53 protein-coding genes and 1 riboswitch (2 of these 54 cut by a window edge) are annotated in these 57,671 nt (G+C 63.7%); of the genes, 32 read left to right on the top strand and 21 right to left on the bottom strand.

What is annotated here, in order from left to right:
* A protein-coding gene (locus tag IVB05_RS02370; RefSeq protein ID WP_247782843.1) for an amino acid ABC transporter substrate-binding protein crosses the window boundary here: on the top strand, positions 1-669 show its 3' portion. It extends 372 nt beyond the left edge of the window; the window shows 669 of its 1,041 coding nt (coding positions 373-1,041); its start codon lies off the left edge, out of view; its stop codon occupies positions 667-669.
* Positions 670-796: 127 nt separating this feature from the next.
* On the opposite strand, the gene IVB05_RS02365 is transcribed toward IVB05_RS02370, so the two are convergent.
* Positions 797-1,936, bottom strand: a complete 1,140-nt coding sequence (locus IVB05_RS02365; protein ID WP_247782842.1) for an acyl-CoA dehydrogenase family protein — start codon at positions 1,934-1,936, stop codon at positions 797-799.
* Between the two features lie 129 nt (positions 1,937-2,065).
* On the bottom strand, positions 2,066-3,250 hold the full coding sequence (locus tag IVB05_RS02360; protein WP_247782841.1) for an acyl-CoA dehydrogenase family protein: 1,185 nt from the start codon (positions 3,248-3,250) through the stop codon (positions 2,066-2,068).
* A 161-nt stretch (positions 3,251-3,411) separates the two neighbouring features.
* Between IVB05_RS02360 and IVB05_RS02355 the strand changes: the two genes are divergently transcribed.
* Complete coding sequence (locus tag IVB05_RS02355; protein WP_247782840.1) at positions 3,412-3,957, top strand: carboxymuconolactone decarboxylase family protein; 546 nt, start codon at positions 3,412-3,414, stop codon at positions 3,955-3,957.
* A gap of 176 nt (positions 3,958-4,133) precedes the next feature.
* On the top strand, positions 4,134-4,628 hold the full coding sequence (locus IVB05_RS02350; protein ID WP_247782839.1) for a VOC family protein: 495 nt from the start codon (positions 4,134-4,136) through the stop codon (positions 4,626-4,628).
* Between the two features lie 53 nt (positions 4,629-4,681).
* Here IVB05_RS02350 and IVB05_RS02345 read toward each other — a convergent pair whose 3' ends face one another.
* The 4 genes from IVB05_RS02345 to IVB05_RS02330 all read right to left on the bottom strand — a co-directional run bounded on the left by IVB05_RS02345 (position 4,682) and on the right by IVB05_RS02330 (position 8,491).
* Positions 4,682-5,935, bottom strand: a complete 1,254-nt coding sequence (locus IVB05_RS02345; protein ID WP_247782838.1) for an MFS transporter — start codon at positions 5,933-5,935, stop codon at positions 4,682-4,684.
* A 182-nt stretch (positions 5,936-6,117) separates the two neighbouring features.
* Positions 6,118-6,480: a nuclear transport factor 2 family protein gene (locus IVB05_RS02340; RefSeq protein WP_247782837.1), complete on the bottom strand. Its 363-nt coding sequence runs from the start codon at positions 6,478-6,480 to the stop codon at positions 6,118-6,120.
* Positions 6,481-6,507: 27 nt separating this feature from the next.
* The gene (locus IVB05_RS02335; protein WP_247782836.1) at positions 6,508-7,755 is read right to left on the bottom strand and encodes an MFS transporter; all 1,248 of its coding nucleotides are present in this window, start codon (positions 7,753-7,755) and stop codon (positions 6,508-6,510) included.
* 241 nt (positions 7,756-7,996) lie between these two features.
* Positions 7,997-8,491, bottom strand: coding sequence for a type II toxin-antitoxin system HicB family antitoxin (locus IVB05_RS02330; RefSeq protein ID WP_247782835.1), 495 nt, complete (start codon positions 8,489-8,491; stop codon positions 7,997-7,999).
* A gap of 93 nt (positions 8,492-8,584) precedes the next feature.
* Between IVB05_RS02330 and IVB05_RS02325 the strand changes: the two genes are divergently transcribed.
* Complete coding sequence (locus tag IVB05_RS02325; protein ID WP_247782834.1) at positions 8,585-9,454, top strand: methyltransferase domain-containing protein; 870 nt, start codon at positions 8,585-8,587, stop codon at positions 9,452-9,454.
* Between the two features lie 15 nt (positions 9,455-9,469).
* On the opposite strand, the gene IVB05_RS02320 is transcribed toward IVB05_RS02325, so the two are convergent.
* Positions 9,470-10,156: a DUF938 domain-containing protein gene (locus tag IVB05_RS02320; RefSeq protein WP_247782833.1), complete on the bottom strand. Its 687-nt coding sequence runs from the start codon at positions 10,154-10,156 to the stop codon at positions 9,470-9,472.
* A 46-nt stretch (positions 10,157-10,202) separates the two neighbouring features.
* The gene (locus IVB05_RS02315; protein WP_247786557.1) at positions 10,203-10,496 is read right to left on the bottom strand and encodes a metalloregulator ArsR/SmtB family transcription factor; all 294 of its coding nucleotides are present in this window, start codon (positions 10,494-10,496) and stop codon (positions 10,203-10,205) included.
* Between the two features lie 326 nt (positions 10,497-10,822).
* On the opposite strand from IVB05_RS02315, the gene soxC reads away from it, so the two are divergent.
* The 10 genes from soxC to IVB05_RS02265 all read left to right on the top strand — a co-directional run bounded on the left by soxC (position 10,823) and on the right by IVB05_RS02265 (position 18,664).
* A complete protein-coding gene (soxC, locus tag IVB05_RS02310; protein ID WP_247786556.1) occupies positions 10,823-12,031 on the top strand; it encodes a sulfite dehydrogenase in 1,209 nt (402 codons plus the stop codon).
* On the top strand, positions 12,015-12,686 hold the full coding sequence (locus IVB05_RS02305) for a cytochrome c (protein ID WP_247782832.1): 672 nt from the start codon (positions 12,015-12,017) through the stop codon (positions 12,684-12,686). The genes soxC and IVB05_RS02305 overlap by 17 nt, the downstream gene beginning before the upstream one ends.
* Positions 12,687-12,747: 61 nt before the next feature.
* Positions 12,748-13,074, top strand: a complete 327-nt coding sequence (gene soxX, locus IVB05_RS02300; RefSeq protein ID WP_247786555.1) for a sulfur oxidation c-type cytochrome SoxX — start codon at positions 12,748-12,750, stop codon at positions 13,072-13,074.
* 59 nt (positions 13,075-13,133) lie between these two features.
* Positions 13,134-13,622, top strand: a complete 489-nt coding sequence (soxY, locus tag IVB05_RS02295; RefSeq protein WP_247782831.1) for a thiosulfate oxidation carrier protein SoxY — start codon at positions 13,134-13,136, stop codon at positions 13,620-13,622.
* Between the two features lie 81 nt (positions 13,623-13,703).
* On the top strand, positions 13,704-14,015 hold the full coding sequence (gene soxZ / locus IVB05_RS02290; RefSeq protein WP_247782830.1) for a thiosulfate oxidation carrier complex protein SoxZ: 312 nt from the start codon (positions 13,704-13,706) through the stop codon (positions 14,013-14,015).
* Complete coding sequence (gene soxA, locus IVB05_RS02285) at positions 14,012-14,878, top strand: sulfur oxidation c-type cytochrome SoxA (protein WP_247782829.1); 867 nt, start codon at positions 14,012-14,014, stop codon at positions 14,876-14,878. The genes soxZ and soxA overlap by 4 nt, the downstream gene beginning before the upstream one ends.
* A complete protein-coding gene (locus tag IVB05_RS02280) occupies positions 14,875-15,192 on the top strand; it encodes a hypothetical protein (protein WP_247782828.1) in 318 nt (105 codons plus the stop codon). Before soxA ends, IVB05_RS02280 begins: the two co-directional genes overlap by 4 nt.
* A gap of 83 nt (positions 15,193-15,275) precedes the next feature.
* Positions 15,276-17,030: a thiosulfohydrolase SoxB gene (gene soxB / locus IVB05_RS02275; protein ID WP_247782827.1), complete on the top strand. Its 1,755-nt coding sequence runs from the start codon at positions 15,276-15,278 to the stop codon at positions 17,028-17,030.
* A complete protein-coding gene (locus tag IVB05_RS02270) occupies positions 17,027-17,488 on the top strand; it encodes a hypothetical protein (protein WP_247782826.1) in 462 nt (153 codons plus the stop codon). Before soxB ends, IVB05_RS02270 begins: the two co-directional genes overlap by 4 nt.
* A gap of 135 nt (positions 17,489-17,623) precedes the next feature.
* Entirely contained in the window at positions 17,624-18,664 is a 1,041-nt protein-coding gene (locus IVB05_RS02265; protein WP_247782825.1) for an MBL fold metallo-hydrolase, read from the top strand.
* Positions 18,665-18,753: 89 nt separating this feature from the next.
* Here the strand turns inward: IVB05_RS02265 and IVB05_RS02260 are convergent, their stop codons facing one another.
* From IVB05_RS02260 to IVB05_RS02250, 3 genes are read right to left on the bottom strand one after another with little or no spacing between them, the layout of a single operon-like run.
* Positions 18,754-19,590, bottom strand: a complete 837-nt coding sequence (locus IVB05_RS02260; RefSeq protein ID WP_247782824.1) for an ABC transporter substrate-binding protein — start codon at positions 19,588-19,590, stop codon at positions 18,754-18,756.
* Complete coding sequence (locus tag IVB05_RS02255; protein ID WP_247782823.1) at positions 19,590-20,372, bottom strand: ABC transporter ATP-binding protein; 783 nt, start codon at positions 20,370-20,372, stop codon at positions 19,590-19,592. The genes IVB05_RS02260 and IVB05_RS02255 overlap by 1 nt, the downstream gene beginning before the upstream one ends.
* The gene (locus IVB05_RS02250) at positions 20,369-21,412 is read right to left on the bottom strand and encodes an iron ABC transporter permease (protein WP_247782822.1); all 1,044 of its coding nucleotides are present in this window, start codon (positions 21,410-21,412) and stop codon (positions 20,369-20,371) included. Before IVB05_RS02250 ends, IVB05_RS02255 begins: the two co-directional genes overlap by 4 nt.
* A 146-nt stretch (positions 21,413-21,558) precedes the next feature.
* Positions 21,559-21,758: riboswitch (cobalamin riboswitch) on the top strand.
* A gap of 112 nt (positions 21,759-21,870) precedes the next feature.
* On the opposite strand from IVB05_RS02250, the gene IVB05_RS02245 reads away from it, so the two are divergent.
* The 4 genes from IVB05_RS02245 (at position 21,871) to IVB05_RS02230 (ending at position 25,930) form a co-directional block, all read left to right on the top strand.
* Positions 21,871-24,147, top strand: coding sequence for a TonB-dependent receptor (locus tag IVB05_RS02245; protein WP_247782821.1), 2,277 nt, complete (start codon positions 21,871-21,873; stop codon positions 24,145-24,147).
* A gap of 127 nt (positions 24,148-24,274) precedes the next feature.
* The gene (locus tag IVB05_RS02240; RefSeq protein ID WP_247782820.1) at positions 24,275-25,279 is read left to right on the top strand and encodes a hypothetical protein; all 1,005 of its coding nucleotides are present in this window, start codon (positions 24,275-24,277) and stop codon (positions 25,277-25,279) included.
* Positions 25,280-25,393: 114 nt separating this feature from the next.
* Positions 25,394-25,633, top strand: a complete 240-nt coding sequence (locus IVB05_RS02235) for a transcriptional regulator (protein WP_247782819.1) — start codon at positions 25,394-25,396, stop codon at positions 25,631-25,633.
* Positions 25,634-25,639: 6 nt separating this feature from the next.
* Complete coding sequence (locus tag IVB05_RS02230; RefSeq protein WP_247782818.1) at positions 25,640-25,930, top strand: hypothetical protein; 291 nt, start codon at positions 25,640-25,642, stop codon at positions 25,928-25,930.
* Positions 25,931-26,048: 118 nt separating this feature from the next.
* On the opposite strand, the gene IVB05_RS02225 is transcribed toward IVB05_RS02230, so the two are convergent.
* Entirely contained in the window at positions 26,049-26,291 is a 243-nt protein-coding gene (locus IVB05_RS02225) for a hypothetical protein (RefSeq protein WP_247782817.1), read from the bottom strand.
* Positions 26,292-26,458: 167 nt separating this feature from the next.
* Here IVB05_RS02225 and IVB05_RS02220 point away from each other — a divergent pair, with 167 nt between their 5' ends.
* Positions 26,459-26,614: a hypothetical protein gene (locus IVB05_RS02220; RefSeq protein ID WP_247782816.1), complete on the top strand. Its 156-nt coding sequence runs from the start codon at positions 26,459-26,461 to the stop codon at positions 26,612-26,614.
* A gap of 110 nt (positions 26,615-26,724) precedes the next feature.
* Here IVB05_RS02220 and IVB05_RS02215 read toward each other — a convergent pair whose 3' ends face one another.
* Positions 26,725-27,972 (bottom strand): ATP-grasp domain-containing protein, encoded by a 1,248-nt coding sequence (locus IVB05_RS02215; protein WP_247782815.1) that lies wholly within the window; start codon positions 27,970-27,972, stop codon positions 26,725-26,727.
* A 177-nt stretch (positions 27,973-28,149) separates the two neighbouring features.
* Between IVB05_RS02215 and IVB05_RS02210 the strand changes: the two genes are divergently transcribed.
* Both IVB05_RS02210 and IVB05_RS02205 read left to right on the top strand, forming a co-directional pair.
* A complete protein-coding gene (locus IVB05_RS02210; RefSeq protein WP_247782814.1) occupies positions 28,150-29,364 on the top strand; it encodes an MFS transporter in 1,215 nt (404 codons plus the stop codon).
* A 98-nt stretch (positions 29,365-29,462) separates the two neighbouring features.
* Entirely contained in the window at positions 29,463-31,205 is a 1,743-nt protein-coding gene (locus IVB05_RS02205; RefSeq protein WP_247782813.1) for an amidohydrolase family protein, read from the top strand.
* 264 nt (positions 31,206-31,469) lie between these two features.
* On the opposite strand, the gene IVB05_RS02200 is transcribed toward IVB05_RS02205, so the two are convergent.
* Positions 31,470-32,744, bottom strand: coding sequence for an MFS transporter (locus IVB05_RS02200; protein WP_247782812.1), 1,275 nt, complete (start codon positions 32,742-32,744; stop codon positions 31,470-31,472).
* A 260-nt stretch (positions 32,745-33,004) separates the two neighbouring features.
* On the opposite strand from IVB05_RS02200, the gene IVB05_RS02195 reads away from it, so the two are divergent.
* Genes IVB05_RS02195 through IVB05_RS02180 form a run of 4 tightly spaced genes read left to right on the top strand, consistent with a single transcriptional unit; the run spans position 33,005 to position 37,636 of the window.
* Entirely contained in the window at positions 33,005-33,679 is a 675-nt protein-coding gene (locus IVB05_RS02195; RefSeq protein ID WP_247787436.1) for an ABC transporter ATP-binding protein, read from the top strand.
* Complete coding sequence (locus IVB05_RS02190) at positions 33,676-36,138, top strand: ABC transporter permease (protein WP_247782811.1); 2,463 nt, start codon at positions 33,676-33,678, stop codon at positions 36,136-36,138. The genes IVB05_RS02195 and IVB05_RS02190 overlap by 4 nt, the downstream gene beginning before the upstream one ends.
* Positions 36,128-37,213: a lipocalin-like domain-containing protein gene (locus IVB05_RS02185; protein ID WP_247782810.1), complete on the top strand. Its 1,086-nt coding sequence runs from the start codon at positions 36,128-36,130 to the stop codon at positions 37,211-37,213. Before IVB05_RS02190 ends, IVB05_RS02185 begins: the two co-directional genes overlap by 11 nt.
* A 30-nt stretch (positions 37,214-37,243) precedes the next feature.
* Positions 37,244-37,636, top strand: a complete 393-nt coding sequence (locus tag IVB05_RS02180; RefSeq protein ID WP_247782809.1) for an MAPEG family protein — start codon at positions 37,244-37,246, stop codon at positions 37,634-37,636.
* A gap of 195 nt (positions 37,637-37,831) precedes the next feature.
* Here the strand turns inward: IVB05_RS02180 and IVB05_RS02175 are convergent, their stop codons facing one another.
* The 3 genes from IVB05_RS02175 to IVB05_RS02165 form a co-directional block, all read right to left on the bottom strand.
* Positions 37,832-39,025, bottom strand: coding sequence for an ABC transporter substrate-binding protein (locus IVB05_RS02175; RefSeq protein ID WP_247782808.1), 1,194 nt, complete (start codon positions 39,023-39,025; stop codon positions 37,832-37,834).
* 247 nt (positions 39,026-39,272) lie between these two features.
* Positions 39,273-42,425, bottom strand: a complete 3,153-nt coding sequence (locus IVB05_RS02170; RefSeq protein WP_247782807.1) for a multidrug efflux RND transporter permease subunit — start codon at positions 42,423-42,425, stop codon at positions 39,273-39,275.
* Positions 42,422-43,597, bottom strand: a complete 1,176-nt coding sequence (locus tag IVB05_RS02165; protein ID WP_247787435.1) for an efflux RND transporter periplasmic adaptor subunit — start codon at positions 43,595-43,597, stop codon at positions 42,422-42,424. The genes IVB05_RS02170 and IVB05_RS02165 overlap by 4 nt, the downstream gene beginning before the upstream one ends.
* 726 nt (positions 43,598-44,323) lie before the next feature.
* Here IVB05_RS02165 and IVB05_RS02160 point away from each other — a divergent pair.
* From IVB05_RS02160 to IVB05_RS02130, 7 genes are all read left to right on the top strand, one after another.
* On the top strand, positions 44,324-45,478 hold the full coding sequence (locus tag IVB05_RS02160; protein WP_247782806.1) for an iron-containing alcohol dehydrogenase: 1,155 nt from the start codon (positions 44,324-44,326) through the stop codon (positions 45,476-45,478).
* A 16-nt stretch (positions 45,479-45,494) separates the two neighbouring features.
* Positions 45,495-47,045 (top strand): AMP-binding protein, encoded by a 1,551-nt coding sequence (locus tag IVB05_RS02155; protein WP_247782805.1) that lies wholly within the window; start codon positions 45,495-45,497, stop codon positions 47,043-47,045.
* A gap of 235 nt (positions 47,046-47,280) precedes the next feature.
* Positions 47,281-48,876 carry an ABC transporter substrate-binding protein gene (locus IVB05_RS02150; RefSeq protein ID WP_247782804.1) on the top strand — a complete coding sequence of 532 codons (1,596 nt, stop codon included), beginning with the start codon at positions 47,281-47,283 and terminating at the stop codon, positions 48,874-48,876.
* Positions 48,877-49,018: 142 nt separating this feature from the next.
* Positions 49,019-49,966 (top strand): ABC transporter permease, encoded by a 948-nt coding sequence (locus IVB05_RS02145; RefSeq protein WP_247782803.1) that lies wholly within the window; start codon positions 49,019-49,021, stop codon positions 49,964-49,966.
* A gap of 4 nt (positions 49,967-49,970) precedes the next feature.
* Complete coding sequence (locus tag IVB05_RS02140; RefSeq protein ID WP_247782802.1) at positions 49,971-50,864, top strand: ABC transporter permease; 894 nt, start codon at positions 49,971-49,973, stop codon at positions 50,862-50,864.
* On the top strand, positions 50,864-51,874 hold the full coding sequence (locus IVB05_RS02135; RefSeq protein ID WP_247782801.1) for an ABC transporter ATP-binding protein: 1,011 nt from the start codon (positions 50,864-50,866) through the stop codon (positions 51,872-51,874). The genes IVB05_RS02140 and IVB05_RS02135 overlap by 1 nt, the downstream gene beginning before the upstream one ends.
* On the top strand, positions 51,871-52,863 hold the full coding sequence (locus IVB05_RS02130; protein ID WP_247782800.1) for a dipeptide ABC transporter ATP-binding protein: 993 nt from the start codon (positions 51,871-51,873) through the stop codon (positions 52,861-52,863). Before IVB05_RS02135 ends, IVB05_RS02130 begins: the two co-directional genes overlap by 4 nt.
* A gap of 87 nt (positions 52,864-52,950) precedes the next feature.
* Here the strand turns inward: IVB05_RS02130 and IVB05_RS02125 are convergent, their stop codons facing one another.
* From IVB05_RS02125 to IVB05_RS02110, 4 genes are all read right to left on the bottom strand, one after another.
* Entirely contained in the window at positions 52,951-54,921 is a 1,971-nt protein-coding gene (locus tag IVB05_RS02125; RefSeq protein ID WP_247787434.1) for an acetyl-CoA carboxylase biotin carboxylase subunit, read from the bottom strand.
* Positions 54,922-54,932: 11 nt separating this feature from the next.
* On the bottom strand, positions 54,933-56,549 hold the full coding sequence (locus IVB05_RS02120; RefSeq protein ID WP_247782799.1) for an acyl-CoA carboxylase subunit beta: 1,617 nt from the start codon (positions 56,547-56,549) through the stop codon (positions 54,933-54,935).
* 121 nt (positions 56,550-56,670) lie between these two features.
* A complete protein-coding gene (locus IVB05_RS02115) occupies positions 56,671-57,537 on the bottom strand; it encodes a 3-keto-5-aminohexanoate cleavage protein (RefSeq protein WP_247782798.1) in 867 nt (288 codons plus the stop codon).
* Positions 57,538-57,603: 66 nt separating this feature from the next.
* Positions 57,604-57,671, bottom strand: the end of a protein-coding gene (locus IVB05_RS02110) for an AraC family transcriptional regulator (RefSeq protein ID WP_247782797.1). Its footprint extends 751 nt past the window's final position; only the last 68 of its 819 coding nucleotides appear in the window; the start codon falls outside the window, past its right edge; it ends in the stop codon at positions 57,604-57,606.

Raw genomic sequence — 57,671 nt, 5'->3', positions numbered from 1 at the left:
TTCCCGGCCGTCGCCTATTATGACGGCCAGGGATTCATGCTGCCGCGCTCGCGCAACATCGATTCCGCACTCGACCTTAACAACAGCAAGGTTTGCGTGCAGGAGGGCACGACGACGGTGCTCAACGTCGCCGACCATTTCCGCGCCAACAACATGAAATACACCGAAGTCAAGTTTCCCAAGCTGGAAGACGTGCTCAAGGCCTATGAATCCGGCAAGTGTGACACCTTCACCGCCGACGTCTCCCAGCTCTACGCGCTTCGGCTGAACCTCATCCAGCCCAGCGACCATGTCATCCTGCCCGACGTCATCTCCAAGGAGCCGCTCGCACCCGTGGTGCGCCAGCGCGACGACGACTGGATGATGCTCGTGAAGTGGACGCTGTATGCGATGATCAACGCCGAGGAACTCGGCATCACCTCGAAGAACATCGACGAGGCGCTGAAATCGAAGAAGCCCGACGTGATGCGGCTGGTCGGCACCGAGGGCGCCTACGGCGAAGACCTCGGCCTGAGCAAGGACTGGGCTGCCCGCATCATCCGCCATGTTGGCAATTACGGCGAAGTCTACGAGCGCAACATCGGCGAAGGATCGAAGCTGAAGATCCCGCGCGGCCTGAATTCGCTCTGGAGCAATGGCGGCATCCAGTACGCCCCGCCGATCAGGTAGCTCTCTCCGCCGTCATTGCGAGGAGCAAAGCGACGAAGCAATCCATACCGTTATCGCGACACCATGGATTGCTTCGCTTCGCTCGCAATGACGGCGAGACAGCAGCGCACGACGCTTACCTTCGCCCTCAATAACTCTTCATCCGCGCCAACTGATCGGCGTGGTAGTTGCTGTCCCCGAACAATTCCTGGCAGACCCGCGCGCGCTTCATGAAGAAGCCGATGTCGAACTGGTCGGTCATGCCCATGCCGCCGTGCATCTGCACGCCCTCTTGCACCGCCAGCGTCGCCGTGGTGCCGGCGCGCGCCTTGGCGACTGCGACCGCCGCGCTGGCGTGCTCGAAATCGCCGTCCAGCGTCTGCAGCGCCTTCAGGACGGCCGCGCGGGTGATCTCGATATCGATGTAGAGCTGGGCTGCGCGGTGCTGCAGCGCCTGGAATTCTCCGATCAGCTTGCCGAACTGCTTGCGCTCCTTCAGATAGGTGACGGTGCGGCCGAACACCTCCTCGCTCAGGCCCACCATTTCGGAGGCCACCGCGCCACGGCCGATATTGAGCACGCCCTCCAGCAGCGCCCCGCCCTGGTCGACTTCGCCGAGCACATGGTCCGCGTCGACCTCGACATTGGCGAATTCGATTCTGGCGGCGTTATGCGCATCGACCATCACCGTGCGTTCGATCGCGATGCCCTTGGCCTTGGGATCAACCAGGAACAGCGTTAGCCCGTTGCGCTCACCGGCTGCGCCGCCGGTGCGGCCAGCGACGATCAGGAGATCGGCGGTGTGGCCATCGACCACGAGAGCCTTGGCGCCGTTGAGCTTGAAACCGTTGCCAGAACGCACCGCCTGCAATTTGGTCTGCAGCGGGCGATGTTTTGCGCCTTCGTCGATCGCAAGCGCGGCCAGCAGCGAGCCGTCCGCAATCTTCGGCAGATGCGCCGATTTCTGCGCATCACTGCCGCCGCGCGACAACGCGGAGGCCGCCAGCACCGCCGTCGACAAGAACGGCGACGGCATCAGCGTGCGGCCGATTTCCTCCATCACCACGCCGGCCTCGACGCAGCCGAGTCCGCTGCCGCCAAAATTCTCCGGCACCAGCAGGCCGGAAAAGCCCATCTCAGCAAACGCCTTCCAGAGGTCGCGGGAAAATCCCGTTGCGTCCTTGCCGTCGCGCAAGCTGCGCAGATGCGCCACCGGCGCCTTGTCGCTGATAATGCCGCGCGCGCTGTCGCGCAGCATGGATTGTTCTTCGGTGAGGACGAGGGGCATTAGCTAGTTCCGGTTTCAAAAGTAACGCGTGATTTTTGAGGCGTCATTCCGGGGCGATGCACAGCATCGAACCCGGAATCTCGAGGTTCCGGGTTCACGCTTCGCGTGCCCCGGAACGACGTAAGATACTCACGCCCCCGGCAGATCGAGGATGCGCTTGGCGACGATGCCGAGCATCACCTCGCTGGTGCCGCCCTCGATCGAATTGGCCTTGGTACGCAGCCAGGCGCGCGGGCGGGCGCCGCCTCTGGAGCGGTCGCTTTCCCATTCCAGCGCATCGATGCCACCGGCCGACATCAGGATTTCATGGCGGCGCTTGTTGAGCTCGGTGCCGTAATATTTCATCGCCGAGGAAAACGCCGGATGCGACTGCCCGGCTTTCGCCAGATCGACCGCGCGTTCGGCCGCCGCGCCAAGTGCCGCCTCGTCGATTTCGAAGGTTGATATCTGGCTGCGCAGCATCGCATCCTCCAGCCGGCCTTGCTCGTCGGCGCCGACCGAATCGGCGGCGACCTGGCCGAGCGGCCGGCCGACGCCGCGCTCGCCCATCCCCGAGATCATCGCGCGCTCATGCTGCAGCAGATATTTCGCGACATCCCAGCCGCGGTTGACGGTGCCCACCACATGCGATTTCGGCACGCGCACATTGTCGAAGAAGGTTTCGCAGAACGGCGAATAGCCCGAGATCAAAAGGATCGGCTTCGTCGACACGCCCTTCGAGGTCATGTCGAACAGGATAAAACTGATGCCGTCGTGCTTCTTCGCCGTGGGATCGGTCCGCACCAGGCAAAAGATCCAGTCGGCGTAGTTCGCGTATGACGTCCAGATCTTCTGGCCGTTGATGATGTAGTCGTCGCCGTCGCTCTCGGCGCGGGTCTGCAGCGAGGCGAGGTCCGATCCGGCGTTCGGCTCGGAATAGCCCTGGCACCAGCGGATCAGGCCCGCGGCGATTTTTGGCAGATGCTCCTTCTTCTGCGCCTCGTTGCCGTACTTCAACAGCGCCGGCCCGAGCATCCAGATGCCAAAACTCGACAGCGGCGACCGCGCGCCCATCGCCGACATTTCCTCGCGCAGCACCTTGTGCTCGGCGCGATCGAGCCCTCCGCCACCATATTCCTTCGGCCAGTCCGGCACGGTCCAGCCCTTGTCACGCATCCGCTCGAACCAGACGCGCTGCGGCTCGGACGAGAATTTTGCGTTACGCCCGCCCCAATAGGTGTCGTTCTCCGAGGTCATCGGACGCCGCATCTCCGGCGGGCAATTGGCCTCCAGCCAGGCGCGGGTTTCACGGCGGAATGTTTCCAGATCGGACATATCGGCGTTTCCATGTGGGAATGTTGGAGATGACCTTAGCCCTCGCGTTGCGGAATTCAATATATGTCTGACGTCAGCCCATACTTCTGCGGCGGTAGTCAGGACGCCTGATCGGGTGTAAGCGCAAAGCCGTAACGATTGAAAAACAAGAGGAAACGGGCATGCGGCTGAAATTGCTTTCGCCTGGCGAAATGAGCGCCGAACAAAAAGAAACCTACGACGAAGCGATATCCGGCAAGCGCGGCGCCCCGCCGGCGCCGATGATGGCCTGGCTCAACAGCCCGGACATGGCGCGGCACGCCACGCGTCTGGGCGAGCAACTTCGGTTCAACACGATGTTTCCGGCAAAGCTTTCGGAGATCGCGATCCTCGTCACCGCGCGGCACTGGACCTCGCATTACGAATGGTTTGCGCACAAGCGCCTGGCGCTGAAGGGCGGCATGGATCCCAAGATCATCGAGGACATCCGCGACCGCCGCACGCCTGTGTTCGACGACCCCAAGGGCAAGATGATCTACGACGTCGCCAAATCTCTGCATGAGAGCAAAGGCGTGTCGCAGCCGCTGTATGACGAGGCCGTGAAGGTGCTCACCGAGCGCGGCATCGTCGAGGTGATTGGGCTGTGCGGTTACTACACGATGGTGTCGATGACGCTGAACACCTTTGAGTTCGGACTGCCGGATGGAGAGGTGTCGGACTTGGTGTGATCTCTCCTCCCCCTCTCCCCGCTCTTACGCGGGGAGAGGGTCGGGGTGAGGGGCTCCCTCCGCGAAACGTGACCTCACGATAGACCTGTACCCCCTCACCCGAACTTTCCGCTTCGCGTAAAGTCCGACCTCTCCCCGCAAGCGGGGCGAGGTAAAGCAGACCGAACGGAGACAACATGCCCCAGAACCCACCCATCATTGACGGCACAAGGATCGGGCATGTCCATCTCAAGGTCGCCGATCTCGAGCGCGCGCTGGGGTTTTATTGCGGCGTGCTCGGCTTCGAGGTGATGCAGCGGATGGGCTCCGGTGCCGCGTTCATTTCGGCGGGCGGATATCATCATCACATCGGCCTCAACACCTGGGAAAGCAAAGACGGCCATCCGCCGCCGCCTGATGCCACCGGGCTGTTTCACACCGCCATTCTCTACCCCACCCGCCCGGCGCTGGCGGATGCGCTGTATCGCGTGATCGAGGCCGGCATCGAGCTTGACGGCGCCAGCGACCACGGCGTCAGCGAGGCGCTCTATTTGCGCGATCCCGACCAGAACGGCGTCGAGCTCTATCGCGACCGGCCGGAGGAGGAGTGGCCGCGCGCGCCGGATGGATCGCTCGCGATGTTCACGAAAAGGCTGGATCTGGAGGATCTGCTGCGGCAGCGGGAGGCGTAGCTCTCACCGTCATTGCGAGCGAAGCGAAGCAATCCATCTCTCCGCTTGCGGAACTATGGATTGCTTCGTCGCTGCGCTCCTCGCAATGACGACGGCTTGCCACGAATCATGACCAGCACCGCCGCCGCCAGCTCCACCGCGATACAGCCATAGAACGGCAGCGTGTAACTTCCCGAGAGATCGCGCAGCAGGCCGACCACGCCGGGCCCGAACGCGTAGGTGATCTGGTTGATCGCGGTGATCAGGCTGACCAGCACGCCGAACGAACGCGGATCGAACTCGCGCTGCACGATCAGCGCCGGCAGCGTGATCAGATTGCCGACCGAGAAGCCGAACAGCGCGCAGGCGGCGATCAGCGCGTAGTCATGGTGCACATTGATGACGATGACGAGCGCGACCGCCTGGCTGACAAAGGAAAGCGAGGACGCCAGCCGCTGGTTCATCCGGTCGATCACGAATGAAAACAATACGCGGCCGACCACCGCCATCGCCGTCAACAATGCCATCGCAATCGCTGCCTGCTGCCGCCCGATCACCGAATCCAGAAACGCGATCAGGTGAACGATGAAGCCGACCTGCGCGAACAGCACCAGCGCAAACGCCGCTGACACCGAGAGGAAGCCGATATCGCGAAAGGCGCGCGCGCGAATTTGCGTCGGCGACGGCGCGTCCGCGGCCTCGACATCGCCTGCGCCCGAATGAGCCGGCGGCCGTCCGACGGACAACAGGATCACCGGAATCATCACGATAACCATCACCGCGGCGGAGGCGGTCATCGCGCCGGCGAAGCCAAAATAGCCGATCGCCATGACCATCAAGGGCACACCGACAATGCCGCCAAAACTCGCGCCGTTCAGCGCCAGGCTGATCGCCATGCCGCGCTTTCTGTCGAACCAGAGGCCGAGCGTGTTGGTGATCATGCCGAGGCTGGTGCCGGCCCAGCCGAAGGCGAGCACGGCGTTGGCGAGATAGAGCTGCCAGGGCTCGCGTACCTGGCCGATCGAGATCGCGGCCAAAGCCATCGTGCAGATGCCGGCGATCATGCAATTCCGGGGGCCAAACCCCTTGATCGCCTCGCTGACAAAGGCGACCAGCGCCGCGCCCGACAGGTAGAAGAACGTCGTGCCCGACGAGATCAGCGACGCCGGCCAGCCGTGCAACCGCTGCAACTCGGCGACATAGACGCTCTGGCCATAGAAGCCGAACGCCCAGCCGAAGGTCGCCAGCAGGAAACAGACGACGACGATGCGCCAGCCCTCGTAGCGGATCGAGGTTTCGTCGCGAGGGGTGTAGTTGAGAGCGTCCAAAAGAGGCCTCTTCGTTGCTGTCGCGTCATTGCCGTGCTTGCCCGGCACATGTCGGCAACAGCAAACAAGGCTGCAAGGGTCATCAATTCGACGGACACCGAACTGTCAGCAGGTGGCAGCTATAGCGTTTTTCGAGCGAAGTGGTTCCCGGTTCGCGTAAAGAAAACGCGTCAAACAAAAAGCTAGGCGGCCGGCTTCGATGGGTCGTAGAAGAACCGTTCGCGGAACACCTTGTCGCCGCGCCATTCCTGCAGCGCGACTTCGTCGAACCGGCCCGTCTTGCCGGAATGATAGACGAACTCGAACACCCAGTTGATCGCGACGCGATCGCCCTCGACGATCGAGGCAACGCAAGTCGACGTCACGCTCTTGACCCGTTCCAGCACCGCGCGCTCATGCGCGACCAGGACGTCGCGGCCGACGCGCGGCGGAGCGGCATTCTCCTGCATGCTGGCGTCCTCGGTGTAGAAACGCTCGATGGCGCCTGCATGGTCGCCGGAAACGACGACTGCAATGAATTCATCGAGACGGGCGCGCGAGGGCATGAGAGGCCTCCATTAATTGACTGAAAATTAGATACTCGGACCGGGAATCTCGTTGACCGCCTGCAATTTCGCGCGCCGCTTGGCGAACGACGCCAACGACAGCACCGCAAGGCCGAGCAGCACCGGCGGGAACACCACCATGTTTACCATCGACCAGCCGTAATGCGCCAGCAACTGGCCGGACGAGAACGACCCCAGCGCCATCATCCCGAACACCAGGAAATCGTTGAACGCCTGCACCTTGTTGCGTTCCTGCGGCCGATGCGTTTCCAGCACCAGCGCGGAAGCGCCGATAAACGCAAAGTTCCAGCCGACGCCGAGCACGATCAGCGTCGCCCAGAAATGCATCGCGGTGATGCCGGCAAGGCCGATTCCCGCCGCTGCAGCTTCCAGCAGCAGACCGAGCGCCACGATCCTTGGCGCGCCGAAACGCGCGATCAGCGAGCCCGTGAAGAAGCTCGGCCCGTACATCGCCACGATGTGCCACTGAATGCCGAAATTGGAATCGCTGACGGTCAGTCCGCACATCTTCATGGCGAGCGGCGCCGAGGTCATCACGAGATTCATCATGGGGTACGCAATCACCCCGCACAGCGCCGCCGCAATGAAACGCGGCTGCCGCGCGATCTCGAACAGCGGCCGGCCGCCATGCATATCCGACGGCGCGGGTTTTGGCGCATCGACGCCCCACAGCACCGCCATCGCCACCAGCGCGACGAAGGCCTGCACCACGAAGCTGAACGCGAACAGATAAGGCGGCCAGATATCCATCGTCCACTGCACGAGCTGTGGACCAAGCACGCCGGCGAACACGCCGCCCGCCATCACCCATGACATGGCTTTCGGCCGAAACGCTGTGCTGGCGCCGTCGGCCGCGGCAAAACGGTAGGACTGCGCGACCGCGCCATAGAGACCACCGAGAAACGTCGCGCCGCAGAACAGCCAGAACGAAGCATACAGCACAGCGACGGCGGCGAGCGCGCCGGTCAGCACGCCGCAGAAGGTGCCGATGATGAAGGCGGTGCGGCGGCCATAGACGCGCGAGATCGCGCCGGTCGGCAGCGTGCCGGCGGCGAGCCCCAGCACATACATCGAGAGCGGCACGGTCGCGAGCGAGATGGTCGGCGCCAGCGTCGCGCCGACGATCGAGCCGGTGGCGAAGATGACAGCCGAATTGGCGCCGGTCAGCGCCTGCGCCGCGGCGAGCCGCAGCACATTGGCGCGCGCACGTGCGTCATTGGCGATCTCATCGGTGGCTGTGGTGGTATCCAACATCGGCAATTCCGCCCCGGCAGGCCCCGGGGAAGGAGCCTCATCGATTCATTGCGGGGCACTATGAAGACGCGGGGCTATGCGATCAACCGACGCAAACGGGCGCGCGCTATGCGAGGGGCGCAAGCACCTGTCGCAGGAAATGCTTCTTTGGCCGAAGAGCGGCCCGCACAACGCATCCGCTCTCGCGCGCGAGAGCGATACCAGATTACGCCTCAGCAATCCGCCACGCGAAAACGCCCTTTCACGGCCGCGTCCTGCCTGATCTCCTTCCGGTTCGCACCGCACCGGTCTTGTGGACCTTTGAGCGAGGATCCGCGACGCCGGTGTGCGGGAAACCTGGACTCCAATCAAGCGCGATCGTGGCGGCGAAGCCGAAGAAGCTGGAGCGGCTCATGCCGAGCTCTGTGGCGCGCTTGTCGATCCGCGTAATCAGACTCTTCGGCAAATAGACGTTCACCCGCTCGGACGGATCGGGCGGATCCACCCCGACAATGAAATAGGCGACGACGTCGGCGCCCTTGGGCAACGCGATCTGCTCGATCGGCGTTGGCTCCGGCAGCGGCCTGCCCTGCTCTGCAATTCCGTCCACCGCTCGCGCCAGCGCGCCCTCCGCTCTTTCGATCGTCTCTTCCTGCGATCGGCCGCCAGCAACGCAGCCCGGAAAATCGGGAAACCACGCGCCGAGCGCGCCGCGCGGACCGCGCTCCAGCACTGCCGGATAAAGCCGCTTCTTCAATCTGGCCTCCTCGCGATGATTGTGCTATTTAACACACATGCTGGTGTGTCAAATCACACAAGACTGATAGCATGGGCCAGGATGGAGAGCAAAATGGACGCTCAAGCCGAACTCCGCATCGTTCGTGCCGCATACGCCAGGCAGGTCCTTGCCGCCGCAGGCGTCGACGATGCGCGCCTCGCTCAGGCGTTTGCCGCCATTCCCCGTGAGGATTTTCTCGGCCCGGGTCCGTGGCTGGTACGACGGTGGCGACGCGACTATGTGCCGACACCCGACGCCGACCCCATCTATCTCTATACCGACGATCTGGTCGCGCTCGTGCCCGAACGTGGCGTCAACAACGGCCAACCGTCGTTGCATGCCCATCTCATCCATCAGGCCTTGCCCCCGGTCGGCGGGCACGTGGTGCATGTTGGCACTGGTGCGGGTTATTATACCGCCATCCTCGCGCATCTCGTCGGGCCGTCAGGGCGGGTAACGGGAATCGAATATGATGGGAGCCTCGCCGCGCGCGCCAGAGCCAGCCTGGCGCCCTATGCGAATGTCGCAGTGATTGAAGGCGACGGCACGCAGGTACCGTTCGATGCCGCCGATGTCATCTATGTCAATGCCGGCTGCACGCGGCCAGCGACACGCTGGCTCGATGGCCTTGCCGATGGCGGCCGTCTGATCATGCCGATGACGTCAGATCAGGGATTTGGCGGCATAGCGCCGGAGCGGATGGCGAGTGCCGGCGCAGTGTTCCGAATTGAGCGGAGAGCTGCGAACTATCTGGCACAATGGATTTCGCCGGTTGCGATCTTCCCCTGCGCCGGCAGCCGCGACGAGGCGTCCGAACGAGCGCTTGCCGAAGCCTTCGCCCGTGGCGGCTGGCAAAAGGTCACACGACTGTACCGGGACCAGGACGTTCCTGACGAGCGCTGCTGGCTTCGTGGATCAGAGTGGTGCCTCGCCTATCATTGAGGTGCGGAGGGGCGTTTACGCCGACGCGTCCGACCGCCCGAACACCAAAATCATGTTGTTGGCAGGCATTGGCACGGTTTCGACCAATGCAAGGCCCACGCCGGCGGCGAGCTTCTCGACATCGGCGATGTCGCGCACGCCCCATTCGGCATCCTGCTCGCGCAGGCTGGTGTCGAACACGGCATTGCTCATCGCGGTGTGCTTGCCGTCGCGCTTGAACGGGCCGTAGAGAAACAGACGCCCCTCGCTGCGCAGATAGCGGCCTGCGCCGGCGAACAGGCCTTCGGCAACGCGCCACGGCGCAATGTGGATCACATTGGCGCAAAATACCGCAAGCAATTCGGCCGGCCCGCTGCCGTCATGCATCGCCGGACACCAGGCGGGATCGGTGAGATCGATCCGCAGCGGCGGACGAATGTTCGGCAAAGCGGCATGCGCGCGCCACGCTTCGATGCTCTTGATGTGCCGCTCGTTGAGGTCGCTCGGCCACCAGGTGATGTCGGGAGTGTGTTTTGCAAAATGCACGACATGCTGGCCGGTGCCGCTGCCGGCCTCGACTACATCACCGGATTTGCCGGCGAGGAATTTCTGCAGCACCGCCCAGATCGGCGCATGGTTGCGGTGGAACGCCGCTGCGTCCAACCGCCCGTCGGATTCGACCGGCCGGCCATCCTTGCCGAACTCCACCACATATTCGGCCATTACCGTCTCGCCTGAAAATCGTTGTGAGTCTGAAACGCAAAAAGCGTCACTTCAGTTCGCCACAATAGATCTCTTTCAGCACCTGCAGCAGGCGCAATGCACGCTCATCGGCCACGCGATAATGCAGTGTCTGCGACGTCCGCCGGAATTCGACCAGGCCATCGGCGCGCAATTTTGCCAGATGCTGCGACAATGCGGACTGGCTCAGCTTGACGATGCCGACGAGTTCCCCGACCGTCATCTCGCCGCGCACGGCAAGAAAGCAGAGGATCAGCAAGCGCTTTTCGTTGGCGAGCATTTTCAGGAGTTGGGCGGCTTCGCCGGCCTGCTTCGCCAGCATCTTCAGCGCGGCCGCATCGTCGGCGCCGGGGGCCGATTGTGGCTCTTTGGCTGTCGCCGCGACTGTTCTCATAACGTCCAATCCAGGATGGTTTTCCGTGCCTGCGAAGCACACATGACATACTAACGTTCCGGCCTTTATTTAGCATTGACTAAATTAGCAAATGTGGATACCGGTTCAAAAAAGCAAGAAATAATGCGGCGATGTGGCCGCGAGGGGAAGAAAACGTGCGGCATAACCCGTTACGCAGCAAAGCTATTCTCTCCGATCTTGCCGGCGCGGACGCGCCTTTGGGACGACGCGGCTTTCTCACCCTCGGCGCTGTCCTGACCGGCAGCCTGGCCCTTGGCGGCAAACCCGCCATCGCCGACCCCGCGCCGGCGTCACCTCCCGCGGACGCGCCCTGGTCGCAATCGATCGGCGCAGGCGTGGTCGACCGGCCCTATGGCCGGCCTGCGGATACCGAAGCCTCCGTGATCCGGCGCAACGTCCCCTGGCTCACCGCCAGCGCGGAATCGTCCGTGAGCTTTTCGCCGCTGCAGGAACTGCACGGCATCATCACACCCAATGGATTGTTCTTCGAGCGCCACCATGCGGGACGGCCCGACATCGATCCGGCACAGCACAAACTCATGATCCACGGGCTGGTCGAGCGCCCGCTGCTGCTCACCATGAAGGACGTCCTGCGCTTCCCGTCGATATCGCGCATCCATTTCATCGAATGCCCGGCCAATGGCGGCATGAACTGGCGCGCCGCGCAGATGAACTCGCTGCAGTTCAGCCACGGCATGGTCAGTTGCGCCGAATGGACCGGGGTCAGGCTGTCGACGCTGCTGGAAGAAGTCGGCATCAAAAAAGAAGCGAAGTGGGCGATGGTCGAAGGCGCCGACGGCGCGCATATGAACCGCAGCCTGCCGCTCGACAAATGTCTCGACGATTGTCTCGTGGTCTACGCGCAGAACGGCGAGGCGCTTCGGCCCGAACAGGGCTATCCGCTGCGGCTGGTGGTGCCGGGCTGGGAAGGCAACGTCAACATCAAGTGGCTGCGCCGGATCAAGCTCGGCGACAAACCCTGGCATTCCCGCGAGGAAACCTCGAAATACACCGACCTGATGCCCGACGGCACCTCGCGCGGCTTCACCTGGCTGATCGACGCCAAATCCGTCATCACCTTTCCCTGCCCGGAAAAACCGCTCGATGGGCCGGGCCTTTATGAAATCAGGGGACTGGCGTGGACCGGCAACGGCAAGGTGAGGCGCGTCGACGTCTCCACGGACGGTGGCGTCAACTGGCAGAGCGCGCGGCTGCACGAGCCGGTGCTGTCGAAGGCGCTGACGAAATTCACCCTACCCTGGCGCTGGGACGGCCGCCCGGCGCTGATCGCATCCCGCGTCATCGACGAGACCGGTTACGTGCAGCCGACAATTGCGGAGCTGCGAAAGCAGCGCGGCTCGAACTCGGTCTATCACAACAATTCGATCCAGACTTGGCAGGTCAAACCCGACGGAAGCGTCTTCAATGTACAGCTCGCGTAAGATCTTCCTGCCGATCGTGGCCATCCTGCTTGCGGCCGGAAGCCTCGCCGGCGCGGCGGAGCCCGGCTCGTTTGGTTACGGCAGCGTGGCGACGCCGGCGCAGATCGCCGGATGGGACATCGACGTGCGCGGCGAGGACGGAGCGGGCCTGCCGCCGGGCAAAGGCACGGTCGACCGGGGCGCCGACGTCTATGCCGAGCAATGCGCCGCCTGCCATGGAACCTTCGGCGAAGGCGAAGGCCGCTTTCCCAAGCTGGTGGGCGGCGTCGGGTCGCTCCGGGACGAGCGCCCGGAGCCGACGGTCGGCAGCTACTGGCCGTTTGCCCCGACCCTATGGGACTATATTAACCGCGCCATGCCGATGTCCGCGCCGCACACATTGTCAGCGGATGACGTTTATGCTTTGACCGCCTATATTCTGAGCCTGAACGGCCTCGTTCCCCATGATTTCGTTGCCGATCGCAACAGCTTGCCGAAAGTCAAAATGCGCAATCGCGACAATTTCATCTGGAGCGACCCGCGACCCGATACGATGGCCAAGCCCTGCATGAACGCCTGCGTCAACGCCGCCGATGTCAGGATATCGTCGACGGCCGAAGGCAGGGACCTGACGCCGCGCACGACCGGCCCGCTCGATACCATGCAACCGAAATAAAAATACGGAAACGCCTGTGACCGATCATTCCCTGACGAAACCCGCAAAGCTCCCGGCGTTCATGCTGGCGCTGGTGGTCGGCGCTTTCGTATCCGCAAGCACCGCGCATGCGCAGTCCGCCGCGGCCGAAGGCCAGAAGCTCGCCTTCGATCGCAGCAAGGGCAATTGCCTGACCTGCCATGTCATCAAGGGCGGCAACCTTCCAGGCTCGCTCGGGCCGGAGCTGATCGACATCAAGAGCAAGTATCCCAATCGCGCAGATCTCGTCGCGATCGTTCACGATGAAACCGAGCGCAATCCCCTGACCGTGATGCCGCCATTCGGACGAAACCGGATTCTAACGCCAAAGGAAATCGAAGCGGTCGTTGATTTCCTGCAAACGCTGTGAAGCAAGACCAAGAGATTAAGGCTGTGACGTGCGCGCGCACGCTTTAGGAGACGATGGACATGACTGACGTCGGATTTTCGGCCACGCGGCGGCTGATCCTGCAGGGTGCAGGCGCGGTCGCGATCGTCGGCCTCGGCAATCCACTGTTTGGCCTGACGCCGGCGCTGGCCGCGGCCAATGACAAATATCCGGAAGAGGCATTCAAGGCCAAGAGCGAAGCCGATGCGATCAAGGCGCTCTACGGCAAGACGGCCGAGCCTTCGGACAAGGTCAAGATGGACGCACCCGAAATCGCGGAGAATGGCGCCGTGGTTCCGATATCGGTAACGACGACGCTGGCGGACGTGACCTCGATCTCGTTCCTGGTCAGCGAGAACCCGGTCGCGCTGGTGGCGTCCTACAAGATTCCGGCCGGCACGCTTCCGAACGTTGCCAACCGCATCAAGATGGCGAGAACCAGCAACGTGATCGTGGTCGTGGAAGCCGGCGGCAAGCTCTATAGCGCCAACAAGGAAGTCAAGGTCACCGTCGGCGGTTGCGGCGGCTAACGGGCAGCGCCGCATGATCCGGACAAACGGCGACCGTTTCCGACAAGATCATGCGCCAGAAAATAGGCGAGGAGAATTCAGATGGCATCGACCATTCGCGTGCGCGCTACTTCGAGCGGCGAGACCACCGAGGTGCAGGCGCTGATCCAGCATCCGATGGATTCCGGCTTCATCAAGGACGCCAAGGGCGAGATCATTCCGCCGCATTTCATCCAGCAACTGACTTTTGAATATGACGGCAAGAACGTGTTCACGGCCGATTGGGGCGGCGGCGTTTCCAAGGACCCCTACGTCAAGTTCGCCTTCAAGGGGGCTAAGAAGGGCGACGAGCTGAAGATCAGCTGGGTCGACAACAAGGGCGCGACCGACACCACCACGGCGAAGATCCAATGAAGCTGCGATCCGCGATCTATCTGGCTTCCGCAGCCCTTGCGCTCGCAGCGCTGACGCTTGCGAGCACCCTGCCCTCTGATGCCGCCGACAAGATCGATCCCGTCGCCGACGCCAAGGCGTTCCAGAAATTCTTCACCGACAAGTTTCCCAAGGTGAAGTACGAAGATTTCGTCAACGGCCCCTATTCGATGAACGAGGACCTGCACCGGCAGTGGCAGGAGAAGGAGCAATTCCCGCCTTACGAGTTCTCGCTCGAAATGGGCAAGGAAATGTTCTCCAAGCCGTTCAAGAACGGTAAGAGCTATGAAGACTGCTTCCCAAACAAGGGCATCGGCATCCGCCAGAACTATCCTTACTTCGACGAGAAGGAAGGCAAGGTCATCACGCTTGAACTGGCTTTGAACCGCTGCCGCGAGGCCAACGGCGAACCGCCGTATTCCTATGTGAAGGACGAAATGGCGGCGCTGACCGCCTATATGGCCTTCACCTCGCGCGGCAAGCCGATGGACATCAAGATCCCGGACGATCCCCGCGCGCTCGCGGCCTACGAGAACGGCAAGGAATATTTCTATACGCGGCGCGGCCAGCTCAACTTCTCCTGCGCCACCTGCCATGTGCAGAGCCCGGGCGAGCGCATCCGCGCCGAAATCCTGGCGCCCGCGCTTGGCATCGTCAACGCGATGCCGATCTACCGCTCGGAATGGAGCGGCATGGGCACCACCAGCCGCCGCTTCACCACCTGCAACAGCCAGATCCGCGGCGTGCCGCTCAGCCCGCAGGACGATGAGTATCGCAACGTCGAGTATTATTTGTCCTATGTCAGCAACGGGCTGCCGATTTCGGGTCCGGGAGCGCGGCCATGAGGAACGAGATGCTCAAATCCGCATTGGTTCTGGCGCTGCTGGCCGCAGGCGCCGTGTCCGCGCTCGCCGCAGGCTCCGAGGACGAGTTCAAGGCCGCCTACGCCGCGGCTGAAACCGCCAACAAGGAAGCCGGCAAGCTACGCAACCAATGGACTACCACGGCGGCGACGCTGGCGGCGGCAAAGAAGTCGGCCGATGCCGGCGATTTCGACAAGGCCACCGCATCGGCCAAGGAAGCCGAGGCCCTCGCCAAGGCTTCGATCTTCCAGGCCACCAGCGAGAAGACCCGCTGGAAGGAAATGGAAATTCGCTAGAGCATGATCCGGAAAGTGGAAACCGGTTTTCCGCCAAGTTCATGCTCAACAATTAAGAGCCGTTACGACGCGCGGAGACCCGCATGACCATCCGCCGCCGCGATTTCCTGACGCTAGCGGGCGCCGCCACCCTGACGGGCGGCCTGCCGCGGCTCCGCGCGCAGGCTGCCGATAGTAACGCGGGCGTTTACGATCTCGAGCGCTTCGGCAATGCGCGCATCCTGCACATCACCGATACCCATGCGCAGCTTCGGCCGGTGTTTTTCCGCGAGCCGAGCGTCAATCTCGGCGTCGGCTCGATGCGGGGCAATCCGCCGCATCTGGTCGGACGCGCTTTCCTCGACCGCTTCGGCATCCGCCCCGACAGTGCTGATGCGTATGCCTTCACCTGCATTGAATTCGAAAAAGCCGCCGGGAGATTCGGCAAGCTCGGCGGGTTTGCGCATCTGAAGACATTGGTCGACCGGATGCGCAGCGAGGTCGGACCTTCGCGCGCGCTGCTGCTCGACGGCGGCGACCTCTGGCAGGGCACCGGCCTTTCCAACACGCTGCAGGGCGCCGACATGGTCGATGCCGCCAACCTGCTCGGCATCGAGGCGATGACCGGCCATTGGGAATTCACCTATGGCGAAAAGGCGCTGCGCGCCAACCTCGAACGCTTCAAGGGCGAATTCCTGGCGCAGAACGTCTTCCTTACCGAGGAAGCCGCCTTCAACGACGCCAAGGCGTTCGATCCGGCATCAGGCCGCGTCTTCAAGCCGTCCATCATCAAGGAGATCGGCGGGCATCGCATCGCCGTAATCGGACAGGCGTTCCCTTATGTGCCGATCGCGCACCCGAAGCGCTTCACGCCGGACTGGAAATTCGGCATCCGCGATGAAGAGCTGCAAAAGCTCGTCGATGGACACCGCAACAACGACAAGGTCGATGCCGTCATCCTGCTCTCGCATAACGGCATGGACGTCGACCTCAAGCTCGCCAGCCGCGTCACCGGCATCGACGTCATTCTCGGTGGCCATACCCATGACGCCGTGCCGCAGCCGATCGCCGTGACCAATCCGGCGGGCGTCACGCTCGTCACCAATGCCGGCTCGAACGGCAAGTTTCTGGCGGTGCTCGATCTCGACATCGGCAAGGGCAAGCTCAGCAATGTGCGCTACCGGCTGCTGCCGGTGTTTTCGGAATTGCTGAAGCCCGATACGGCGATGCAGGCGCTGATCGACAAGACCCGCGAGCCGCATGCGGCCGCGCTCAGCGAGAAGATCGCTAGCGCCGACCGCCTGCTCTATCGCCGCGGCAATTTCAGCGGCACGATGGATCAACTGATCTGCGACGCGCTTCGCGGCGAATTGAATGCCGAGATCGCGCTGTCGCCGGGTTTTCGCTGGGGCACCACCGCGCTGGCGGGCCAGCCGCTGACGATGGAGGACGTGATGGCGCAGACCGCCGTCACCTATCCGGAGACCTACGTCCAGACCATGACCGGCAGCCAGATCAAGGATGTGCTGGAAGACATCTGCGACAATCTCTTCAACACCGATCCCTATTACCAGCAGGGCGGCGACATGGTCCGCGTCGGCGGGCTCGCCTACACCTGCAGTCCGAACGAGAGCGTGGGCAAGCGGATTTCCGAACTCAAACTCGACAACGGTCATGCGCTGCAAGCCGGCAAGAGCTACAAGGTGGCGGGCTGGGCCTCGGTCAACGAGCAGAGCGGCGCGCCGGTCTGGGACGTGGTCGCCAGGCATTTGAAGTCGGGCAAGCCGCCCAACCGGGCGCTGCCTGGCGTCACGCTGAAAGGCGTCGAGGACAATCCGGGCATTGCGGGACAGGGATGACGGGCTTTTCGACCATCATTCGCGCGACGATCGCGGCGCTTCTGATCGCAGCCGCCGCGCCCGATGCCCACGCCCAGCAGGTGCCGCTGCAGGACAAGCCGTTTGCCGAGCACAGAATCGTGCTGCAGCTCTCCGACAACGACCCGCGCAAGCAGGGGCTCGTGCTCAGCGTCGCCAGCAATTTGATGAAATTCTACGACCCCGACAAGGTCGCGATCGAGATCGTGGCGTTCGGTCCCGGCATCGAGCTGCTGCGCCCTGAAAATCCCAACCGCAAGATGGTCGAGAGCCTGGTGGCGCAAGGCGCGCGTTTCGACATCTGCCTCAACACCGTCGATACGCTCGAACGTGAGGCCGGCCAGCGGCCGGAGTTCATATCAGCGGCGACGCCGGTGCAGGTCGGCGTGGCGCAAATTCTTTTCCTGACCGAGAACGGATATACGCTCGTTCGGCCATGAGGGACGCGAGATTTTGGTTCTGCCTGATGCCACCATCGTGACGTCAGGCGTGGTATAATTGACGGAATTGCAGTAGCAGGGGCTGGAGCTACATCCGCCCCCTGATCCGATCCGAATTAATACGGACGTGTAGCCATGATCTTTCGTCAGCTCTTCGACAGCGTTTCGGGCACCTACAGCTACCTGCTGGCCAGCCGCGCCGGCGGCGAGGCGTTGATCCTCGACCCCGTGCTGGAGAAGGCCGACCGCTATTGCCAGCTTCTGCGCGAGCTCGATCTGCGGCTGGTGAAAGCGGTCGACACCCATCTACACGCCGATCACGTCACCGGCCTCGGCGAACTGCGCGACCGCACCCAGTGCATCACCATCATGGGCGAGCAAAGCAAGGCCGACGTGGTGTCGATGCGGGTTTCCGACGGCGACAAGGTGATGATCGAGGGGCTGAGCCTCGACGTCATGTACACGCCCGGCCACACCGACGATTCCTACTCTTATTTGATGGGCGACCGCGTCTTCACCGGCGATACGCTGTTGATCCGCGGCACCGGCCGCACTGACTTTCAGAACGGCTCTTCGCGCGCCCAATATGAATCGATCTTCAACCGGCTGCTGAAACTGCCTGATGAAACCATGGTGTTCCCCGCCCACGACTACAAGGGGGACACGGTTTCCACCATCGGCGAGGAGCGGCGTTACAATCCGCGGCTGCAAGTGCGCTCGGTCGACGAATATATCGAGCTGATGGCCAATCTGAAGCTGCCGAACCCGAAGATGATGGACGTGGCGGTGCCCGCCAACATGCATGTCGGCCTGCATCAGGAGGATCTCGCCAAACAGGGGCTCGCGCTCTCTGCCCGTGACGCGATCAACAGCCTCGGCCGGCCCGATATCCTGCTGGTCGATCTGCGGGAGGTGAGCGAGCGCGCCAAGCACGGCACGATCTCGGGCGCGCTGCATGCGCCCTATCCCGGCATCGCCGAGAGCCTGAAGCCCGGCGGCATGCTGCGCGAAGTCGCCGCCGCCACCGGCCGCCGCGTCGTGTTCTTCTGCGCCTTCGGCGAACGCTCCGCGATGGCGGTGACGGCCGCGAAGAATGCGGGGCTGGCCAACACCGCGCATATCGAAGGCGGTATCGACGCGTGGAAGAAGGTCGGCGGGCCGGTGGTGATGGGGTAGTCGCCGTCGTAGCCCGGATGGCGCGAAGCGAAATCCGGGATGCCGCGAAAGATTCCCGGATTGCGCTTCGCTCCATCCGGGCTACGAATTCACTTTCCCACCCGCTTCACTTCCGCCGTCAGCGCATCGAGTGCATCCGCCAGCAGCACGCCGCCGCATTCGGTCATGCGCTCCGGAATCACGATGCGCTTTTCCGGCGGATAGAAGCGCTCCAGCGCCGGATGCAACAGAAATGCCTGGCCGTCGTCCCTCGCGGTATCGCCGGCCTGCGAAACCACGATGAAGTCCGGCCGCAGATTCACGATCGCCTCCAGCGAGGCAAACCCGCCAAAGGCGAAGCCGAGATCGCCGGCCGTGCTGCGCAGCCCGGTTTCGGCCAGCAGCGAACCGACAAAGCTGTCGCTGCCCGCCACCCAGCCGCGCCGCGACAACGGCAGCACACGATAATGCCGCTCCGAGACCGCGCGGCGGGCGCGCGCCAGCGCCGCATCGAGCCGCGCGATTTCCGCCGCCGCGCGATCGGGATGTCCGGTGATCTCGCCGGCCTCGCGGATCTGCTGCCGCGCTTCGTCGAGGGTCCGCGGCACGGCGAGTTCGGCAAGGCGAAGCCCCTTGGTCTTCAACAGCTCCCGCGTCGAACGCTTGTCGAACGCGCTGGCGACGACGATGTCGGGCCTGATGAGCAGCACGTCCTCGGCGCCTCCGGACAAGACCGGATAGCGGCTGATGTCGCCGGCCTGCGATTGCCAGCCGTCCCGCGAAAACCGGCTCAATCCCAGAATCTGCTCGGGGTCGGCCAGCGTCAGCAGCAATTGGTCGGTGCAGACATTCATCGACACCAGGCGCGGCAGATTGGCGGCGAGCGCAGTGCTGCCCGGCAACGCAAGTGCAAGCACCGCGACCAGAAATGCCAGCCGGCGTTGCATCAAATATCCGCCCAGGGCACGATCACGGCCTCGCGCTGGAATTCCGCGCGATAGGCCGAGATCCTGAACACGTCAGCCATCACCTGCTCGGACAGCGCCGCCGCCGGCCCGCCCTGCGACACCAGGCGGCCTTCACGCAGCACCAGCACATGGTCGGCAAACCGCGCCGCCAATCCCAGATCATGCGTCACGACAATGACGAGCACGCCCTTGTCGGCGGTCGCGCGCAAATTCTTCATGACGTCGATCTGATGCCGCGGGTCAAGCGAGGCAGTCGGCTCGTCGGCCAGGATGACCGGTGCCTCCACCGCCAGCGCGCGGGCCAGCGCGACGCGGCTGCGCTCGCCGCCGGACAATTCGGTGACGCGGCGATCGCTGAACTCGATCACGTCGACCGCCTGCATCGCCCGCAGCACCGCCTCCGCATCCCTTGGCGACAGCCGCGCCGGATCGGTGGCGCCATGTGGATAGCGGCCGAGTGCCACGATATCCCGCGCCGGCAGCGGCCAGTGCACGACATGCCCCTGCGGCAGATAGCCGAAGCGTTTTGCGCGCTCGCGCAGCGGCAGCGAAGCCAATGCGACGCCGCCGATCTCGATCTCGCCTTCGGACGGGATCAATCCCGCCAGCGCCCGTAGCAGCGTGGTCTTGCCGGCGCCGTTCGGCCCGACCAGCGCCACCAGATGGCCCGGCGACAGCGACAGCGAAACATCTTTCAGCACGACGCGGCCAGCGAGCCGCACGCCGAGCCCCTTTGCGGTCAGCAGTGCCGTTTCGCTCATGCGACGCCTCCGCCGAGCGCGCGGCGTTCGCGCATGATCAAATAGAGGAAGAACGGCACGCCGATGATCGAGGTCAGCACGCCGACCTTGATATCGGAGGTCGAAGGGATGATGCGCACCGCGATGTCGGCCGCGAGCAGCAGCGCGGAGCCTGCGAGCGCGCTCGGCACCAAAAGTCGCCCCGGGTCGTAGCCGATCAACGGCCGCATCAGATGTGGTGCAACGAGCCCGATGAAACCGATGGTGCCGGTGACGGCGACCGCGCCGCCGACGCCGAGTGCGACGCCCGAAATCACGAACAGCCGCAAACGCCCGACATCGACGCCGAGGCTTTGCGCGGTTTCCTCGCCCAGGCTCAGCGCGCGAAACGCATGGCGCTGGCTGAACAGCATGATCGCACCGGCAATGATGAACGGCAGCGCGAGCGTAACGTGCTGAAAGCTGCGGTCCTCCAGCGACCCCAGCAGCCAGAACGCGATCTCCAGCACCACGAAAGGGTTGCTGGAGAGGTTCATTACCAGCGCGGTGGCGGCACCCGCAAAGCTCGAAATCGCCAAGCCGGAGAGAATGAGGATCAAAAGCCCCGCATTGCGGCCGGCGATCGAGAGCAGCACGAACACCGAAACGAACGCCGCACAGATCGCCGCGACCGGCAATGCGTAGGATCGCACGTCGGCCAGCCCCAGCGCGATCACCAGCACGGCGCCGAACGCTGCCGATTGCGGGGCGCCGAACAGCGAGGGCGACGCCAGCGGATTGCGCAACAGGCCCTGCAGCGACGCACCTGACAGCCCGAGAATGGCGCCGATCGCCAGCGCCAGCAGCGTCCGCGGCAGGCGGATTTCGCGCACGATCACCTGCGACACGTCGCTGCCGCCGCCGAACAGCGCTTCCGCCACCGCAAGCGGCGACAGCCGCACCGGCCCAATGCCGAGCGAGATCAGCACCAGCAGCACAACGAGAACGGCAAGCGCCGCGGTCGCGCCGATCCGCCGGCGCGCGGCATCCTCGTTGGTCACGGTTACAGCCTCAACACTCATCGATCGTCCTAAAGCAGTTTTACCCGCCCCGGTACAGGAGCTCAGGCAAGGAGCGGGCAGCAGTGCTCATGCGGCAAAAATAGCGCACTCGTCCAGTTGACATCGCGAGCGCGCCCAAGGCGGATTGACTCGAACTTTGACAAACTTCTACCATAGTTCCTGACGGTTCCCGTTTTGGGGATCAAAAGGGAATGCGGTGCGGGGAAACTCCCCAATTCCGCGGCTGCCCCCGCAACTGTAAGCGGCGAATCCTTCGTCATAGGCCACTGGGAATCTCGGTCCTGGGAAGGCGACGAAGGGTGACGACCCGCGAGCCAGGAGACCTGCCGTCAGCCGTGGTCACACGCGAAGATGTCGGTCGGGGAGTACAGGCATTAGCTTCACCTAAGCTGCTCAAAGCACATGGTGAGACTTGGTTCGCTGTGACGTGCCACTGACGTCATACCGAGGCCTGAACCATGTCTTCCATCATCGCCACGCGGCAGCGCCGCTACTGGCTTGCCTCCAGTTTCCTGATACCTGTCGCGTCGCTCGGCATTTCCGGCGCGCAGGCACAGCAGACGCCATCCGAGCAATTGCCGCCGATCGAGATCACCTCGCCCACCGACCCGAACCGGACCCGCGCCAAGCCGACCTACGATGAGCCATCAACCTCGCGACGCGTCGTACCGGCGGCTGCGCCGTCGACCGGCACGCGGCCCGCGGCAGGGGCCAGCTCGAACGTCGCATCGCAAAGCGTTTCGCAAGGCGCGGGCGGCAGCGGCGGCCGTCAGTTCTCCGGCATCGTCGGCACGGCGTCGACCGTTATTACTGCCGAAGAGATCGCGCATTCGCCGGCCCAAACGTTGCAGGAAATCATCGCGCAAACGCCTGGCGTGCAGCTGACCAGCCTCTATGGCGGCGTCAACGGCGCCAAGACGTCGGTCGACCTCCGCGGCTTCGGCGCTTTCGCCACCTCAAATACCCTGGTGCTCATCAACGGCCGAAGGCTCAACGACATCGACATGGCCGGCGTCGATCTCTCGACCATTCCGCGCGATTCGATCGAGCGTATCGAAATCACGCGCGGCAACAGCGGCGCGGTGCTCTACGGCGACAATGCCGTCGGCGGTGTCATCAATATCGTCCTGAAGAACGGCGTCAGCGGCCCGCCGGTCGCCATGCGCGCGGAGGCCGGTGTCGGCTCCTTCAACCAGCGTATGGCCTCGGTCTCGACGGCGCTGAATTCGGGACCATGGTCGACGTCATTCTACGGCAACGCCATCAAGTCTGACGGTTACAGGGTCAACAACGCGCTCGATCAGCGCAATGGGGTCGGCAATCTCAATTACACCACACCAGACCTCAAGGCCTTCCTTACGGTGACCGGCGACGACCAGAAGCTCGGTTTTCCGGGCGGACGCACCGTCGATCCCTCGATCGGGCTAAATCAACTCGTCACCGATCGCAGGGGCACAAATACGCCGTTCGATTACGGCAACCAGCAGGGCGCCAGCGCGACCGCCGGATTCACCAAGACCCTGTGGGACGGCGCTGAACTGATCGTCGATGGCGGCGTCAGAGATAAGAAAACGCAAAGCGGATTCTTCGGCGCGATACCGTTTGCGTCGCCATTTCCGAGCTTCTCCTCCACCTATAACGACGCATCATTGCAGACCTGGTCGATCACGCCACGATTGAGCATCAAGAACTCGATCCTCGGGGTGCCCTCACAGATCCTGACCGGTATCGATTATTACGATGCGACGTTCCGCCAGGACCGCGGGGCGTTCAAGGGCCTTGCGCCGACCCACATCTACGACCTGTCGCAGCAGACGCTGGCCGGCTACTGGCAGCACACGGTAGGCCTGTTGCCGACGACCGATTTCTCCTATGGCGCCAGGATTCAAAACACCAGCCTGAGCGCCCGGGATCGGTTCGACGCCAACGCGCCCGGTTGCGCCATGTTCTTTAATTGCAGCGATCAAGCCTCCCCGCTGGACAGCAACGAGACCCAGTACGCCTTGCACGTCGGGCTCGAGCACCGGCTCAACAACACATTCTCGGTGTTTGGCCGCGCCGCGCGCGCGTTCCGTACTCCGACCGTCGATGAACGCGTCTCCAGCGGCCCCTTCTTCGTTCCAGGGACCTTTCAGCTGAAAACCCAGACCTCGCACGACATCGAAGGCGGCTTCCGCGTCAAGGCCGGCGCGTTCCAGATGCAATCGAGCATCTACGGTATGGACCTCGAGAACGAGATCCATTTCATCCCAGCGCTGTTCTTCAACGTGAACCTCGGTCCAACCCGCCGCTACGGCTCCGAGACCAGCGCGTCGCTGCGTGTCAGCGACAACCTGTCGCTGCGGGCGGGCGCGGCCTACACGCGTGCTGTCTTCCGCGAAGGGCCGTTCGCCGGCAACGACGTGCCACTGGTTTCCCGCTACACAGCCATGGGCGGCGTGACCTGGAATATCTGGCAGAACTATCTGGTGTTCGACGCCACGCTGCGCGCCTGGAGCGAACGCATCATGGACAACGACCAGGCGAATACCCAGCGCCGGATCCCGGCCGACGCCACCGTCGATTTGAAACTGAGCGGCGCTTACGAACACTTCTTCTGGTCGCTGAGCGTGAACAACCTGTTCGATGCGCAGTACTATGACTACGCGATCGCAAGCTCATTTACGCCGGGCCGCTTCTCGGCCTATCCGCTGCCCGGAAGGACCTACATGGTGAAGGTCGGCGCGACGTTCTGACCGCAGCAGCCGGTTCGGCTCCGCTGCCGGACCGGCTTGCCCTGACCTGACGAGACGGTATTCTCCTTCGGCATTGCCCGGGAGAATGTCCTTTGATGCCTGAACCGTTTCCGTTCCGCAGGCGGCGATGAGCGCCGCAGCCATCGATCTTTTGCAGCGGGAAATAGCCAATCCCGATACGCAATGGAGCCTCGGCACCTTCGGCGCCATCGCCGAATTTTCGCGCGACCATGACGAGCCGGTGCGCCTCGTCCAGTCGGCCGAAGCCGTTTCGGCCGTGACGGCGCGTGGCGGCATTGTCCTCAAACCGCATGCTGCTATCCGCGCCTTCGCATCGGAAGGCATCACCAAAACCGGCTGGAATCAAAGGGTCGCGCTATGCCTGCCGGCGCATGATTGCGCCATGAACCAGCGCGTCGCGCTGACCGAGATCGGCCCCGATCATCAGGCACCGCGGGAGGAAGATCGGGATTCGGTTTTGTTCGATCTCGGTTTCAGCGCGCTGCAGGCGGATTTCTGCGTGCGTATCGGCGATCGCAATCTCGCCAGGCGGCTGCGCGACCATGTCGGCCGCGCCGTGTTCGAGCCCGGCAACCCTGCCATGGGCATGATCCTCGCGGCCAATCCGCACCGCGTCTTCATCAGCCGGCTCGGCCGCATCGAGGTCTATCAGCCGATCCCGCCGCCGTCAGGCAAGAGCCCGGAGGGTCCCCACACCCATGTGCTGCCGCGGCTATTGAAAAGCGGCCGCACCCATCCCGCCACCGAACCGGTGCCTCAGGGATGGATCCCCTGCGCGCATCTCCATCCGCCGCATCCGGCGCGGAACGGCCTGGGGGAGGCCCGGCCGTTCGACGCCACGTACCATCATGCCTTCCAGCGGATGATGGCCGCGTGCGGCGATCCCGCGGCACTTGCGACCAAACGGCGCGTGGTCGATGCGGTGCTTGCCGGCGAGCCGCCCACGGCGGTGGCCAGTGACCGCCACGGCCGGATCGGCATCCGCATTGCGTTGCGGCAGATGAAGTCGCAGGGACATGCGTCATCGGCGCTCGGCGCCTGGCTTGCCAGCTTCGATTCGGCGAATTCCGACGAAAGCGACGATGAGGCGGCCCCTCATCAAAATGGCTGATTTGACAAGAAAGTGCGCCTTTTTCGACCGAAAATAACGTCCTCTGCGCCCCGATCCGTGGTAAACCGCCCCAAAACCGCTCGACGATATCTGTCGTGATTTCAGAGGTATGACATGAACGATGAGCCGAAGAGCGCCGCGGAACTGAAAGAAATCAGGCTGAATCGCAAGCGCGCCCAGGAAGTCGAAGGCATCAAGGCAATGGCCGAAATCGCGGCCGCTGACGTCGCGATCCGAAAGCGGACCGAGAAATTGCGTGCGCTGCGTCTGGCAAAGGAAGCGGCCGACCGTGAAAACCCGCCGGAACCTGTGGTCAAAAGCAAGGCCAAGACCAAGGCCGCGAAAAGAGGCTGACCTGAAATGACGAAAGAAGATCGTGATCGCGCCCAGGCCCGCGCCGACAAGGTGGCAAGGGCGGCCCAGGACGCGAGATCCGGCAAGGCCGAACGCGACGCCAGCGCCAAGGCTGTGCTCGACAATATGGCGAAGCTGAAGGCGTTGCGGCTTGCGCGCGAGGCAGCCGAGCCGCAACGTGCTCCCGCCGCGAAGGCCGCAAGGAAGGCGCCCGCCGGCGCCAAGCGATCGAACGAGAAGCCGGTGGCCCTGTCCGACTGGCTGGCGAGCCAGCAGAACGGCGGACGGCGAACCTGAGGCAGGACTCTTAGGTAGGACTCTTACAGGTGTCTCATCATGCGCGGACAGAAGCGTGAAGCGCGTCTTCGCGCTTCCGCCCGGCCGTGACGAGAAGTAAAGTCGGATATCCGCAGCGTTACGCCGGCCCCGGCCAATCGATCATTGAACGCGTCTTGTTCTCGGCATCGTAGACCTGAACCTGAAGCATCTGAAACCGGTTCTTCAGGGCCATGCCCGCCTCTTCGGCAGCCTCGACCGTGTCGTGATGTGATTTGAAATGACCGTCCACCACCAGCGAGTAACCGGTGGTTGGCGCCTTGTCGGCGCGGATGGTTTTGCGCGGCTGCGGTTCTTCCGCCGCAAGGCGGGGCTTCTTCATGCTGGCTCCGTGTGAAGGCCCTTTTGGACTGAACGCCGCAAAAAGGGCAGGAAAGTTCTTGTGGCCGGCGCTAACATGCCGGCCCAACGCGATCGGATTGAGATCATGCCGATACTCCGAATCGGCATGCAGAGCAACGTCGATTCATCCGACGAAAAAGGCATCAGATGGGCGGAACTGGCAGGAAGAACGAGCCTCCGAAGCCGGCGGACGACAAGCCGAAAAAGCCGGAACGCGCGCCGGTCGAGGACGATGATTACGAGGACGGCGACATCGCCACGCCGAAGCGCGACCGCACGGGTAATGACGATGAACCGTTGTAGCGGTTGGCACTTCGTAGGGTGGGCAAGGCGAAGCGTGCCCACCATTCGAGAAAACGGTCTTGGATAGATGGTGGGCACGGCGCGAAGCGCGCCTTTGCCCACCCTACGCGTCACTCGCCAAACCCCTCGCCTTCAATAATCCGAATACTCGCAAGATCGAGCAGATGCGCACCAAATCCTCCGCGTGCGATTTTGATCGCTGACTTCGGCGATGCCAGCAGCAATGCCGACGTCACCGCAAGCGGCACGGCGCTGATCCAGTCCGACCGCACCGGCGTGAGTTCCTCGGTGCTGCCGGCATAAGGCCCGCTGTTCGCAAACAGGAGCACGCATTCCCTGGCAATATCGCGTCGCGTCCCGCCGCGCGCTCCACATCCGAGCAGCGCCTGCATCGCCAGATGCGTGAGCACGCCCTCACGTCCCTCGGGCAACACTGCCGGCGTCTCGCCCAGCGAGATCAGAAGCAGCAGCCCGACCAGATCGACGCCGGAGCGATATGCGTTCATTGGCTCGACCAGGCGCGGATTGCAATCGATCAGCAAAGGCGCGCCACCATCATCAGGCATGATGTAGTCGATCGACAGCGCACCGTGCCAATCGAGCGCTTGTCCGACCTTTTCGAGATGAGCCCGAACGACTGATCGCCTCACGCTCTGCTTGATCGCCTCGCCGCCGCCAACCCCCGCGGCAACCTGCCGGTAGGCATGAAAGCCGATCATCTGGCCGCGGCAAAACACCGACTGCGCCTTCTCGGTCGTGCCTGCAATAAGGTCTTGTACCAAGACCTCATCGGCGAATGTACCGCCGCCGAGATCGTGCAGTGCGCTTTCGAGATCATCGTCACGGCGTATGAACCAGATGCCGCGGCTCGCGGTGCCGACCGAAGTCTTGACGACGGCGGGAAATCGGATGGCTTCACACAATTGCTGAGCCGATGTCACGATGCCCGTCGGCGGCTGCGGCAGTTCCAAGCGATCGAGCAACCGGCTGAAGCCTGCCTTGCTGTGCGCGGTGCGGTAACTCGCAAAACTCGGCAGCGCGAGACCGGCGCGGCCGTCGATGCGCTGCTTCGCCCGGGCAAACAAAAATCCCTGCTCATGCGTCGGCAGCAGCACATCGAATTTGCCCTCAGCCAATCGCTGCTCGATGAAGGCCAGATAACCGGCGGGATCATCCCGCAGTCCGGGGCAGCGGTGAAATTTTCGGACCAAGCCCGAGAACCGCGAAAGGCACCAAAGCGAGGGATCGCAGACTTCGACGTGATGGCCCGAAAGTCCCAGAATCGTAATCGCCTCACGGGCCGAGGTGCTGGAACCCTCGGAAACGAGCACGCGGAGCGATTTTGCGGGATCAGGCATGTCCGATCATTGCCGTGTCGGCGCACCTTTGTCTTCCTGATTTAATGACGCATTTCTTAGCGGCCCTGCCCTCCGCAGGGGCAGCCATGCAGCGCTATTCATGGACAAATAACGGCTGGCCTATATTTTCACCCGCGCCCTGCCGGGCCGTAAAAAACTACGGGATTTTGAGCTGACATGGTCGACATTCTGGCCGCACCGCAACACGCCAAAGCGGACACTTCGCTGCGTACGCTCGCTGCGATTTCGGTCGCCCATTGGGTCAGCCATTTTCATCTCTTCGTGCTGCCGATGCTGTTTCCGTTCCTTAAAGAGCAGCTCGGCGTCGGCTATATCGAGCTCGGTTTCGCGCTGACCGTATTCGGCGTCGTCTCCGGCCTGACGCAGGCGCCGATCGGCTATCTCGCCGACCATATCGGCGCGCGAAAAGTCCTGCTGATCGGGCTCACCGTCGGCGGCTTGGCGCTGATCATGCTCGGCCTGCATCTGAGTTACGTTTCGCTGGTCATCAGCGCCGCGCTGCTCGGCCTTGCCAACAGCGTCTATCACCCGTGCGACTATGCGATCCTGTCGACGCATATGGATGAAGCGCGGATGGGCCGGGCGTTCTCGATCCACACCTTTGCAGGCTTTCTCGGCGGCGCGGTGGCGCCGGCGATCATGGCCGCGCTGGTGGCGACTATCGGCGGGCTCGGCGCGCTGATCGTGGCGGGCGCCGTCGGCCCTGTCGTGGCGCTGCTATTGATCGCGGTCAGAATTCCCGATGCGAGCTCGGCCGATCGCAACGCCGATGGCGCGTCGGCGCCGCAGCAGAGCATCGTGACGCCGGCCATCATCGTGCTGACGATCTTCTTCATGCTGCTCGGCCTGTCCAATGCCGGCATCAGCAATTTCGGCGTCGTCGCGCTGATGAGCGGCTATGGCGTGACATTCTCGGCCGCCAATATCGCGCTGACCGCCTTTCTCGGCGCAAGTGCTGCCGGCGTGCTGGCCGGCGGCTATCTCGCGGACCGCACCAAGCGGCACGGCAATGTCGCCGCCGCGTGCTTTGCGATCAACGCCGTCATCATCACGGTCATTGCGACGATCAACCTGCCGCCGGTCGTGCTGACCGCCGCGATGGGGCTGGCCGGATTCCTCGGCGGCGTCATCGCGCCCTCGCGCGACATGCTGGTCCGCAACGCCGCACCGGCAGGTGCAGCGGGCCGCGCGTTCGGCATCGTCTCCACCGGCTTCAATTTCAGCGGCATCCTCAGCCCGCTATTGTTTGGCTGGATCATGGACCAGAGCCTGCCGCATTGGGTGTTCGGCGCGTCCGTTGCCTTCATGGTCCTCACGGTCCTGCTGGCGATGGTGACCGACCGCAAGCCGGCGGAACCCGCCAGGACGTAACTACCAGCCGATGCATTCCTGAGCCTCATCCCCGGCGGTTGACTGTGCGGGGGGACGCTGGATGATGCGCCAATAAAACCAGAACCGGGATGGAAGCCATGACCTCGACCCCCGACCTCGTGATCCGCGGCGGCACCGTTGCCGATGGCAAGGGTGGCGAATTGTTCGAAGCTGATGTGGCCATCTCCAGCGGCCGCATCACCGAAGTCGGCAAGGTTGCAGCGAAGGGCAAGGAAGAGATCGACGCCAGGGGCAAACTGGTCACGCCGGGCTTTGTCGACGTCCACACCCATTATGACGGTCAGGTCACCTGGAGCCAGGACATCACGCCCTCCTCGCAGAACGGCGTCACGACAGCGATCATGGGCAATTGCGGCGTCGGCTTCGCGCCATGCCGTCCTGCCGACCATTTCAAGCTGATCCAGTTGATGGAAGGCGTCGAGGACATCCCGGAGCCAGTGCTGAGCGCCGGCATTCCCTGGGCCTGGGAAAGCTTTCCGGACTACATGGAGTGGCTGTCGAAGCGAAGCTTTGACATGGATATCGGCGCGCAACTGCCGCACGCGGCCTTGCGCGTTTACGTGATGGGCGAGCGCGGCGCCCGCCGCGATCCGTCGACATCAGAAGACAACAAGGCGATGGCGGCTTTGGCTGCGGATGCGGTGCGATCAGGCGCGCTCGGCTTTTCGACGTCGCGCACGCTGAACCACCGCACCTCGACCGGCGATTTTACGCCCACTCTAAAAGCTGGCGAGGATGAACTGACCGCGATTGCGGCTGCGATGCATGCGCAAGGCCGCAGCGTCTTTCAGTTCGTGCTCGATCTCTCCGGCATCGACGAAGACCTGCCGATGATGCTGCGGGTAGCGGAGAACACCAAAATCCCGGTCTCGTTCTCGATCACGCAGAACGACAAGGCGCCGCAGCGCTGGCGCGAGACGTTCGACACGATCAGGGACGCTTCCGCGCGCGGCCTGTCGATCACCGCGCAGATCGCCGCCCGCCCGGTCGGACTGATGCTCGGGCTGGAATTATCGCGCAACCCGTTCCAGACCCATCCGAGCTACCAGGCGATCGCGCATCTGCCGCTCGCCGAGCGGCTCGCGCGCCTGCGCCAGGCGGAAGTGCGCAAGGCCATCCTGAGCGAGCACGCGACCGCGACCGACGACCCGCTGTTCTTCCGGCCGAACTACGACAAGATGTATCTGCTCGGCAATCCCCCGGATTACGAACAGCCGCCGGAAAATACGCTGGGCGCCCAAGCGAAGCGCCAGGGCAAACAGGCGGAAGAACTCGCCTATGATGCAATGCTCACCGACGAAGGCCGCGGCATGCTCTATGTGCCGTTCCTCAACTATGCCGATGGCAATCTCGATGCAACGCGCGAGATGCTGCGTGATCCGAATTCAGTGCCGGGGCTCTCCGATGGCGGCGCGCATTGCGGCATCATCTGCGACGCCAGCTTCCCGACCTATCTCCTGACGCACTGGACCCGCGACCGCACCCGCGGCGAAAAACTTTCGATCCCGTTCGTGGTGGCGGCGCAATCGCGCAAGACCGCACTCTCGGTCGGCCTCTACGATCGCGGCGTGATCGCGCCGGGCTTCAAGGCCGACGTCAACGTGATCGATTACGACCGACTGCATCTGCATCCGCCGAAGGTACATTACGACCTCCCCGTCGGCGGCCGCCGCCTGATGCAGCAGGTCGACGGCTATGAGGCCACCATCGTCTCCGGCGTGGTGACGCAGCGCGGCGGCAAGGCCACCGGCGCGCGCCCGGGCAAACTGGTACGCGGCGCGCAGGGCTCAAGACCGCAGTTCGACGCGGCGGCGAGTTAGGGGCCGTGTGAGCGTAGCCCGGGGGAGCGAAGCGTAACCCGGGAATCTCGCAGGCGGATCAACCCGCCCCGGATTGCGCTTCGCTCCATCCGGGCTACGGGGCTGGTTCAACGATTGCGGTGTCGTCCCTGCGAAAGCAGGGACCCATACGCCGCGGCCCATCGATCATGGCGATGTGGCAGACGCCTTGCTTAAGCAATCAACATCTGTGGTTATGGGTCCCTGCGTTCGCAGGGACGACGAACGAGTGGGTGCGTATTCCCCTCACGCAAATTTCGGCTGCGCCGCTGCCTGTGCCATCAGCCTCTTGCGTTCCGTGTTCGGCCAGAGCAGCAGCAGCCCGAGCAGGCCCGACGCGACCATCACCACCGCATTGATCGTGAAGCCGGTCATGTAGCCGTCGAGCGGCACCGTCGCATTCTGGATCACGACGCCCATCACGGAAGGAGCGATTATCCCCGCCAGCGTGTAGATCGCGCCATAGATCGCGATCACGGCGCCGCGCTGCTGGACCGGCGCGAATTCACCGAGCATCGGCGGGCAGACGACATAGATCGAGCCGCAGAGCCCGGAGCCGACCACGAGGAACGCGATCTGCCATCCCGCGCCGTTGACGTACGGCAGTACCGCGAGGATCAGCCCCCCGACGATCAAGGGCGCCGACCCGAGCACGCCGCGAGCGCCCCGCGTCGTGAAACCGCGCGTCAGCATCACCTGCGAGATCCATCCGGTCAGCAGCACGATGGTGGCGCCGAATACCCAGGGCAGCACCGAAACCCAGCCCGCATCCTTTTGCGAAAAGCCGAGCCCCTTGACGATGAACGGCGTGAACCAGGTCAACCCGAGCGACAGCGCCCAATAGGCGCCGAAGGTCGCGGCGCAGCAGCCGATGAAGGTTCGCGAGGTGAGAAGCTGGAAATAGGGAACGCTCGGATCCGTCGCCGCCGTTGCGACCGTCTGCACCAGCGGCCCTTCTTCGCCCATCACCAGCCACGCCACGACCCACATCAGGCCGACCACGCCAAGCGCACCGAACGCGTAGTGCCAGCTATGATTGACGATGATCCAGTTCAGCGCCGGCACCGCGAGGATCACGCCGAACGCCGACCCCTGCGAGAGAATGGCGGTGGGGAGCGTTCGCTTCTCGTCGGGAAACCACTTGTAGATCGCGTGCGCCGCCACCGCGAAGGCCGGCCCCTCGCCGGCGCCGAGGATGATGCGGCAGATCACGAGCGTGGAGAAGCCGACGGTGCCGACCATCGGAAATTGCGCTACCGACCAGATCACCGCCATCGTGAGCAGCACCCAGCGGGTGTCGATGCGGTTGACGATAAAGCCGACGACGATGGCCGAGATCGAAAACAGGATGAAGAACGAGGAGCCGAGGAAGCCGAACTGTTCCGGCGAGAGTTTGAGCTCGTCCATGATCGGGGCGCCGGCGAGACCAACCACGATCTTGTCGGCAAAGTTCACCAGCATGAACAGGAACAGCAGGAAGGTGATTTTCCATGCGCCCTTGGGCGTCGGTTGCGCGGTCATGGCTGGTTTCCCCGTTTACCGTTGCTGGCTCTGTAGGATCGGCCGGTTCCAATGCTACAAGGGGGGTCGCGGGCAAGGCAACCGTGATTTTCCGCGAGCTCCCGCGCCGCAACTGCTGGCTGCTGCGGCAGGCGCGCGTTACAACCGGATCACGATCACGTCGCGGCGCGATTGAGACCGTGATCCGGGGCACCCGCCCTGATATGTTGCATGCCATCACGTCAGGGGATTTTCATGGTCAGATCGGTCCATCGGCGCGCATGACCAACGGTAATCCCAACGTGCTTCGTGTGGTCGGTCTGACCAAGAGCTACCGGACGGCCGGCGAAGAGGTCGCGGTGCTGCGCGGGGTGAACCTCTCGGTCGCCGCGGGCGAGAGCGTCGCGCTGACGGGTGAATCCGGCAGCGGCAAGAGCACGCTCTTGCACCTCATCGCAGGCCTCGATGCGGCCGATGGCGGCGAGATCAGGCTGGCGGACGCGCCGGTTTCCGAACTCAGCGATGCCGGGCGCGCGGAATTGCGCCGTGACCGGCTCGGCCTGGTGTTTCAGCAATTCAACCTGATTCCGAGTCTCACGGTGGAAGACAACCTCGTTTTCCAGTCGCGCATTGCCGGCCGTCACGACGCGGCCTGGCACCACGAACTGGTGGAGCGGCTCGGGCTCGGCAATTTCCTCAAACGCTATCCCGAGCAATTGTCCGGTGGCCAGCAACAACGCGTCGCGATCGGCCGGGCACTGGCCGTAAAGCCGCTGCTGCTGCTGGCAGACGAGCCGACCGGTAATCTCGACGAGGACACCGCGGACGAGGTGCTGGCGCTGGCGCGCGATCTGGTGACGCGCAGCGGCTGCGGCTTTCTGATGGTGACCCACAGCGAAAGGCTCGCCGCCACGCTCGACCGGCGGGTGAACCTCCATGCCGGGGTGATCGCGTGAAGCGCGCGCTGTGGACGCTGGCCGTATTGCTGAGCCATTGGCGGCGGCATCCGATGCAGCTTGCGACCTTGCTGATTGGATTGATCTCGGCGACCGCGCTGTGGAGCGGCGTGCAGGCGCTCAATCAGCAGGCACGCACCTCCTACGACCGCGCCGCCGCCACGTTTGGCGGGACGCGCACCGCCATGCTGGCCGCCCGCAGCGGCGCAAGCTTTCCGCAGAAACTCTTCGTCGACTTGCGCCGCGGCGGCTGGCCGGTCTCGCCGGTACTCGAAGGCCGCATCCAGATCGAGGGGCGGTCGTTCCGGCTATTGGGCATCGAGCCGGTGACGCTGCCCGCGGAAGTCGGCAACGCGCCTGCGGTCGGCAAAGCCGATCTGCTATCCTTCATGACGCCGCCGGGCGCAATGCTGGTGGCGCCGGAAACGCTTTCCGATCTCAAGCTCGCGGAGGGCGCCCGCCCAGAGGCCAATGGCGGCGTGCTGCTGCCGCCGCTCCGCGTACAGCCGAACCTGGTGCCCGGCGTATTGGTCGTCGACATCGGCATCGCGCAGAACCTCCTCAAAATGCCGGATCAGCTCTCGCGCCTCCTGGTCGGCAAGACGGCGGGCAGGCGCGCGCCGCTTGAAAGCATTGCCGGTGACAGGCTTCGCCTGATCGAACCTGATGCAGAGACCGACCTCGAACGCCTCACCGACAGTTTTCACCTGAACCTGACCGCGTTCGGCTTTCTGTCGTTCTTTGTCGGACTCTTTATCGTCAATTCGGCGATCGGGCTTGCCTTCGAACAACGGCTGCCGGTGCTGCGCACCTTGCGCGCCTGCGGCGTCTCGGCGCGGATGCTCAACGGCGTGCTGGTGCTTGAGCTGGTGTCGCTGGCGCTGATCGCGGGGCTGATGGGCCTCGTGTGCGGCTACTTCATCGCCGGCGCGTTGCTGCCCGATGTCGCAGCCTCCCTCCGCGGACTCTATGGCGCGCAGATTCCGGGACACCTGACGCTCAAGCCGCAATGGTGGGTCGCGGGCGTCGCCATCAGCATAACGGGCGCGCTCGCTGCCGCCGCCGCCAGCCTGACCAAGGCGTTGCGGCTGCCGCTGCTCGCCACCGCCCAGCCTTTCGCCTGGCAGCAGGCACAGCGCCGCTGGCTGACCTACCAGAGCGCGCTCGCGCTCGCAGCGTTCGCCGCCGCGGCATGCTTTCTCTGGTTCGGCGATTCCCTGATTTCGGGTTTTGCCGTGCTTGCGGCGCTGATGCTCGGCGCCGCGCTGATCCTGCCGATGTTTCTGGAGCTCATGCTGTCGCTTGGCCAGCGCTATGCGCGAGCCCCGGTCAGCGTCTGGTTCTGGGCCGACAGCCGCCAGCAACTATCCGGGCTGTCGCTCGCCCTGATGGCGCTGTTGCTCGCGCTATCAGTCAATGTCGGCGTCTCCACCATGGTCGAGAGTTTCAGCCGCACGTTTCTGGTCTGGCTCGACGGGCGGCTGGCGGCGGACGTCTATGTCAACGCCGCCAACGACGCGCAGGCCCACGAGATCAAGGCGTGGCTGCGCGAGCGCCCCGAGGTCGAGGCGATCCTGCCCGGCGCCCGCGCCGATACGCAATTGGCAGGTGCGCCGATCGAGGTGTTGGGCCTGCCCGATCACGCCATTTATCGCGACAACTGGCCGCTGCTGCAATCGACTGAGGATGCCTGGATCAAGCTTCGTCCCGGCAATGCGGCCCTCGTCAGCGAACAACTGGCGCGGCGCCTGCACCTTTCCATCGGCGACCGCATCGAGGTGCCGGCGTCAGGCGGAAACTGGACACTCGATGTGGTCGGCATCTATGCCGATTATGGCAACCCCAAGGGGCAGATCGCGGTGAACTTCGCCGCGCTGACGCGGCGCTTTCCGGAAATCCCGCTGACGCGCATGGGATTGCGGGTCGCCTCACCAATGATCCCGGCGTTGATCTCGGCACTGCAGGAAAAATTCGCGCTCGACGACCGCAATGTCGCCGATCAGGCGACGATGAAGGCGGAATCGACGCGGATCTTCAACCGCACCTTTGCAGTGACCGCCGCGCTGAACGCCTTCACGCTTGGGGTAGCCGGCGTCGCGCTGTTGACGAGCCTGTTGACGCTGGCCAATTCCCGCCTGCCGCAACTGGCGCCGCTATGGGCGATCGGCATCACGCGGCGGCGGCTCGCGGCGATCGAACTTCTGAAGACGATGTCGGTGGCGCTGATCACCACCATCTTCGCGCTTCCGCTCGGCCTGCTGGTGGCGTGGTGCCTGCTCGCGGTCGTCAACGTCAAGGCATTCGGCTGGCGGCTGCCGTTTCATGTCTTCCCGACGCAACTGCTGTGGCTCACAGGCGTCGCGATGGCGGCCGCACTTGCGGCGGCCGCGCTCCCCGTCATCAGGCTGGCGCGCATGCAGCCGGCAAGCCTGATCAGGATTTTTGCCAATGAAAGGTAGCGGCCCGATCACCCGCCGCGGCTTGATCGGCGGCGCGCTTCTCGCAGGATTCGGGGCCAAGGCCTTCGCGCAAGGCTATGCCGGGCTTGGCGAAAGCGCGGATGGATTTGCAGCGGTCACGCCTGGCCGTGCATTCGCATTTCCCGCCGACCACGGGCCACATCCGGAATTTCGCATCGAGTGGTGGTATGTGACGGCCAATCTCGCCGACGCGAATGGCACGGCCTATGGCGCGCAATGGACGTTGTTTCGCCAGGCAATCGCTGCCGGCGGCCCGCAGGAAGGCTGGGCCAACCAGCAAATCTGGATGGGCCATGCCGCCGTCACCCGTGCCGATACCCATCGCTTCAGCCAGGCGTTCGCGCGCGGCGGTGTCGGCCAGGCCGGCGTCGACGCAAAGCCGTTTCACGCCTGGATCGATGCCTGGGAGATGCGCGGGCTCGATCCTGTCAACGACGACAATATCGCACCACTTGTACTGAAAGCATCGGGCGCCGATTTCAGCTACGCGCTGCGCCTCGACGCGGAGCGCCCGCTGGTGCTGCAGGGCGACGGTGGCTACAGCCGCAAATCGCTGCGCGAACAGGCCTCCTACTATTACAGCCAGCCGCATTATGCGGCGACGGGCATCCTCACCATCGACGACGCGCCAGTCGACGTCACCGGGATGGCCTGGCTCGATCGCGAGTGGAGCAGCCAGCCGCTGGCCTCCGATCAAAGCGGATGGGACTGGCTCTCGCTGCATTTCAACGCCGGCGACAAATTGATGCTGTACCGGATGCGCCAGACCGACGGCCAGCATTACGGCTCCGGCAAATGGATCGCGCCCGACGGCACGGCCGAGGCGCTCGGCTCCGAAGACATCGCCATGACGCCACTGACTGTCACGGAGATCGAGGGACGAAAGATACCGACGGCATGGCGCATCGCGATTGCGAAAATGGCGCTCGCTATCGAATGCAGGCCGCTCAATCCGAGAAGCTGGATGGGGACCAGCTTTCCCTATTGGGAAGGCCCGATCCGGTTTGCAGGCAGCCATACGGGGGTGGGCTATCTGGAAATGACGGGCTATTAAGCGCTCGCACGAAACAGGGGAATTTCAGCGATGTATCACTTCACCGCGCTCGTCACCTTGCTGGCGGTCCTGGTCTACTTCTACTCGTCCATTCTGGTGTCGCGGGCGCGCGGCAAGTTCGGCGTCAAGCTGCCGGCCATTTCGGGCAATCCGGATTTCGAGCGCGTGTTTCGCGCGCAGATGAACACGCTGGAATGGCTGCCGATCTTCCTGCCGGCGCTGTGGCTGTTCGCAATCTATATCGGCGATGGCATCGCGGCCGGGATCGGTCTGGTCTGGGTGATCGGCCGCATTCTCTACGTGTTAGGCTATGCCAGGGCGGTCAAGGACCGCGGTCCGGGCTTCGCGATCCAGGCGCTGGCGACGATCGCGCTGTGGGTCGGCGCGTTCGGCGCGATCGTGTGGCGGCTGGTGCAGGCGTGAGAAGAACGCAAGCCTCTCGTCGTCCCTGCGAACGCAGGGACCCATACGCCGCGGCCGGCGTAATGGGCACATTGGAAGACGGCTTCGCTTCAGCAACTCGCTGCGGCAATTCGCCAACGCAAAGCGTCGGCTACCGCGCGTCATCGATAGATCACGCGGTATGGGTCCCTGCGAACGCAGGGACGACGGAGAGACCTACTTTACCAGCGGGCAGCCGGAATCCTTCGCTGCCGGGAACGCCTTGTCGCCGGGGACCACGGCGAGCTGTTTGTAGTAATCCCACGGCTTCTTCGATTCAGACGGCTTCTTGACCTCGAACAGATAGAGGTCGTGCACCATGCGGCCGTTTTCCAGCACCTTGCCGCCCTGCGCGAAGTCGTCGTCCACCGGAAGCTCTTTCAGCTTCCTGGTAACCGCCTCGGTGTCCTTGGTGCCTGCCGCCTTGACCGCCTTCAGATATTGCAGCGTCGCCGAATAGGTGCCGGCCTGGATCATGTTCGGCATGCGGCCGGTACGCTTGAAGAAGCGTTCGGAGAGGTTGCGGCTCTTGGCGTCGCGGTCCCAGTAGTAGCCTTCCGTCAGCACCAGGCCTTGCGCGGCCTCGAGCCCGAGGCCGTGGACTTCGGCGAGCGTCAGCAGCAGGCCGGCAAGCTTCTGGCCGCGCTTGACGATGCCGAATTCCGCCGCCTGCTTGATCGAGTTGGTGGTGTCGAGGCCGGCATTGGCGAGGCCGATGATCTTGGCTTTCGAGCTCTGCGCCTGCAGCAGGAATGACGAAAAGTCCGACGAGTTCAGGGGAATCCGGACCGCGCCCAGCACCTTGCCGCCCTTCGCCTTGACGTAGTCGCCGGTGTCCTTTTCCAGCGCATGGCCGAACGCATAGTCCGCCGTCATGAAGAACCAGCTATCGCCGCCGGATTCCACCAGCGCGCCGCCGGTGCCGTAGGCCAGCGCGTGGGTATCGTAGGCCCAGTGAAATCCGTAAGGCTGGCAGGCATCGCCGGTCAGGCGCGATGTCGCCGCGCCCACGACGATGTCGATCTTCTTCATCTGCTTGGAGAGATCGTGGATCGCGAGCGCAACCGAGGAGGTCGTCAGCTCCGTGATCATGTCGACGCCTTCGACCTCATACCAGCGCCGCGCGATGGCGGTGGCGAGATCCGGCTTGTTCTGGTGATCGGCGGAGACGATTTCGATCTTGTGGCCCAGGACTTCGCCGCCAAAATCCTCGATCGCCATCTTGGCCGCCTCGAACGACCATTTGCCGCCGTAATCGGCGTAGACGCCGGATTGATCGTTCAGAATACCGATCTTGACGCCCTGCGCCGATGCCGGCGCGGCGAGCAAAACACCACCCACCGCAACGGCGGCCAACAATCCCGACTTCATTTTTTTCTCCCGGAATTTTTCGTCAGAGGAACCTGGCAACACTATTCAATAACCCCGCGACTGCCCATCCATTTCGGATCAGCCAAAAGTATGGGGAACTTCTGAAGACGAGGCGCGCGCCAACGCCTCATCCGTCATTCCGGGGCGCGCGCAGCGCGAACCCGGAATCCATTGGGCCGCATCACGTGTAGTAAAATGGATTCCGGGCCTGCGCCTAGCGGCGCATCCCGGAATGACGAAGCAGCACTCACACCACGGCCGGCTTCTTGCCCTTCCCGTCCGCGAGATTCCGCACGATGACATAGAAGATCGGCGTGAAGATCAGGCCGAACAGCGTGACGCCGAGCATGCCGAAGAACACGGCGACCCCCACCGCCTGACGCATCTCCGAGCCCGAGCCCGATGAGATCACCAGCGGCAGCACGCCGAGGATGAAGGCGAACGACGTCATCAGGATCGGCCGCAAGCGCAGCCGGCAGGCTTCGATCACGGCCTCCAGCCGCGCCTTTCCTTCGAGTTCGATATCGCGCGCGAACTCGACGATGAGAATGGCGTTCTTGGCCGCCAGCCCCACCAGCACCACGAAACCGATCTGGGTCAGGATGTTGACATCCTGCCCCATGATCCGCACGCCGATGGTGGCGGCGAGCAGACACATCGGCACGATCAGGATGACCGCGATTGGCAGGCTCCATGAGCCGTATTGTGCTGCCAGCACGAGATACACGAACAGCACGCAGATCGGAAACACGTAAAGACCGGTGTTGCCGCCGGTGACCTGCTGATAGGACAGGTCGGTCCATTCGAACGAGAAGCCGCTCGGCAGCGTCTCCTCGGTCAACTTCTTCATGATGTCGATCGCGGTCGCCGAACTCGTGCCTGGCAGCGTCTCGCCCTGCAGCTCGGACGCGGGGTAGAGATTGTAGCGCGCGACGCGGTCGGGGCCGGAGATGTCGCTGAAACTCACGACGCTGCCGAGCATCACCATGTCGCCGGCGGCGTTGCGGGTGCGCAGGCGTGCGAGATCGGATGTCTCCTTCCGGAACGGCAGATCGGCCTGCGCCGTGACGCGGTAGGTGCGGCCGAACAGATTGAAGTCGTTGACATAGGACGAGCCGAAATAGGTCTGGATCGTATCGTTGATGTTCGCAATCGGCACGCCGAGCTTCTGAGCCTTGACGCGGTCGATGTCGACGAACAGTTGCGGCGTGTTGGCCGCAAAAGTGGAGAACACCTGTGTCAGGCCCGGCGCCTTGCTCGCCGCACCGACCAGTTCACCCGTCGCCGCGGCAAGCATCTCGGAGCCGCGGCCCTGGCGGTCCTGAATCCGCATGGTGAAGCCGCCGCCGGTGCCGATGCCGGGTACCGCAGGCGGCGGGATGACGATGATGAAGGCACCTTGGATGCTCGCCAGCCGGTTGCGCAGATTGTTGGCGATCGCGCCTGCGGAAAGTCCCTTCTTGTGGCGCTCTTCCGGATCTTCGAATACGGGAAATAGCGCGGCGGCATTGCTTGCCTGCGTTCGGGTTGCACCCGAGAAGCCGGCGAAGGCAGCTACACGAACGATACCGGGCGTATCCAGCGCAATGCGCTCGATCTCGCGGACCACTTCGGTGGTGCGCGCCAGCGACGCCGCGCCCGGCAATTGCACGGAGACAATGACATAACCGCGATCCTGCGCCGGGATGAAACCTTGCGGCGTTGTCATCAACAGCCATCCGGCGCCGCCGATCAGCGCCACGTACACCAGCAACATCACCACCGAATGCCGGATCACGAAATCGGCCGCGCTGGCATAGCCATGCGCCAGCCGGTCGAAGCCGCGATTGAAGACGCCGGTAAAAGCACCCCAGCCGCGGGCGATGAAATTCCAGCGTGCCGGCGGCCGCTTGTCTTCGTGCGGCTGCAGGATCAGCGAGGCCAGCGCCGGTGACAGCGTCAGCGAGCAGAAGCAGGAAATTGCGGTCGCGACCGCAATAGTGACGGCAAACTGCTGGAAGAACTGCCCGGAGATACCGCCGAGGAACGCCGTCGGGACGAACACCGCGCACAACACCAGCGCAATCGAAACCAGCGCGCTGCCGACCTCCTGCATGGTGCGAAGCGCGGCGTCACGCCGGTTCATGCCGTGCTCGAGATGGCGTTCGACGTTTTCGACCACCACGATCGCATCGTCGACCACGATGCCGACCGCGAGCACGAGGCCGAACAGCGTGAGATTGTTGATCGAGAATCCCAATGCTGCCATCACGGCAAAGGTGCCGACCAGCGACACCGGGATCGCGATGATCGGAATGATGGCTGGCCGCCAGCCCTGCAAGAACACCAGCACCACGATCACGACCAGCGCCATCGCCTCGTAGATCGTCTTGATCAGCTCGCTGACGGACTGTGCGATGAATTCGGTCGGATTGTAGCCGATATTGTAGTCGAGCCCTTTCGGGAAGCTCGCCTTCAGCCGCTCCATGGTGTTCGAAATGCCCTTGGCGGTCGCGAGCGCATTGGAGCCGGGCCGCTGGGTCACCAGCATGGCGACGGCGGATTTCCGCAGCAGGAAGCTGTTGGTCGAATAGGCGAGCGCCCCGAGTTCGATCCGCGCGACGTCGCGCAGCTTGACCGTGCGCCCGTCGGCGCCGGCCTTGACCACAATCTCCTCGAACTGCTTCGGGTCCTTCAGGCGGCCGGTAAACGTGAGATTCGGCGAGAAGGCGCGGTCGGCAATCGGAGGTTCCGCGATCTGCCCGCCCGCGATCTGCACGTTTTGCGAGCGGATCGCCGCCACCACCTCGCCGGCGGTCAGGCCCAGCGTGGCGATCTTGTCCGGATCGAGCCACAGCCGCATCGAATAGTCGCGCGCGCCGAAAATCTGGATGTCGCCGACGCCGTCGAGCCGGAGCAACTGGTCACGGACCTGCAATAGCGCATAGTTCGAGATATAGAGCTGGTCGAACGTGTCGTCCGGCGACAGCATGAACACGACCATCAGGATGTCGGGGCTGTTCTTGCGGGTGACGACGCCGTTGCGCTGCACCTCTTCGGGCAGCCGCGGCTGCGCGATCGCGACGCGGTTCTGCACCAGCACCTGCGCCTTGTCCAAATCAGTGCCGAGCTTGAACGTGACCGTGATCGTCAACTGTCCGTTCGAGGTGGCCTGGCTGTAGAGATACAGCATGTCCTCGACGCCGTTGATCTCCTGCTCGATCGGAGCGGCGACCGTATCGGAGACGGTTTGCGCGGAGGCGCCGGGATATTGCGTGGTGATCGTCACCGTCGGCGGCACCACTTGCGGATATTCCGAAACCGGCAGCGTCGTATAGGCGATCGCGCCGACAATCAGCAGCACGATCGACAGCACCATCGCCAAAATGGGCTGGTTGATGGAGAGCCGACCGAGATTCATGTCTTGGCACCGGCCGGCTTGATGTCGCCGGGCCGCGGGGTGACCTTTGCCCCCACCCGTGCCCGTTGCAGACCGTCGATAATGACGCGGTCTTCCGGCTTCAGGCCCTCACGGATCACGCGCAGGCCTTCATCGAGCGGCCCAAGCGTCACCGGCTTTGCCTCGACCGTATTGTCGTCCTTGACGACGAAAACGATCTTCCGCGACTGGTCGGTCGCGACAGCCGTGTCCGGCAGCAGCAGGGCCTCATAGGGCGCACTGCCGATGATGCGGACGCGGCCGAACTGGCCGGGCAGGATCGAGAGATCCTTGTTCGGGATCACCGCACGGCTGCGCAGCGTCCCGGTCGAGACGTCCAGGCGGTTGTCGAGGAAATCCATCTTGCCGTCATGCGAGGGCTTGGTTTCACCGGTCAGCGTCACCTCGACCGGGTTCGGCGTGTCGCGCGAACTCGGCCGCTTGCCTTCGAACCAGAGCCGGCTGTTCCGCTGGTAGGTCGCCTCGTCGACGTCGAAATAGATGAAGATCGGATCGAGCGAGACGATCGAGGTGAGCAGCGTCGCGCCGCCCTCGCTGCCCTGCACGAGATTGCCGGGCGTGACCAGATGGCGGCTGACGCGGCCGGTGATCGGCGCCATCACATGGGTGAACTCGATATTGAGCTTGGCGGCCTTGAGCGCGCCTTCAGCCTGCATTTCCGCGGCGCGCGCCGCCTGCAAGGTCTGGCGGCGCTGGTCGACGATGGAATCGGACACCGCCTGGGTCTGGTTCAGGGTCAGGGCGCGGTCGAGTTCGCGCCTGGCGAGTTCTGCTTTCGCCCGCGCATCGGACAACTGGCCGTCGGCCTGTTCGGCGACCGCCTCGAACGGACGGGCGTCAATCACGTAAAGCAGATCGCCCGTGCGCACGATGGAGCCATCGCGGAATTCGACACTGGATACGAAACCGCCGACGCGGGCGCGAACCTGGACTTCCTGGACCGCCTCGAAACGTCCGGTGAACTCGTCCCAGTCGGTAACGGTCCGCTTCACCGGCTGCGCGACCGTAACGGGCGGCGCCGCCGCGGCCGGCTGTTGCGGCGGCTTGTCGCCGCAAGCCGACAGCGCCAGCGCGAGCAGCGAGGCCAACCATGGCAGGCCACGAGGTGCGCGAACATCGGCCCCCGTCGGCAAAGCCGACCGTTTCAGTTGCTCAATTGCAGTCAAACCCCATCTCCCCTGCGCTCTCGACATCCCTGATAGATGAAAGCCGCCGTGGAACTTTGGCGGAGGCCACAGATGTGATCGGTTCCCAGTCTCGTCAAGATCCCGACGGGATCAAGCACAATCGTTATGCATCCGCAGAGCCAACGCTCCGCTCCCGCGGACCTCATGTTTTCCGCACTGCGACGCAAGCGGAACCGGTCGCGACGAACGGTCAGCTAATCGCCGGCTGATGACGAAAACGTGACGCGAAGGCGTCCTGCAGCGCCCCGGGAATGACGGCGGCAAGGTGCGACGAACAAATCCAACAGAGCAGATCAGTCCGAAAGTCTGTCCGGCCCCTTTGATCATGCAAACCTCGGGCGATCCACGCCGCAAGAAGGCGAAGTCACATCCAGCCGTCATTGCGAGCGAAGCGAAGCAATCCATGCCTCGGCATAAAGAAGGAATGGATTGCTTCGCTTCGCTCGCAATAACGTGGAGAGGGCACGGCGCACTGGACACTCCGCGTAGGATGGGTGGAGCGGAGCGATACCCATCAATACCGATACGCATGGCGATGGGTATCGCTGCGCTCCACCCATCCTACGAGACGGTTCGACCGCATCATCTTCATGCATGACGTCGCCAATTTCCTCAGCTAACCTTGCCGCCAAGGCCCGCAACAAGGGCCATGAATGTCCGGGGAGGACAGCCGTGCATCAAGGGCGTGTCGTATTCGGCGCGATGGATGAGGTCGTGTTCGGGCGGCCGGCATCGGAGGCGCTCGTCGAGCAGTTGAACCGGCTCGGCACCACACGCGCCTTCCTGATGGTCAGCGGCACGCTCAACCGCGAAACCGATGAAATCGAGAACATTCGCCGCGTGCTGGGGCCGCGCTGCGCCGGCACGTTCGATGCGATGCCGCCGCATACGCCGCGCGCAGCCGTCATTGCCGCCAGCGAACAGGCCCGCACCGCCGGTGCCGATATCATCGTCACCGTCGGCGGCGGTTCGATTACCGACGGCGCCAAGGCGGTGCAGCTTTGCCTCGCCAACGATATCCGCAACCCTGACGACATCGACAGGATCCGGGCTGGTCGCGGCGCTTCGCCGCAGCTCACCGCGCCGACGGTGCGCCAGATCAGCGTGCCGACCACGATCGCCGGCGGCGAGTTCTCTTCCACGGCGGGCGTTACCAACGAGAACACCAAGGTCAAGGAAGCGCTGCGCCATCCGCTGCTGATGCCCCGCGCGGCGATTCTCGATCCCTGGCTTAGCCAGCACACCCCGGAGTGGCTGTGGCTCTCGACCGGCATCCGTGCCGTCGACCATTGCGTCGAGGGCATCTGCGCGCGCGAGGCGCATCCTTACGGCGACGCCCAGGCGCTGAAGGGGCTGTCGATGCTGGCACAGGCGCTGCCGCGGGTGAAGGCCGATGCGCAAGACCTCGACGCCCGGATGGATTGCCAGATCGGGACCTGGCTTTCGACCGGGCCGCTGGCTTCCGGCGTGCCGATGGGCGCCAGCCACGGCATCGGCTACGTGCTCGGCGCGGAGTTCGGCGTGCCGCACGGCTACACTTCCTGCGTGATGCTGCCGTCGGTGATGCGCTGGAACAAATCAGCGAATGCCGAGCGGCAGGCGCAGGTTGCAGCCGCGATGGGGCACCCGAACGAGGACGCCGGCGACGTGCTCGACGCCTTCATTCGCAACCTCGGCATGCCGCGCAGCCTGCGCGAGGTCAACGTTGGACCTGAGCATTTCGACCGTATCGCGCTGGCAGCAATGGCAACGCCCTGGGTGCCGCGCAATCCGCGCAAGATCGAGGGGCCGGCGCAGGTGCGCGAGATTCTCGATTTGGCCGCCTAGGGAGACCACAACGACCATGTACACCGGCAAGCACGTTCATCTTCGTCCGCTGCAGCCCGCCTTCATCATGGCTGATACCGGCGAGACCGTCACCTATCGCGAGCTGGAGGCGCGCTGCAACCGGCTGGCGCATCTGCTTCGCAACCGCGGCCTGAAGCGGCTCGATCACTATTCGATCTTCATGGAGAACAACAGCCGCTATCTGGAATCCTGCGGCGCCGGCGAACGCTCGGGCCTCTATTACACCTGCGTGAACTCTTACCTCACCGCGAGCGAGCTCGCCTATATCCTGACCAACAGCCAGTCGCGCATCCTCATCACATCAAGGGAAAAACTCGATGTCGCGCGCGAGGCGTTGAAGGAATGCCCGCAAGTGGAGCTTTGCATCGTCGCCGACGGCGACAGCGAAAGCGACCGCATCGTTGGCCTGCAAGAAGCAACTGCGGATATGCCGCACACACCGATATCAGGCGAATGCGTCGGCACCGCGATGCTCTATTCCTCCGGCACCACCGGCCGGCCGAAGGGGATTCTGCGCCCGTTGCCGGAACTGCCGGCCGATCAGCAATTGCCGCTATTCGATTTCCTGGTGAAGATCTGGCAGTACCGCGAGGGCATGATCTATTTGTCGCCGGCGCCGCTCTACCACTCGGCGCCGCAGGCCGCCGTCAACCTCACGATCAAGATGGGCGGCACCGCCATCATCATGGAACGGTTCGATCCCGAACAATATCTCGCACTGATTCCGAAATGGGGCGTCACCCATACCCAGCTCGTGCCCACGATGTTCTCGCGCATGCTGAAACTGCCGGAAGAAGTGCGCGTCCGCCATGACCTGTCATCGCTCGAAATCGCGATCCACGCCGCCGCGCCCTGCCCCGCGGCCGTGAAGGACGACATCATCAAATGGTGGGGACCGATCATCCATGAATATTACGGCGCCACCGAAGGCCTCGGCTTCACCTCCTGCAACAGCGAGGAATGGCTGGCCCATCGCGGCACCGTCGGTCGGGTGCTGCTTGGCGACCTCCATATTCTCGACGAGAACATGCAGCCCTGCCCGGTCGGCACAGCGGGCACGGTGTGGTTCAAGACCGCAACCCCGTTCGAATATTTCAACGATCCGGGCAAGACCAGCGAAGTCCGCTCGGCCGACGGCACCATGAGCACGGTCGGCGACGTCGGCTATGTCGACGATGACGGATTTCTTTACCTCACCGATCGCGCGACCTTCATGATCATCTCCGGCGGCGTCAATATCTATCCGCAGGAATGCGAGAACCTCCTGATCACCCATCCCAAGATCGCGGATGCGGCGGTGTTCGGCGTGCCCAATCACGATCTCGGCGAGGAAGTGAAGGCCGTGGTGCAGCCGATGCCGGGCGTTTCGCCGGGGCAGGAGCTGGCCGACGAACTGATCGCCTTCTGCAGCCAGTCGCTATCGCGCCAGAAAGTGCCGCGTTCGATCGACTTCGAGTCTGAATTGCCGCGGCTTCCGACCGGAAAACTCTACAAGCGGCTGTTGCGCGATCGCTATTGGGGCAACAAGACCTCGCGGATCGTCTAGCGACATGGGTTATCTTCAGGTGAAGCAATCCGGCGAGTTGCGATGCAACGACCGCGCTGCAACGAAGCGGCCGGACTTCGGCGATAGCTGGCAAATCATCGCAAGTTCCGCCACGCGGATTTCGATTAGTCCGAATTACCAAGCCTCGCATTGGCTTGGCAGGTTGCCCGAACGCTGCGCCATGGTATCCTCGATACCAATCGGCCAGTTGAGACCGAAAAATGTGGAGGGGATCATGCGGAGCGTGCAAGCGCTTGCCGTCGCGGTATTGTTGTTGCTGCCGGCATACGATGTCGCATCGGCCGGAGAGCCGAAACAGGGCGGCATCCTCAGGGTCTATCACCGTGACAGCCCGGGCAGCGCCTCGATCCATGAAGGCGCGACCTATTCGATCAATATTCCCTTCATGCCGGTCTTCAACAACCTCGTCGTCTTCAAGCAGGACGTGGCGCAGAACAGCGTGGATTCGATTGTCCCCGATCTCGCGGAGAGCTGGGCCTGGAGCAGCGACAGCAAGAAACTGACCTTCAAGCTGAAGCAGGGCGTCAAATGGCATGACGGCAAGCCGTTCACGTCGGCCGACGTCAAATGCACCTTCGACATGGTGATGGGCAAATCGCAGCAGAAGTTCCGCCAGAACCCGCGAAAGTCCTGGTATGATCAGGTCAGCGACGTGACCGTCAACGGCGATTTCGAAGCGTCCTTCGAATTGAAGCGGCCGCAACCGGCGTTGCTGTCGCTGCTCGCCTCGGGCTACACGCCGGTTTACCCCTGCCACGTCTCTCCGGCCGACATGCGCACCAAGCCGATCGGCACCGGCCCGTTCAAATTCGTCGAGTTCAAGGCCAACGAGTCGATCAAGCTCACGAAGAACCCTGATTACTTCAAGAAGGGCCTGCCGCATCTCGACGGCATCGAATTCACTATCATTACCAACCGCTCGACGGCGATTCTCGGATTTGTCTCCGGAAAATTCGACATGACGTTCCCGACCGAAGTGTCGATCCCGCTGCTCAAGGAGGTCAAGGCACAGGCGCCGAGCGCGGTTTGCGTGGTCGAGCCGATCAATGTTTCGACCAACATCATCGTCAACTCTTCCTCCCCGCCGTTTGACAATACGGACATTCGCCGGGCGCTAGCGCTGGCGCTGGATCGCAAGGCGTTCGTGCAGATCCTGTTCGAGGGGCAGGCCGATATCGGCGGCACCATGCTGCCTGCGCCGGGCGGATTGTGGGCGATGCCGAAGGAAATGCTGGAATCGATCCCGGGCTACGGCCCCGACATCAACGCCAACCGGGAGGAGGCGCGTAAATTGATGCAGAAGGCGGGCTACGGCCCGGACAAGCGCCTCGCCGTCAAGGTCGCCACACGCAACATTCCGATTTACCGCGATCCCGCCGTGATCCTGATCGACCAGATCAAGAGCATCTACATCGATGGCGAACTCGACGTCGTCGACACCGCGCAATGGTTCCCGAAGGTCGCGCGCAAGGACTACGCGCTTGGCCTCAACCTCACCGGCAACGCGGTCGACGATCCCGACCAGTCGTTCTACGAGAACTATTCCTGCGGATCGGAGCGCAACTACACCAACTACTGCAACAAGGAGATCGAAAAACTGTTCGATCAGCAGTCGGTCGAGAAGGATGTTGCCAAGCGCAAGAAGCTGGTCTGGGATATCGACAAGAAGCTTCAGGAAGATGTGGCGAGGCCGATCATATACCATAGCCGGAACGGCTCCTGCTGGCAGCCTTACGTCAAGGGCATCACCATCATGGTGAACAGCTCCTATAACGGCTATCGTTACGAAGACGTCTGGATGGACAAGTAAAGTCCAGCCGCAAGCATCGCGTTTTCCAGCGAAGCGGGATCCGGTTCGCGTGAAGAAAACGCGTCAGAACAAAAAGAACTGGAGTTCGGTTCTGATTTAGTCAGAATCGAACGCTAGCCAGCCTGCCAGGGAGAACCGCCGGGTGTTTGCTTATATCGTGCGACGCCTCGCCTTGATGCTCGTGACCCTGGTCGGGATCTCGATCATCATCTTCGTGCTGCTGCGCGTCGTCCCCGGCAACATCGTCGATATCCTGTTCGATGCGGCCGGCTTCGTCGATCCCACCGACAAGGCCAACCTCGAAAAGGAACTTGGCCTCGATCTGCCGATCTACCAGCAATATCTGAACTGGATCGGCGGGCTGCTGCAGGGCGATCTCGGCTATTCCTACGTGTCGGAAAAGCCGGCGCTGCAGGAGATCCTGCCGCGCATTCCGATCACCGCGCGGCTGGCGGCGCTGGCGCTGCTGTTCTCCGCTTCGATCGGCATTCCGCTCGGCGTCATCAGCGCGGTCCATCAGGGCTCGCGGCTCGACTATACCTTGCGCGTCGTCAGCCTGAGCGGCCTGTCGCTGCCGTCCTTCTGGCTCGGCCTGTTGATCCTGATGGCGTCGGTCTCGCTGTTCGGCCACATGCCGATCTATAATCCGAACCCGGCAACCTGGACCGAAGCTTTCGCGATCTATGCCGTCCCGGCGATGGCGGTCGGTTTCCGCAGCGCCGCGCTGACCATGCGCATCACGCGCTCCTCGATGCTGGAAATCCTGCGGCAGGACTACATCCGGACCGCGCGCGCCAAAGGCGCGTCCGAGGCATCGGTCAATTATCGCCACGCGCTGAAGAACGCCATTCTCCCGGTCATTACCGTGATCGGCATCGAGGCGGCCTTCCTGATCGGCGGGCTGATCGTCACCGAAACCGTTTTCAATATTCCCGGTGTCGCCCGCTTCCTGGTCGAGGCGCTGCGCTGGCGTGATTACCCGATCGTCCAGAACCTCGTGATGCTGATCGCCGTGGTCGTGGTGGTCGCAAACTTCACCGTCGACATGCTTTACGCCGCGATCGACCCGCGCATCCGCTATGGGGACTAGCCGCTTGACCACGATCAATTTCGACAGCGAGTTAAGACGAGCCGGCGCCCATTCGACGCATGGCTGGCGCCGTCTGCTGTTTCTGGCACATCGCTATCTGCTCGGCACGATCGGCCTTGTCATCATGGTGATGTTCGTCTGGATGGCGATCTCGGCGGACCTGATCTGCCGCTACGATCCGCTCAGCGTCGATTCCGCGCAACGGCTGGCCTCCCCCAGCGCGGCGCACTGGATGGGAACCGATTCATTCGGCCGCGACGTCTGGAGCCGGATCGTCCATGGCGCGCGGATATCACTGGCCGTCGGCATCGGCGCCACCTTGCTGGGATCGTCGATCGGCGTCATCGTCGGCCTCGCATCGGGCTATCTCTCGGGCTGGGTCGACCTCTTGTTCCAGCGCATCACCGACATTCTGCAGGCCCTGCCGTTGCTGGTGCTGGCGCTGGTGATGACGGCAGCGCTGGGGCCGTCGCTCCCGAACGTGATCATCGCCATTGCGATCCCGCTGATCCCAACGGTCGCCCGCGTGATCCGCGCCAACACGCTGGCGCTGCGCGAACTGCCGTTCGTCGAAGCCGCCAAATCGATCGGCATGAGCGAGACCCGCATCGCGCTGCGCCACGTGCTGCCCAACACGCTGGCGCCGCTGATCGTGCTGGCGACCGCGCAGCTCGGCTCCACCATCCTCACCGAGGCCTCGCTGTCGTTTCTCGGCCTCGGCATTCCCGAGCCCTATCCGTCCTGGGGACGCATGCTGTCGGAATCGGCGGCGGAATATGTCCGCACCGCGCCGTGGCTGGTGATCTTCCCCGGCGTCGCCATCAGCCTTGCGGTGTTCGGCACCAATCTGTTCGGCGACGCCTTGCGCGACATCCTCGACCCGAGGCAGCGCGGCTGATGACCGAGACGAAGGAAGACACGGTTCTCGACGTGAAGAACCTGCAGACGGTGTTCTTCACCAACTCAGGTCTGTTCCGCGCGGTCGACGATGTCTCGTTCAGCGTGCGGCGCGGCGAGACGCTGGCGATCGTCGGCGAATCCGGTTGCGGCAAGAGCGTGACCGCGCTGTCGGTGATGCGGCTGGTGCCGGACCCGCCGGGCCGGGTGGTCGGCGGCTCGGTGATGCTGGAAGGGACCGACCTGCTCGGCCTCGACGAGGCCGAGATGCGCAAGATTCGCGGCAACCGGATCTCGATGATCTTTCAGGAGCCGATGACCTCGCTCAATCCGGTGATGCGGATCGGCGACCAGATCACCGAAGTGCTGCGCCTGCACCGGGAAATGACCTCCAGGGAGACGTGGGCCAAGGCGGTCGAAATGCTGCGTCTCGTACGTATCCCCGAGCCGGAACGCCGCGCGCTGGAATATCCGCATCAGCTTTCCGGCGGCATGCGGCAGCGCGCGATGATCGCGATGGCCTTGGCGTGCCGGCCGGCATTGTTGATCGCGGACGAGCCGACCACTGCACTCGACGTGACGATCCAGGCGCAGATCCTGGCGCTGATCGTCGATCTGCAGAAGACGCTCGGAACTGGATTGATCCTGATCACGCACGATCTCGGCGTCGTGGCGCAGACCGCGCAGCGCGTCATCGTGATGTATGCCGGCAAGAAGGTCGAGGAAGCGACCGTGGAAGACCTGTTCGAGAATCCGAAGCATCCCTACACGCGCGGGCTGATGGCCTCGATGCCGGCGGTGATTTCGTTTGGTGCCAAGACCGATGCGCGGCTGAACGAAATTCCCGGCATGGTACCGTCGCTGACAAACCTGCCGCCGGGTTGCGCCTTTGCGCCGCGCTGCAGCCTCGCCGTCGATCGCTGCCGCGCCGAATATCCGCCGTTGCAGGAAGTCGACGGCGATCATTTTGCGGCGTGCTGGCGGGCGGCTGAACTGGTGGGCGCGCCATGACCGATCAACGTCCCCTGCTCGAAGTCACCGACCTCGTCAAGCATTACGCGGTACGTGGCGGCGTCCTGCGTCGGCGCGTCGGCACCGTGCATGCGGTGGACGGCGTCAGCTTCTCCGTCGGCAAGGGCGAGACGCTCGGGCTCGTCGGCGAGTCCGGCTGCGGCAAATCGACGGTCGCGCGCAGCGTGCTGCGGCTGGTGGAGCCGTCCAGCGGCGCCATCAAACTCAACGGCACCGACATCACCGGCCTCAGCAAATCCGAGATGCGGCCGCATCGTCGCTCGATGCAGATCGTGTTCCAGGACCCGTTCGCCTCGCTCAATCCACGCATGACCGCGGGCGATATCGTCGGCGAGCCGCTCAGCGTGCACGGTCTTGCAACCGGCCGGGCGCAACAGGAACGCGTCGCCGAACTGTTCGCGCAGGTCGGATTGCGGGCGGATCAGATGAAGAACTATCCGCATCAATTCTCGGGCGGCCAGCGGCAACGCATCTGCATTGCACGGGCGCTGTCGCTCGGGCCGAGTCTCATTGTGTGCGACGAGCCGGTATCGGCGCTCGACGTCTCGATCCAAGCGCAGGTGATCAACCTGCTGATCGACCTGCAGCGCAAGAACGGCTTCTCCTATCTGTTCATCGCCCACGACCTCGCCGTCGTCGCCCATATCAGCCACCGCGTGGCCGTGATGTATCTCGGACGCATCGTCGAGATCGCGGACAAAAGCGAGTTGTTCGCCAACCCGCGCCACCCCTACACGCAGGCACTGCTGGCCTCAGTCCCGATCGCCGATCCCAAGGCAAAACGCCTTGCGCCCATGGTCGACGGCGACGTCCCGAGCCCGATCAACCCGCCCTCGGGGTGCGCCTTCCACACCCGCTGCCGCTATGTCATGGACCGCTGCAAGGTGGAGCGGCCGGCGCTGGTGGAAGCCGGCGAAGGGCATCAGGTAGCGTGCTGGCTGAACGAGGGAACGGGGCGACCGGAGTAGAATTCGTAGGGTGGGCAAAGCGCAGCGTGCCCACCACTTCACGCGCAGCAAGAATGGTGGGCACGTCGCTGCGCTCCTTTGCCCACCCTACGCAACTTGCGCCGCCGCAATCTCCACGACGATCCGGCCCGTCGTTACCTGTTCGCCTTCGGCCACGTCGATCGACGAAACCGTGCCTGCGACGCCAGCCGTGTGCACATGCTCCATCTTCATCGCTTCCAGCGTCATCACCGGCTGGCCGGCCGCAACCTGCTCACCCGGCTTGACCAGCACCGCGACCACGCGGCCGTTCATCGCCGCGCGCACCTTGCCGTCGCCACCGGCCGCCGCAGCCGAGGCCGGCGCTGAGAGGGTCAGGTCGCGGACCGCAATTGTCGCTCCGCGGTGCAGAACAAAGAGGCGGTCGCCATCGCGCAGGAATCTTGCCGACTCCATCATGCCGTCGGTGCGGAAGCGGATCGCATCGCGACCGAGCTCGTCAATCTCGAAACGAAGGTCGCTGCTATCGACGACGGCGGCATACCCGCCATCGCGGCCGCGTACGATATCCACCTCGTGAACGCCATGGCCAAGATCGATCCGCATCGTCAGCGGAAACGTCGCCGCCAGACTTCGCCCGCTGCGCCAGGGCGGCGCGTGTGTATTGGTAACGTAGAGCAGCAAGGCGGCCAACGCGGCCTCCGCGTTGGCGTTGGCGCTCGGCGCCAACAGTTCGTCGCGATGGTTGCCGATGAAGGCCGTGGTCGCTTCGCCCTTGGCAAAGCCCGGATGACGCAAGCAGGAAATCAAAAATCCCTGATTGGTGGTGACGCCGAACGCGGCCGTCTGCTCCAGACCGCAGATCAACCGGCCCCGCGCCTCGTTACGATCGGCGCCATGGCTGATGATCTTGGCGATCATGGAATCATAGAACGGGGGAATCTCGGAACCGGATTGCAGCGCATGCTCGACGCGGACGCCGTCCGGCATCTGCCACAGCGCCATCCGACCCGATTGCGGCATGAAGTCATGGCCGGCATCCTCGGAACACAGCCGCACCTCGATGGCGTGGCCGGAAAATTTGACATCCTCCTGCCTGAGCCCGAGCGACTCGCCGGCGGCGATGCGCAACTGCAATTCAACCAAGTCCAGCCCGGTGATCGCCTCCGTCACAGGATGCTCGACCTGCAGCCGCGTGTTCATTTCCATGAAATAGAACTCGCCGCTCTGGTCGAGCAGGAATTCCAGCGTGCCGGCGCCCTCATAGCCGATCGACTTGACCGCGGCGACGGCGACCGCGCCCATCCGCGCCCGCAAGTCCGGCGTCACCTTCGGCGACGGCGCTTCCTCGATCAGCTTCTGGTGCCGGCGCTGTACCGAGCAATCACGTTCGCCAAGATGAATGGCATTGCCGTAGCGGTCGCCGAACACCTGGATTTCGATATGGCGGGGATCGACGATGGCGCGTTCCAGAATGACGGTGGGATCGCCGAACGCGCCCTGCGCCTCCGACCTTGCGCCGCGCAGCGCGTCCGGGAACGCTGCAGCATCTGCGACCAGCCGCATGCCGCGCCCGCCGCCGCCCGCGACCGCCTTGATCATCACGGGAAAGCCGATCTTCCTGGCCTCCGCCAGCATCACGCCGTCGCTCTGATCTGCGCCCTGATAGCCAGGCACGATAGGCACGCCCGCCTTCTGGATGATGTCCTTGGCGCCGGCCTTGTTGCCCATCGCCCGGATCGCCTCCGGCGACGGCCCGATGAAGACCAGTCCGGCATCGCGGCAGGCTTGCGCAAAATCCTCGTTCTCGGCGAGGAAGCCGTAGCCCGGATGAATCGCGCTGGCGCCGCTGGTTTTCGCGGCCGCGATGATCGCGTCGATCCGCAAATAGGACTGCGCCGGCAGCGCCTCGCCGATCCGGATCGCCTGATCCGCCTCGCGAACATGCAGGGCGTCACGGTCGGCATCGGAGTAGACGGCGACCACGCCATAGCCCAGCCGGCGTGCGGTGCGCATGATCCGCAGCGCGATCTCGCCGCGGTTGGCGACGAGGATCTTGAAGAACGGCGTCCGCTTCATTTCAATTCCGCTCATGGCCGCGCGACCGAGAACTGCATGCGCTGGGGCGTGCGGGCCTCGGCCTCACGACAGATCGCCAGCACTTCGGAAAGCACGCTGCGGGTATCGCGCGGGTCAATAACCCCATCATCAAGGACGCGCGCGCTGGTCGAGAACACGTCCATCTGGCCGTCGAACACGCCGGTGATCTGCGCCTTCATCGCATCGAGCTTCTCCTTCTCGATCGGCTTGCCGCGCCGCGCCGCCGCAGCCTCGGTCACGATCGCCATGGTTTCGGCGGCCTGCTCGCCGCCCATCACCGCGGTCTTGGCGTTCGGCCAGGCGAAACAGAATCGCGGATGAAAGCCGCGCCCGCACATGCCGTAATTGCCGGCGCCGAAAGAGGCGCCGCAATAGATCGTGATTTGCGGCACGGTAGCCGAGGTCACCGCCTGGATCATCTTGGAGCCGTGCTTGATCATGCCGGCCTCCTCATACGCCTTGCCGACCATGTAACCCGTCGTGTTGTTCATATACAGAATCGGCGTGCGCGACTGGCAGCAGGCCTGAATGAAGTGCGTCGCCTTGTTGGCGCCGGGCACGTCGAGCGGGCCGTTGTTGCTGATGATCCCGATCGCCTGCCCTTCGATGCGGGCATGACCGCATACGGTAGCGGGACCGTAATTGGCGCCGAACTCGGTGAAGTCGGAATCGTCGACAAACCGCGCGATAGCCTGGCGCATGTCCACCGGCCGCTTGTGATCCATCGGCATGATGCCAAGCAGTTCCTCCGCATCGTAGCGTGGCGGCTTGAACGATTCTGGCGCTGGCTTCGGCCGGTCCCACTCCAGATTGGCCATGATGTCGCGCGCGATGCGCAGCGCATCGCGATCGTCTTCGGCCAGATAGTCGCCGAGACCTGAAATCGAGGTATGCATCTCGGCGCCGCCGAGTTCTTCCTCGGTCGCAATCTCGCCCGTCGCGGCTTTCAACAGCGGCGGCCCGGCGAGGAACGCGCGGGTGCGGCCACGCACCATCACGATGTAGTCGGAAAGTCCGGTCTGATAGGCGCCGCCCGCGGTCGACGAACCATGCGTCACGGTGACGACAGGCAAACCTGCCGCCGACAGCCGCGCCAGGTTGCGAAAGATGTTGCCGCCGCGAATAAAGTCCTCGACCCGGTAGCGCAGCAGATTGGCGCCGGCGCTTTCGACCAGCTGCACGTAAGGTAGCTTGTTTTCCAGCGCCAGTTCCTGCACCCGCAGCGTCTTGTCGAGGCCGTACGGTTGCAGCGCGCCGGCATCGATGCCGGAATCATTGGCGCTGACCATGCAGCGGATGCCGGAGACGAAACCGATGCCGGCGATCACGCCGCCGCCGGGCACGCTCTTGTCCGCATCCGGGACGTCGAACATGTAGCCGGCGAGCGCCGACAGTTCGACGAAGGGCGAGCCGGGATCGAGCACCAGCGCCACGCGCTCGCGCGGTAGCAACTGTCCGCGCTTGTGGAAGCGGTCCTTGGCGGCCGCGGATGCCGCCCGCGTGCGATCTTCGAGGGCACGCATCCGCGCGATCAGCGCCACCATGCCCTCGCGATTGGCCTTAAAGGCCGCGCTGCCGGTTGCGATCGTCGAGTCGATTACGGCCATAAACTCTCCTGCTCGTCATTGCCTGCGACAAACGCGAAGCGTTTGTGCAAGGGAGCGAAGCGCCGAAGCAATCTTTCTGTGCGACACGATGGATTGCTTCGCGTCGCTCGCAATGACGGCATTAATGCCTTGTCCCGAAAATCTGCCGGGCCTCCGCCGGGCTTGCGATCTCGCGGCCAGCACGGCGCGCGCAGGCGGCGACTTCCTCTATCAACTGCCCGTTCGAGGTCACCTTGGTGCCGTCGGCGAGATAGAAAGTATCTTCCAGTCCGGTGCGGAGATGCCCGCCGAGATCGGCGCAGCGTTGGTGCAGCGGCCAGATTTCGGCGCGACCGATCGCAGTCACCTGCCAATGCGCTTCCGGCAGCTTCAGCTTCAACAGGATCGGCAGCAGGTCCGGGTCGGCGGGCATGCCGGAGGCGACGCCCATCACAAAATTATATTCGAGCGGGCCGGAATACATTCCGGTCTGCCGGTACATGCCGACGCAGCGAACGATGCCGACGTCGAAGCATTCGAATTCGGGAATCGTGCCTGCTTCCTTCATCACGTCGAGATAGTCCTGCACCTTCTCGACCGCGTTATCGAACATCATCGGCGGCCAGGCCCAGGTGTTGTCGGACTTCACCTTCAGATAGTTCAGCGAGCCGGCGTTGCAGGCCGCAATCTCGGGTCTCGTCTCGCGCACGCAGTCGAGCGCGCCCTGATATTTGGGCCCCGACGTGCCCGTGGTGTGGTTGATGATGACGCCGGGGCAGGCCTCGCGAATCGCCTGCTGGATTTCCTTGCTGACGTTGACGTCCCAGGACGGCAGGTGCCCCTTGTTCGGCTCCTGCTGGCGCAAATGAACATGCATGATGCTGGCGCCGGCGTTAAACGCGGCCCTGGCCTCGCGCGCCATCTGCTCCGGCGTGACCGGCACGTTGTGCTGCTTCGGGTCGGTCAGCACGCCGTTCAGCGCGCAGGTAATGACGGCCTTGTCGCCCATGGATCAACCTTCGAAAGCGGGACGCGAGGGATCGCGAAAATACCCGGCGCGATCATGCGTCCGGCATCAGCCGGCTTCTTGCGTCAACCCGCTATTGCCGGCGGCGGCATGGCGGTGGCTATAGATCGCCAGGT

The organism is Bradyrhizobium sp. 170, from assembly GCF_023101085.1.
In the GTDB taxonomy this organism is placed as follows: Bacteria; Pseudomonadota; Alphaproteobacteria; order Rhizobiales; family Xanthobacteraceae; genus Bradyrhizobium.
This window is presented reverse-complemented; position numbering and strand designations above follow the sequence as displayed.

Bases quoted from the DNA above. Each gene is read 5' to 3' on its own strand.
- IVB05_RS02365 (WP_247782842.1), bottom strand. From the start codon at position 1,936: ATGCCCCTCGTCCTCACCGAAGAACAATCCATGCTGCGCGACAGCGCG.
- IVB05_RS02360 (WP_247782841.1), bottom strand. From the start codon at position 3,250: ATGTCCGATCTGGAAACATTCCGCCGTGAAACCCGCGCCTGGCTGGAG.
- IVB05_RS02355 (WP_247782840.1), top strand. From the start codon at position 3,412: ATGCGGCTGAAATTGCTTTCGCCTGGCGAAATGAGCGCCGAACAAAAA.
- IVB05_RS02350 (WP_247782839.1), top strand. From the start codon at position 4,134: ATGCCCCAGAACCCACCCATCATTGACGGCACAAGGATCGGGCATGTC.
- IVB05_RS02340 (WP_247782837.1), bottom strand. From the start codon at position 6,480: ATGCCCTCGCGCGCCCGTCTCGATGAATTCATTGCAGTCGTCGTTTCC.
- IVB05_RS02335 (WP_247782836.1), bottom strand. From the start codon at position 7,755: ATGTTGGATACCACCACAGCCACCGATGAGATCGCCAATGACGCACGT.
- IVB05_RS02325 (WP_247782834.1), top strand. From the start codon at position 8,585: ATGGACGCTCAAGCCGAACTCCGCATCGTTCGTGCCGCATACGCCAGG.
- IVB05_RS02320 (WP_247782833.1), bottom strand. From the start codon at position 10,156: ATGGCCGAATATGTGGTGGAGTTCGGCAAGGATGGCCGGCCGGTCGAA.
- IVB05_RS02315 (WP_247786557.1), bottom strand. From the start codon at position 10,496: ATGCTGGCGAAGCAGGCCGGCGAAGCCGCCCAACTCCTGAAAATGCTC.
- IVB05_RS02305 (WP_247782832.1), top strand. From the start codon at position 12,015: ATGTACAGCTCGCGTAAGATCTTCCTGCCGATCGTGGCCATCCTGCTT.
- soxX (WP_247786555.1), top strand. From the start codon at position 12,748: ATGCTGGCGCTGGTGGTCGGCGCTTTCGTATCCGCAAGCACCGCGCAT.
- soxY (WP_247782831.1), top strand. From the start codon at position 13,134: ATGACTGACGTCGGATTTTCGGCCACGCGGCGGCTGATCCTGCAGGGT.
- soxZ (WP_247782830.1), top strand. From the start codon at position 13,704: ATGGCATCGACCATTCGCGTGCGCGCTACTTCGAGCGGCGAGACCACC.
- soxA (WP_247782829.1), top strand. From the start codon at position 14,012: ATGAAGCTGCGATCCGCGATCTATCTGGCTTCCGCAGCCCTTGCGCTC.
- IVB05_RS02280 (WP_247782828.1), top strand. From the start codon at position 14,875: ATGAGGAACGAGATGCTCAAATCCGCATTGGTTCTGGCGCTGCTGGCC.
- soxB (WP_247782827.1), top strand. From the start codon at position 15,276: ATGACCATCCGCCGCCGCGATTTCCTGACGCTAGCGGGCGCCGCCACC.
- IVB05_RS02270 (WP_247782826.1), top strand. From the start codon at position 17,027: ATGACGGGCTTTTCGACCATCATTCGCGCGACGATCGCGGCGCTTCTG.
- IVB05_RS02265 (WP_247782825.1), top strand. From the start codon at position 17,624: ATGATCTTTCGTCAGCTCTTCGACAGCGTTTCGGGCACCTACAGCTAC.
- IVB05_RS02260 (WP_247782824.1), bottom strand. From the start codon at position 19,590: ATGCAACGCCGGCTGGCATTTCTGGTCGCGGTGCTTGCACTTGCGTTG.
- IVB05_RS02255 (WP_247782823.1), bottom strand. From the start codon at position 20,372: ATGAGCGAAACGGCACTGCTGACCGCAAAGGGGCTCGGCGTGCGGCTC.
- IVB05_RS02250 (WP_247782822.1), bottom strand. From the start codon at position 21,412: ATGAGTGTTGAGGCTGTAACCGTGACCAACGAGGATGCCGCGCGCCGG.
- IVB05_RS02245 (WP_247782821.1), top strand. From the start codon at position 21,871: ATGTCTTCCATCATCGCCACGCGGCAGCGCCGCTACTGGCTTGCCTCC.
- IVB05_RS02240 (WP_247782820.1), top strand. From the start codon at position 24,275: ATGAGCGCCGCAGCCATCGATCTTTTGCAGCGGGAAATAGCCAATCCC.
- IVB05_RS02235 (WP_247782819.1), top strand. From the start codon at position 25,394: ATGAACGATGAGCCGAAGAGCGCCGCGGAACTGAAAGAAATCAGGCTG.
- IVB05_RS02230 (WP_247782818.1), top strand. From the start codon at position 25,640: ATGACGAAAGAAGATCGTGATCGCGCCCAGGCCCGCGCCGACAAGGTG.
- IVB05_RS02225 (WP_247782817.1), bottom strand. From the start codon at position 26,291: ATGAAGAAGCCCCGCCTTGCGGCGGAAGAACCGCAGCCGCGCAAAACC.
- IVB05_RS02220 (WP_247782816.1), top strand. From the start codon at position 26,459: ATGGGCGGAACTGGCAGGAAGAACGAGCCTCCGAAGCCGGCGGACGAC.
- IVB05_RS02215 (WP_247782815.1), bottom strand. From the start codon at position 27,972: ATGCCTGATCCCGCAAAATCGCTCCGCGTGCTCGTTTCCGAGGGTTCC.
- IVB05_RS02210 (WP_247782814.1), top strand. From the start codon at position 28,150: ATGGTCGACATTCTGGCCGCACCGCAACACGCCAAAGCGGACACTTCG.
- IVB05_RS02205 (WP_247782813.1), top strand. From the start codon at position 29,463: ATGACCTCGACCCCCGACCTCGTGATCCGCGGCGGCACCGTTGCCGAT.
- IVB05_RS02200 (WP_247782812.1), bottom strand. From the start codon at position 32,744: ATGACCGCGCAACCGACGCCCAAGGGCGCATGGAAAATCACCTTCCTG.
- IVB05_RS02195 (WP_247787436.1), top strand. From the start codon at position 33,005: ATGACCAACGGTAATCCCAACGTGCTTCGTGTGGTCGGTCTGACCAAG.
- IVB05_RS02185 (WP_247782810.1), top strand. From the start codon at position 36,128: ATGAAAGGTAGCGGCCCGATCACCCGCCGCGGCTTGATCGGCGGCGCG.
- IVB05_RS02180 (WP_247782809.1), top strand. From the start codon at position 37,244: ATGTATCACTTCACCGCGCTCGTCACCTTGCTGGCGGTCCTGGTCTAC.
- IVB05_RS02175 (WP_247782808.1), bottom strand. From the start codon at position 39,025: ATGAAGTCGGGATTGTTGGCCGCCGTTGCGGTGGGTGGTGTTTTGCTC.
- IVB05_RS02170 (WP_247782807.1), bottom strand. From the start codon at position 42,425: ATGAATCTCGGTCGGCTCTCCATCAACCAGCCCATTTTGGCGATGGTG.
- IVB05_RS02155 (WP_247782805.1), top strand. From the start codon at position 45,495: ATGTACACCGGCAAGCACGTTCATCTTCGTCCGCTGCAGCCCGCCTTC.
- IVB05_RS02150 (WP_247782804.1), top strand. From the start codon at position 47,281: ATGCGGAGCGTGCAAGCGCTTGCCGTCGCGGTATTGTTGTTGCTGCCG.
- IVB05_RS02135 (WP_247782801.1), top strand. From the start codon at position 50,864: ATGACCGAGACGAAGGAAGACACGGTTCTCGACGTGAAGAACCTGCAG.
- IVB05_RS02130 (WP_247782800.1), top strand. From the start codon at position 51,871: ATGACCGATCAACGTCCCCTGCTCGAAGTCACCGACCTCGTCAAGCAT.
- IVB05_RS02125 (WP_247787434.1), bottom strand. From the start codon at position 54,921: ATGAAGCGGACGCCGTTCTTCAAGATCCTCGTCGCCAACCGCGGCGAG.
- IVB05_RS02120 (WP_247782799.1), bottom strand. From the start codon at position 56,549: ATGGCCGTAATCGACTCGACGATCGCAACCGGCAGCGCGGCCTTTAAG.
- IVB05_RS02115 (WP_247782798.1), bottom strand. From the start codon at position 57,537: ATGGGCGACAAGGCCGTCATTACCTGCGCGCTGAACGGCGTGCTGACC.